The organism is Halomonas garicola (genome assembly GCF_031935715.1).
Taxonomy (GTDB): Bacteria; Pseudomonadota; Gammaproteobacteria; order Pseudomonadales; family Halomonadaceae; genus Vreelandella; species Vreelandella garicola.
Genome location: NZ_JASSZF010000015.1, coordinates 1 through 55,618, shown reverse-complemented (window position 1 = coordinate 55,618; position 55,618 = coordinate 1). Strand labels below are relative to the sequence as shown.

Genomic DNA, 55,618 nt, shown 5'->3' with positions numbered 1-55,618 from the left:
AAGAAGTAGCTGTGATCGTAGCCCGGCTGGCGACGCAGCGTCAGCGGATGGTCGTGCTTGGCGCACACCGCTTCCAGATTCTCGGGCTTGAGCTGCTCTTCGAGGAACTGGTCGGCCTCGCCCTGATCGATGAACAGCCGCTGGCGCGAAGCGCCGTTGGCCACCAGCTCGCAGGCGTCGTACTGGCGCCAGCTGGATACGTCCTCGCCCAGGAGGTGGGTAAAGGCCTTTTGTCCCCAGGGGCACTCCATCGGGTTGACCATCGGGGCAAACGCCGAGACCGAGCAGAAGCGGCCAGGGTGGCGCAGCGCCAGCATCAGGGCACCGTGACCGCCCATGGAATGGCCGCTGATGGACTCGCGCCCGTTCACCGGGAACTGCAGGCGGACTACCGAGGGCAGCTCTTCTACCAGGTAGTCATACATATGGTAGTGGGCTTTCCACGGCGCCTGGGTGGCGTTGATGTAAAAGCCCGCGCCCGACCCCAGGTCAAAGCTGTCGTGCTCGCCGGGAACGTTGGTGCCCCGCGGGCTGGTGTCCGGGCAGACAATGGCCACACCCAGCTCCGCCGCCATGCGGTGGGCTCCGGCTTTCTCCATGAAGTTCTGGTCGTTGCAGGTCAGCCCCGACAGCCACCACAAAAGCGGCACCCGCTCGTCCTCGGCCTGGGGCGGCAGATAGACGGCGAAGATCATGTCGCAATCAAGCGCCCTCGAGTAGTGGCGATAGCGCTTGTGCCAGCCGCCAAAACTACGATTTTCCGACACTAACTCCAAGGTTTCACTCATGCTCATGGCAGGCTCCTGTTGATACCTGGCGCAGCGATGCGCAAAGCGCGGCACGCGGCCGCGCGAATGGAACTGACGCTTGTTGCCAAGCGCGGGTGACGTTAGCCGTCACGCTCAATAGTGCAGCACGGTGCGAATACTTTCACCGGCGTGCAGCAGGTCAAAGGCTTCGTTGATTTTCGCAAACGGCATGTTGTGGGTAACGAAATCGTCGATGTTGATTTCGCCCTTCATGTACTGGTCGACATAGCCGGGAAGCTCGGTGCGCCCCTTGACGCCGCCAAACGCCGAGCCTTTCCAGACACGGCCGGTCACCAGCTGGAACGGCCGCGTGGCAACTTCTTCGCCGGCGCCGGCGACGCCGATGATGATCGACTCGCCCCAGCCCTTGTGGCAGCACTCAAGCGCCGAGCGCATGACGTTGACGTTGCCGATGCATTCAAAGGAGTAGTCCACGCCGCCGTCGGTCAGATCGACAATGACTTCCTGGATCGAGTCGTTGTAGTCCTTGGGATTGACGAAGTCGGTGGCGCCGAACTGCTCGGCCAGCTTGAACTTCTCCGGGTTGACGTCGATGGCGATGATACGGCTGGCCTTGGCCATCAGCGCGCCCTGAATCACCGCCAGGCCGATGGCGCCGAGGCCGAACACCGCTACCGTCGCACCGGGCTCGACCTTGGCCGTGTTCATCACCGCGCCGATGCCGGTGGTCACGCCGCAGCCCAGCAGGCAGATCTTGTCCATCGGCGCTTCCCTGGACACCACCGCGAGCGACACTTCGGGCAGCACGGTATATTCGCTGAAGGTGGAGCAGCCCATGTAGTGGTGAAGCTTCTTGCCGTCCAGCGAGAAGCGCGAGGTGCCGTCGGGCATCACGCCCTTGCCCTGGGTAGCGCGCACCGCGCCGCACAGGTTGGTCTTGCCCGACAGGCAGAACTTGCACTTACCGCACTCGGCGGTATACAGCGGAATGACGTGGTCGCCGGGCTTGACGCTGCTGACCCCGGGGCCAACGTCTTCGACAACGCCCGCGCCTTCGTGGCCCAGCACCGCCGGGAAGTTGCCTTCCGGGTCGGCGCCGGACAGCGTGTAAGCGTCAGTGTGGCACACGCTGGTAGCCACCAGCCGCACCAGCACCTCGCCTTCCTTCGGCCCTTCCACATCAATCTCGGCAAGCTCCAGCGGCTTGCCGGCTTCCAGCGCCACGGCAGCACGTGATTTCATTATCTGTCTCCTTGTCGAGGGTACCGCCACGACCTCCGAGGTCGGGCATTGGCACCTGATATCTTCTATATATTACAGCATCTTGCCATCTTTGCAGCCATGCCGCGCGGCGTTGCTCGCTTTGACCGAGGCAATGGCATTGCGCTCGCGGCAGAGCACCGAGTTGTCCCCGCCGACTTTCAGGCTAACTGTCAAGATAGCCGGCAGGCGCTTCTCTTTATACCTATTCCTTCATACCTATCATTTCATACCTATCACTTCACACCTGTATAATCTGCAAATTTGCCGGCATGGCTGGATGCGCGCCGGGGCACAACGCGATATACTCACATACATCTTTGCATGTTTAACCACCGACCAGAGCTTGCCGGCATACGCCGGTGCGCATTTCAGGACGTATGATGCACTATCCCAAATCTTCGTGGCCCATTCATACCAGCGCGCTCTTTCTGCGCGCCACGCTGTATCTCCTTGTCACCGGCGCCATTGCCCAGGGGGCCTATATGGAGGCTCTGTATCTGCCCAAAACGCTGCAGTTTTCCGAGCTGGGCTTCATTGAGCTCAACCAGACGGTCTTTTTGGCGCTCTCCTGCGGCCTCCTGCTCTATGTGCGCCAGCGGCTTCAGGTATGGCCCATGGTCACGCTATTGCTGCTGGCGTTTATCGGCTCGTCGCTGATTCGCGAGCAGGATGCGCTGCTCGACCACTACGCCGGCAGGCACGTCTGGAAGATACTCGTCACGATCGTCATCCTCCCCATTGTGGTGTGGGTCGGGATTCACTGGCGGCGCTTTCTTGACGAGCTTTATGAATACAGCAACAGCTTTTCGCTGGGGCTGTTTACCGCCGGTCTTTTCACCACTTACGCCTTTTCCCGGCTGTACGGGCGCAAGATCTTCTGGCAGGCCATCATGGAAGACCATTATCTGGGCGACATCAAAAGCATGGCGGAAGAAGTCGTGGAGCTGCTGGGCTACAGCCTGATCCTGTTTGCCATGATCGAGCTTTTACTGCTGGCACGGCGCATTTACCACGCCCGTCAGCAGACCGCTCCGGACAGCTGACGCGGCCCCGGCCACGCAGCAGACGCCGTAAAAAGCCCGCCGTGTGACTCACCGGCGGGCTTTTTTCATGCGCCCCGTTTCCAGGGCGAAACGGGCAGCGGACGCACGCTACTCGTCGAGGAAGGAGCGCAGCGGCTCCGAGCGGCTCGGATGGCGCAGCTTGCGCAGCGCCTTGGCCTCGATCTGGCGGATACGCTCCCGGGTGACGTCGAACTGCTTGCCGACCTCTTCCAGGGTGTGATCGGTGTTCATGTCGATACCGAAGCGCATGCGCAGCACCTTGGCCTCCCTCGCGGTGAGCCCGCCGAGCACGTTGCGCGTGGACTCGACCAGGCCCTCGCCGGTGGCCAGATCGATGGGCAGCATCATGGTGCTGTCCTCGATGAAGTCGCCCAGGTGCGAGTCGTCGTCGTCGCCGATGGGCGTTTCCATGGAGATCGGCTCCTTGGCGATCTTGAGCACCTTGCGCACCTTGTCCTCGGTCATTTCCAGGCGCTCGCCCAGCTCTTCCGGCGTCGGCTCGCGGCCCATTTCCTGCAGCATCTGGCGCGATACCCGGTTGAGCTTGTTGATCGTTTCGATCATGTGCACCGGAATGCGGATGGTGCGCGCCTGGTCGGCAATCGAGCGGGTGATCGCCTGGCGGATCCACCAGGTGGCGTAGGTCGAGAACTTGTAGCCGCGACGGTATTCGAACTTGTCCACCGCCTTCATCAGGCCGATATTGCCCTCCTGGATCAGGTCCAGAAACTGCAGGCCGCGGTTGGTGTACTTCTTGGCAATCGAGATCACCAGGCGCAGGTTGGCCTCGACCATTTCCTTCTTCGCCCGGCGCGCCTTGGCCTCGCCGATGGAAAGCTTGCGGTTGACTTCCTTCAGCTCGCCGACGTTGAGCCGCACCATGTTCTCTTCGAAAGCGATCTTGCGCTGGTAGCGACGGATATCGGCGCGCAGCGGTTCGAGGCGGTCGGCGTAGCGCGGCGAGGCTTCCTGAAAGTCGTCCAGCCAGTCCTTGCGCGACTCGTTGCCGGGAAACGCCTTGATGAACGTCTTGCGCGGCACCTTGGCCTTTTTCACGCACAGCTGCATGATGCCCTTTTCCTGGGCGCGCACCTGCTCCACGCTGATGCGCACCTGCCCCACCAGGCGCTCGAAGTGCTTGGGCACCAGCTTGATCGGCGAAAACAGCTCGGCCAGGCGTGCCTGACGCGCCTTGAGCTCTTCGCTGCCGCGGCCGTACTTTTCAAACGCGGCCTCGACGGCTGCGTTTTTCTCGCGGATCTGCTCGAAGCGCGCCCGGGCTTCTTCCGGGTTCGGTCCGCCTTCGTTGGCGGTGGTCTCTTCTTCCTCGTCGGGATCGTCGCTGGGCTCGGGCTCGATTTCCTCGGGCTCGGCGACGTTGGGAATGCCGCCGTCGGGGTCGATGAAGCCGGAAAACAGGTCCGACAGCCGGCCCGGCGCCTCTTCGTCCTGGGTGGCGTCGTAGGCGTCGAGAATCGAGTTTACCGCACCGGGCAGGTAAGCCAGCGCCGACATCACCGCGCGGGTGCCTTCCTCGATGCGCTTGGCGATCTCGATCTCGCCTTCCCGGGTCAGAAGCTCCACCGTACCCATCTCGCGCATGTACATGCGCACCGGGTCGGTGGTGCGGCCGACGTCGCTTTCCACGGCGGCAAGGGCGGCAACCGCTTCCTCGGCCGCGGACTCGTCGGTGGACTGATCCGACATCATCAGGGTGTCTTCGTCAGGAGCGACTTCGACGACGCTGATCCCCATGTCGTTGATCATGCCGATGATGTCTTCCACCTGATCGGGATCGGCGATATCCTCGGGTAGATGATCGTTGACCTCGGCATAGGTAAGGTAGCCCTGCTCCTTACCTTTCGCGATCAACTCCTTCAGACGCGACTGCTGCTGCGCATTTCCAGCCATAGAAACCCTATCTCGACGAAGAAGAATGAAGCACCTGACGCGCAAGTGACGTGCCAGAAGCGCCCGGAAAGCCGAACAGTATAGCGTCGGCCGCGGGCGCCTTCCAGCACGGTTTGTTTGCGCCGCTATTCAGGTGTGTTAGCTTGTTTGGTTTAGCCAGCATCTGGCAATTGGTCAACTATGTGGTAGCAAAGAGCGGCAAATTCAACCCCGGACCCGGTATTCGGGTGCCCGCAACGCTCCCGCTGCGCGCCTCGCCGGCTGCATCACTGCGCCCCGGCGAGCTCCACCAGCAGGCTTGCCAGACGCTGCTTCTGCGTTTTATCCAGCTTCTCTCCGGCCCGCTCCCGGGCCAGCAAAGCCTCGTACTCTTCCCGCGGCGAGCGCGCCCGCTGGGTGCGCTGCAAATACTGCACCAGCCCTTCGAGCTCGGCCCTGCGCGCCGAGCGCGGAATCAACAGCTCCCGCCGGGCCAGGGCCCCGAGCGTGCGGCCCTGGGCGCTGCCCTGAAAGTGCGACAGCACCACCTGAGGGCTGGTGTAGCGCCCGGCCTGCAAGAGCGCGATCAGCTCGCGGCATAGCTGCCCCGCGGCGCTTTCCGGCAGCCACTCGAGCGCCTCGGGCAGCGCCTCCACCAGGCGCGGCTCGTGCAGGAGCAGCTGCAGCACCCGGCCCTCGGGCGAGAGCACCTCGAGCGCCGGCGATTCCGCCGACGCCTCCTCGACCGGCCCTGCCGTCTGCGGCGGCCGGGAGGGCGGTACCGGCTCGGCGGCGGGCCCTGGCCGGGCCTGCTGCTGGCGGGCCAGCAGCGTTTCGAGCTGCGCCTGGCGCAGGCCGCTGCGCTCGGCCAGTTCCTCAAGCAGCATGGATTGGAGCATGCCGTCGGGCATTTTGTTCAATGCCGCCAGCACGTCGCTGGCAAACCGTTCGCGCCCTTCCACCGCCTGCAGATCGCGCCCCTCTGCCGCCTGCTCGAACAGAAACTCCGACAGCGGCATGGCGCAGGTCACGCGGTCGGTAAACGCCTGGGCGCCTTCCCGACGCACCATGTCATCCGGGTCGTCGCCCTCGGGCAGGAACAAAAAGCGCGCCTCGCGCCCGTCGAGCATCTGCGGCAGCGCCGTTTCCAGCGCCCGGCGGGCGGCCTGGCGCCCGGCGCGGTCGCCGTCAAAGCAGAACACCACCCGGTTGACCAGGCGAAAGAGCCGCTTCAGGTGCTCTTCGGTGGTGGCCGTGCCCAGGGTCGCCACGGCGTTTCTCACGCCGAACTGGGCCAGCGCCACCACGTCCATGTAGCCCTCGACGATGACCAGCTGCTCGGGCCGCTGGGGCGCCCGGCGCGCTTCGTAAAGGCCGTAAAGCTCGCGCCCCTTGTGAAACACCGGGGTTTCCGGCGAGTTCAGATATTTGGGTTTGGCGTCGCCCATCACCCGGCCGCCAAAGGCAACGGTACGCCCGCGCCCGTCGCGAATGGGGAACATCACCCGGTCGCGGAAACGATCGTAGGTGCGCCCGCTGTCTTCGCGGTGGATCAGCAGCCCGTACTCGATCTGCACCGCTTCGCTGACGCCGCGCTCGTCGAGGTGGCGCTTGAGCGCCTCCCAGCTGTCCGGGGCGTAGCCAATGCCGTAGGTGTCGATCACCTCCGCCGACAGGCCCCGCTCCTCCAGGTAGCGGCGCGCCGCCTGGCCTTCGGGCATCACCCGCCGCTCGCGGTAGAAACTTGCGGCAAGCTCGAGCAGATTGACGCCCTGCTTGCGCTTTTTTTCGCGCTGCTGGGCGTGGGGGTCGTCGGCGCCTTCGCGCTCGACCTCAAGCCCCAGGCTCGCGGCCAGCTGCTCCACCGCGTCGGGAAAGCCCAGCCGTTCGTATTCCATCAAAAAGCGTAGGGCATTTCCGTGGGCGCCGCAGCCGAAGCAGTGGTAAAACTGCTTGTCGGCGCTAACGGTAAAGGACGGCGATTTTTCCTGGTGGAAGGGGCAGAGCCCCGCATGGTTGCGACCGGCCTTCTTCAGCTGCACCCGGGCACCGACGACTTCCACGACGTCCACCCGGGCGAGCAGGTCATCGATAAAATGCTGTGGAATACGGCCAGCCATGGACTGTCTGCCTCCGACCGTCGCGGCCCGCAAGTGCCGGGCCAGGGATGCTGCCGGGCTGAGGTGATGCCACAGTCTCAGCGACCATCGCCTCAGATACCATAGCCTCAGAGACCACCGTATCGCCTATGGCATCATCATCTATGGCATCACCGCAGCCCGTCGGCGGTTATTGACGGATAAAAAAACAAACGGCCACCGGACGGCGGCCGTTTGGCGTCCTTCCAGGAAGAGTGGCCTTGGCCACCCTTCCGGTACGGATCAATAGAGCCGTTCGAACCGCTTACGCTCACGCTGAAGCTTCTTCGCGTGGCGCTTGACTGCGGCAGCCGCCTTGCGCTTGCGCTCGGCCGTCGGCTTTTCGTAGCTTTCGCGACGACGAACCTCGGACAAAACGCCGGCTTTTTCACAGGAACGCTTGAAACGACGCAGGGCGACGTCAAACGGCTCGTTATCGCGTACTTTTACAGAAGGCATTAAGCACTCACCTACCTTAAGGAGTCTTGATGGCGGATAGTCCGTACACGCGCAAGGCGCGTTAGACACCTTTCGTGCACGATCTGATTTTTACAGCGCACAATATTCTAGTAGCGAACCCCTTTTTTTGCAAATAGGTCCGAGGATTTCCCCTCAACGCCGGCACACGAAGATGCTAAACTCGCCGGTTTACTCCGCCTGTCTTCAGGTCTTTACGTCACGGGGAAATCCGCTATGCGCGTACTGGGCATCGAAACGTCCTGCGATGAAACCGGCGTGGCCGTTTACGACACCGCGCTTGACGGCGGCGACGGCCTGCTGGCCGACGCCCTGTACAGCCAGGTGACCATGCACGCCGAGTACGGCGGCGTGGTACCGGAGCTTGCGTCGCGCGATCACACCCGCAAACTGCTGCCGCTGGTGGAGCAGGTACTGGCAGACGCGGGCATGACCCGCCGCGAGCTTGACGGCGTCGCCTATACCGCGGGCCCGGGCCTGGTCGGCGCGCTGATGGTGGGCGCGGCCACCGCCCACGGCATGGCCCGGGCGCTGGATATCCCCGCCCTTGGCGTGCACCACATGGAAGGCCACCTGCTCGCACCCATGCTGGAAGACGACGCCCCGGCGTTTCCCTTCGTCGCGCTGCTGGTCTCCGGCGGGCATACCCAGCTGGTGGAAGTTCAGGAGCTGGGGCGCTACCGGCTACTCGGCGAGTCCGTGGACGACGCCGCCGGTGAGGCCTTCGACAAGACCGCCAAGATGCTCGACCTGCCCTACCCCGGCGGCCCTCACGTCGCAAAGCTTGCCGAACAGGGCGACCCCGGGCGGTTTCGCTTCCCCCGGCCCATGACCGATCGCCCGGGGCTTAACTTCAGCTTCTCCGGACTCAAGACCCACACCCTGACCGCCATTCGCAAGCTCGACGACGCCGGCGAGCTTACGCCCCAGGGCCGGGCGGATGTCGCCCGGGCCTTCGAGGACGCCGTGGTCGACACCCTGGTGATCAAATGCCGCCGGGCGCTTGACGACACCGGCCTCAAGCGGCTGGTGGTCGCCGGCGGAGTCAGCGCCAACGTGCGGCTGCGTGAGGGGCTTAATCAGGCCTGCAGCAAACGCCGCGCCCGGGCCTTCTACCCCCGCGGGCGCTTTTGCACCGACAACGGCGCAATGATTGCCTACGTCGGCGCCCGGCGCCTGGAAGCCGGCGAGCGCGACACCGCCGGCCGGATGCAGGCCACCCCGCGCTGGCCGCTCGAACAGCTGCGCGCGCCCGGCAGCGCCGATACCAGAGTGGAGACCCCGGCACCATGAGCGACCGTATTCTAATCGAAGCGCTTGAGGTGGAGACGGTAATCGGCGTCTACGACTGGGAGCGCACGATTCAGCAGCGTCTCAGTCTGGACCTGGAGCTTGCCACGGACATTCGTCCGGCGGCGGCCACCGACGATCTGGCGCTGACCCTTAACTACGCCGCGCTCTGCGAGCGCATTCAGACGTTTGCCGCCGAGCATCGCTTCGAGCTGGTGGAAACCTTTGCCGAGCGGCTAGTGGCCGCGCTGCGCGAGGAGTTTGGCATTGCCGGCGTCACGCTTACCCTGCGCAAGCCCGGTGCGGTGCCCGCGGCGGCAAGCGTGGGGCTGAAAATGACTCGAGGCAGCTTTGCCGCGCCGGCGCATACAGAAGGCGGCGCTGAAACGTGAGCGAGTCACGTCAAATTCTGCTGAGTCTGGGCAGCAACGAAAACGCGCTTGCCAACCTGCGCCGCTGCCTTGGCGCCCTTGAGGCACGCTTTGGCGAGATTCAGGCGTCAACGGTGTATCAAAGCGCTGATGTGACCGCTCCCGACGCAGGGCCTGCGCCCGCCTCTCACGGCGTAATTTCCCATAGCCCCGTCTTCCACAACATGGTCGTGGCGTTTACAAGCGACGCCTCGCCGGCGGAGATAAAAGCCTGGGGCAAGGCGCAGGAGCGCGCCCAGGGCCGCCTGCCCCAAAGCGCCGGCGCGAGCACCCACCCCATCGACATCGACCTTCTCGCCGTGGGCGAGCTGCGCGGCGAGTTTGAAAGCGAAGATGGCGCCATTGACCTGCCCCACGGCGACATCCTGCGCCACGCCTTTGTCCTCAGGCCCCTGGCCGAGCTCCTGCCCGACGCCCGCCACCCGCGGGAAGGCACCGTCTACGCCGAGCTTTGGCAGCGCGCTCGGGCAAGCGAACGGTTTGCCCGGCAGCCGCTGCGGCCGGTGGCCTTTAACCGCTAGCCGGCGTCACCCAGCGCCCGGGCAACGGCCTCCCGGCGAACGATGCCGATTTGTCTGCCCAGCGCCGCGCCCCGATAGCCTTCGGCCATCAGCGCCTGGGGGCTTACCGCGGCGGCGCCGTCAAGGGCCGCTTCCAGCACCGCGTGCCGCCGCTCCGGCGCCAGCACCTTGACCAGCGCCAGCTGGGCCCGGGCGCGCTCGGGCTTGCGCCAGCTGTCCTGGCCGTCAAGCCAGGCCATTACCGCTTGTGTCGTCAGCGGCTCGCCGACCAGCCGCGCCGTGGCCGCGCTTTGGCGGGCCAGCTGCGCCACCGCCCGGGGCAGCTTCAAGCGCGCGGCAAGCGCTTCGCGCTCCGCGTCAGAAAGCGGCGTCACCAGCCGCGCATAGCGCCAGTGGGAAAGCGCGATGGCCGGCCAGTCCGGCACTGTCTGCATGGCGGCGAGGCAGGCGTCCAGCCGGCTTTCGGGAACGCTGCCGGGTGCCGCCGCAATTTCTGCCCACCAGACGGCAAGCGCCTCGCACTCGGCAAGCGCCTTGAAGTAGGCGTCGGGGCTTTGCTCGCCCAGGGCTTTCTCGCTTTCCGTCCAGACGCGCTCGGCGGCCAGATGCGAAAGCTCGCCGCTGCGGCTCACTTCGCGCATCAGCGCCCGGGTATCCGGGGCTACGGTGAAGCCCAGGTGGGCATAGCGGGCGAGAAAGCGCGCGGTGCGCAAAACCCTAAGCGGGTCTTCGGCAAAGGCGGCGGAAACGTGGCGCAGCACGCGGCGCTCAAGGTCATCGCGGCCGCCGTAGGGGTCGACAAGCGTGCCGCCCGGCGCTTCGGCGATGGCGTTGATGGTCAGATCCCGGCGGACCAGATCGTCTTTCAGAGTAACGTCGGGGCTTGAGTGAACGGTAAAGCCCGAGTAGCCGTGGCCGGCCTTGCGCTCGGTGCGCGCCAGGGCATACTCCTCGGCGGACTCCGGGTGGAGAAACACCGGAAAATCCCGGCCCACGGGCTTGAAGCCGCGCCGGCGCATTTCCTCGGGCGTGGCGCCGACGACGACCCAGTCGTTATCCCACACCGGGCGGCCAAGCAGCGCGTCGCGCACCGCGCCGCCCACGCGGTAGACCTCAAGGCCCGCTTCGGGAGCGGGCTTGCTCGCTTTCGGCCGCGGCATCAGGCCTCCTGGGGTTGGCGGCTGGGCACCCGGGTGCGTTTCCCGGTCTCGAGCTCAAGCGCGGTAAGCGTGCCGCCCCAGGCGCAGCCGGTATCCAGCGCCCGGGCATCGACCCGAGCGCCGGGCGTCTGGCCTTCAAGGGCCGCCCAGTGGCCGAACAGCAGGGTGGCGTCGTCCCCCCGAGGGAAGCGAAACCAGGGCTCAAAGCCGTCAGGAGCGCTTGCCAGACCGCGCTTGGCGGTAAACTCCAGCCGCCCGTCGGCGTCGATAAAGCGCATGCGCGTCATGGCGTTGACGATAAAGCGCAGCCGGTCCATGCCTTCCAGATCGTCGCGCCAGCGGCTGGGCTCATCGCCAAACAGCCGCTCAAGAAAGGCCCCGGCCTGCTCGGCGGCGAGCGCCGCTTCCACCTCGGCGGCCAGGGCTTGGGCCTGATCAAGCCCCCACTCGGGCAAAAGCCCGGCGTGGACCATCAGGGTATTGTCCCGGCGCACCGTCAGCGGCCGGCTTTGCAGCCAGTCCAGCAGCGCGCCGCCGTCGGCGGCGTTGACGATAGACGCAAAGGCGCTTCGGGGCTTTATCCTGCCGCCCCGGGCGGCGACCAGAAAATGCAGATCGTGGTTGCCAAGCACGCAGCGGGCGGCGTCACCCAGCGCTCGGACTTCGCGCAGGCAGGCAAGGGAGTCCGGCCCGCGGTTGACCAGGTCCCCGACCAGCCAGGCGCGGTCCCGGCGCGGGTCGAACGACAGCGCTTCCAGCAGGTCGACAAATTCGGCGTGGCAGCCGTGCAGGTCGCCGATGACATAGGTGCTCACATAACCCTCCTGGGCGCCGGTTAGTGAATAGCGGCCGGCTGAGCCAAGCGAAACGGCGCGACCGGGGCATCAAAGGGCCGCTGGGTAGTGGTATCGAGCAGCGTGTAGGCGCCTTCCATGATGCCCACCGGGGTGTCGAGCACCGCGCGGCTGGTGTAGCGGAAATGCTGGCCCGGGCCAATCAGCGGCTGCTGGCCGATCACGCCCTTGCCGCGCACCTCGCGGACGTCGCCGCTGCCCTGGGTGATTTTCCAGTAGCGCGCCAGCAGCTGGACGCTGCGGCCGCCCTGGTTATACAGGGTGATGGTGTAGCTGAACACGTACTGTGACTCGGCCTCCCGGGATTCGTCCGCGCGGTAGCGGGGCGTGACGCTGATACGGATCGCCGGCTCGGCGGCGCTTGGATCAACGGTCTCGGCGGCGCGCTCGGTGTCATGTTCGCTCACGTCCTGTCTCCTTCCCGGGATGCGGATGCTTCGCTGTGTGTCACGGCGTTGGCCAGGCGCACAAACTCCTCGACGGAGAGGGTCTGGGGGCGACGGCGCGGATCGATATCCAGCGCCTCAAGCGTGTCGGCGCCCACGCGGCCCTTGAGGTTGTTGCGCAGGGTCTTGCGTCGCTGGCCGAAGGCCTGCTTGACCAGGTCAAACAGCAGCGCCGGATCGTCCGCCACGTGGGGCAGCTCGGCGTGGGGGGCGAGCCGCACGATCGCCGAGTCCACCGCCGGGCTCGGCACAAAGGCCTCCGGCGGCACGCTGAACAGCTGCTCGACCCGGCAGTGATACTGCGCCATGACCGAAAGCCGCCCCCAGTCCGGCCCGCCGGGTTCGGCGGCCAGCCGCTCGACCACCTCTTTTTGCAGCATGAAGTGCATATCGGCCACCGCGCTGCCCGCGCCCAGCAGATGAATAATCAGGGGCGTGGCGACGTTGTAGGGCAGGTTGCCCACCACCCGCAGCGGCGGGCCGTCGCCGCGCAGCTCGGCAAAATCGTACTTGAGCGCGTCGCCTTCGTGGATGACAAAGCCCGGGTAGTTGAAAAACTGCACCCGCAGCCCGGGGATCAGGTCGCGGTCCAGCTCGATCACGTCGAGGCCGTCGGCGGCGTCCAGCAGCGGCTCGGTCAGCGCCCCCTGCCCCGGGCCGATCTCCACCAGGCGCTCGCCCGGGCGCGGGTGGATGGCCCCGACGATGCGCGCGATAACGCCCGCGTCGCGGAGGAAGTTCTGCCCGAAGCGTTTACGGGCGCGGTGATGCAGCACTGATGCCATGAAACGGGTTCCCGGAATAGCGTTACGCGGTGAGTGACAAAGGATTAGCCGGCCCTACGCCGGTCGGCCAGCCGGCGGGCAAGCGCCACCGCCACGCCCAGGCTTGCCGGCGAAGCCAACCCCCTGCCGGCAAGATCCAGCGCGGTGCCGTGGTCCACCGAGGTGCGCACCAGCGGCAGCCCCAGGGTAATGTTGGCCGCGCTGCCGAAGCCGGCGTATTTGAGCACGGCCAGTCCCTGGTCGTGATACATGGCGAGCACCGCGTCGACCTCGGCCAGGTGGCGCGGGGTGAACAGGGTATCTGCCGGGTAGGGGCCGCGTATATCCCGGCCTTCGGCGCGCAGGGCGTCGAGGGCGGGAATCAGGGTGTCGATCTCTTCGTGGCCCAGGTGGCCGCCCTCGCCGGCGTGGGGGTTGAGCCCGCAGGCGGCGATGCGCGGCGCGGCAATGCCGAACTGCTCGCGCAGATCGTGCTCGAGAATCCGCGCCACCCGGCCGATGCGCTCGGCGGTCACGGCGTCGGCCACCTCGCGCAGCGGCAGGTGCGTGGTAACTAGCGCCACGCGCAGCTCCGAGGGGCCGTCAAAGTCGGCGCGGGTGGCGTGCAGGGCGCTGTCGGTGGCCAGCATCATGACCACCTCGTCCACCCCGCAGGCATCGCGCAGCCATTCGGTGTGGCCGGTAAAGCCCGGGTGCCCGCCGTCGATAATCGCGCCCTTGTGCAGCGGGGCGGTGGTCATGGCGGCGGCATGGCCGGCGCGGCAGGCGGTGACCGCAACGGCCAGCGTCCCCATCACGTAGTCGGCGTTGGCCGGGTCGAGCACCCCGGGCGTAGAGGGCGCCTTGAGGATAACCGGCCACACCGGCAGCACGCCCTGCCCTTCGGGCAGCGGCTCTCCGGGCCGGCACGGCGTCGGCGTTACCTCAAGCCCCAGCGCCGCGGCGCGCTCGGCAAGCATCGCCGGATCGCCCACGGCGACGCTGCCCGCCGGCAGCGCGGCGTCGGCGGCCAGCTTGAGCGTAAGCTCGGGGCCGATGCCCGCCGGCTCACCGGTGGTAATCGCCACCGGCAGCGAACGAGGGGCGCTTCGAGACTCTGCCATGACGCTGCCTCTTATAGCCGGATATCGACAAACGCCTGGGAGCGAATCTCGCGCTGCCAGGTGTTGAGCTCTTCGTTGGCCCGGCGCTGAAAGATCGCCTGGCGTGCCTGCTCGCGCTGCTCCTGCTGGTTGACGTTTCGGCGGCGCCGCTCCTCAACCTCGATGAGGTGAAAACCGAACTGCGAGCGCACCGGGTCGGAGACTTCCCCCGGGGCGAGGTCGCTCATGGCCTCTTCGAAGGCCGGCACCGTCTGGCCCGGACGCAGCCAGCCAAGCTCGCCGCCGTTGAGCGCGCTGCCCTCGTCGTCGCTGAGCTCCCGGGCCACGGCGGCAAAATCTTCGCCCTGCGCGATCTGGCGGCGGGCTTGCTGCAGCCGCTCCCGGGCCTGCTCTTCGCTGCGCTCGGCGTTGACTTCAATCAGGATATGGCGCGCGCGGGTTTCGCGGTTCGCGCCGTCGCCCTGCTGCTCCAGGGTACGCTCAACGTCGCGGTTGCTGATCGACACGCGCTGGCCGATCTGGCTTTGCTGCACCTGCTGCATGAGCATTTCGCGGCGGACCTGCTCGCGCACCTCGCCGAGGCTTCCGCCGTCGGCTTCCAGCCGGTCGGCAAAGGCCTCGAGCGACACGCCGTTGGACTCGGCAATGCTACGGAGCTGGCGGTTGAGCTGGGTGTCGTCCACGCTCAGCTTGGCGTCGCGGGCCATCTGCAGCTGGATTTCCTCGAGCACCATACGCTCCAGCACCTGCTGCTCAAGCTCGCCGCGCGGCGGCAGCGCGCTGCCCTGGGCTTCGGCCTGGCGCGCTACCTGCGCCATGCGGTCCTCAAGCTCGCTGTGCATAATGGCACCGTCGTTGACCACCGCCACGACGCGGTCAAGCTGCTGGCGCTGGGTGCTGGTGGACGGCTCATCCAGAGTTGCCTGCTGGGCAAGGGCGGCCGCCGGCAGCGTGCCGCCGGCGCCCAGGCACAGGGCCAGGGCGCCCGGCAGCAGAGCGGCTCGCGTCCGCGACAGAAGCGCCGTGCGCGCTGTGGCACAGGGGATAGCGCGAAAACGCCAGGGCGCTGTCCTGGCCCGGGGCATTATCTTGGTCCAGGGCGTGGTCTTGGTCCAGGGCGTCGTCTTGGTCATAGCATGTTCGTCTCTTGGGGCCTTGGCCGCCGGCACTAAAGCGCCGGCGGGCGGTAGCCCGGAATGGTACGTTCAAAGTAGCTGTCGGCGTCCTGGCCGGCGCCGCCGAGGCCGTGGAGGACAAAGCGCAAGAAGAGGCCGCGATCGTTGAAATCGTCGTCCGCCCGCGCGGTGTCGTTGTCGTCCACCCAGCGGCGCCACACCACCTGCAGGCCGTAGCAGCAGCTGTTCCACTGCACGCCGGCGAGCTGCTCCAGGGCGCGATGATTGGTCTGATCGTGCAGGTAGCGGCCGATCAAATCAATCTCGGGGCTGGCGTTCCAGGCAAAGGACAGGTCCATCTCTTCGCGGTCGTAGTTGCGATAGGCGTCATCGCCGGGCTCCAGGCTCGGGGCAAACCCTTCGATCTCCCAGCGGTAGCCCAGGTTCACCACGTGGCCGTCGGGATGGCGATAGCGCAGCTCCGCGCTCGAGCGCTCGGTCAGGTCGCGGTGGTCATCGTAAAGCCACTCGGCGCCGGTACTCCAGCGCGGGTTGATCTGCCAGTCCAGGCGCGTCACCACCGGCGAACGGTCCCGGGTGGCCTGGTAGTAGCTTTCCGGGTTGACGTCGGCGTTGCGCTCGGGGCGCGGCGGCAGGGTCTCGTCGTTGCCGTCAAGGCCCACCCGGCGGTCGTCGAAATAGGCGCTCTGACCGATGCCGGCGGAGAGCTTTTCCCGCCCGCTGTCGTCTTCGAGCAGCCGCGTTTGCAGGCCAAACGAGAGGCGGTTGAGATCGCCCACGCGGTCCACGCCGGAAAAGCGGTGCGGCGACCACAGCTGCTCCCAGGAAAACGCGCGCTCGCGGCTGTCAAACTCGGGCAGGTCGCGCTGGTCGGTGCGCGGCACAAAGGCGTAGTTCAGCCGCGGCTCCAGGGTCTGGCGGTAGCCGTCGTCGCCGAGCGTCAGCTCGCGCTCGAAGGTCAGCCCCGCGTCCACCGAGCTGAGCGCTACGCTGCGGGTCGGCGTGGTATCCAGCGCGGTGTCCCGCTTGCCGTAGTCCAGCGAATAGGCGGTGTTCCACAGCTCGGCCTGGGGCTCGACGTAGCCCCAGGGGCGCTCAAAGCGCGCCCCGACCACCGGCGCCAGGTGCACGCGGCTACCGGTGGCGGCCTCGCGCTCGGGCACCCGGGTTTCGTCCACGTCGCGCCAGAAATAGGTGGCGTTGGAGCGCCACTGGCTGTAAAAGCCGTGGCCCAGCTGCCAGCGGGCGTTGGCGGTGAAGCTCGGCAGGCGGTAAAAGGGCTTGTCGCTGTCGCTCAAGGGGTCATCCAGCCGCTGGTAGCCCTGGGCCCGGGCGTCGAGCTGCCAGGTGTCGCCGCGGTAGTCGATCTGGGCCAGCCGCTCCATGCCGTAGCGGTCGCTTTCACCGAAGTTGCCGCCAAAGTCGTCAAAGTAGCGCCCGTCGCTCGCCGCCCCGTAGCGCAGCTGGTAGGTGCTGCGCGGCGCGGCGCGCCCGGCGTGGTTAGCCTCTATGTACCAGCGGTCTTCGCCTTCGTAGCGGTTGGCGTCGCCGCCGGAGCCGCCGCGGTCGTCATTCAGCCAGGCGCCCTCCACGGTGCCGCTGCTCTGCTCGAACAGGTAGCGATACTCGCCGCCAAGCAGCAGCCCGCGGTCGCTGACCCAGCGCGGGACGATGGTGGCATCGCGGTCCGGGGCAATATTCCAGTAAAACGGCTGGGCATAGTCCAGCTGGTCGCTGGAAAAGCCGATGGTCGGCGTCAGCAGGCCGGTGTGGCGGCGCTCGTCGATGGGAAAGCGCAGCCACGGCGAATAGAAGACCGGCACGTCCTTGATTTCCAGACGGGCGTTTTTGGCCGTACCGAAGCCGCTTTTCTGGTTCAGGCGAATATCGCTGCTCACCAGCTGCCAGGTATTGGCGCCGGGCGCGCAGGTGGTAAAGCTGGCGTTGCGCAGGCGGTACTGCTGGTCGCCGGTTTGCTCGAGCTGGGAGGCCTGGCCGCGCAGGCGCTCTTCGTAGAGCACGTAGTGGCTGTCCTTGACCTGGCCGCGGTCGCTTGTGAGCGAAAGCGTCGCTTCGCTTCCGCGCACCAGCGCCTGGCCGTCGCGCAGGGCGAGATCACCTTCGGCGTCGACGCGCTCGCGATTGGCCGGCACAAAAATGCGCTCGGCTTCAAGCTCGGTGTTGCCCCGGCGCAGCACCACGTCGCCGCGCAGCAGCGCCTCGCCCTCGGCGGAGTAGTCGGACTCGCGGGTTTCCACCCCAAGCTCCTGGGGGCTGTCGTTTTCCGGTAGCCGGTAGGCGGGCATTACGTAGCGCCCACCGCATACCTGATCGGCCGCCTGCTCGTCACTCCACGGCTGCCAGTCGAGCGCCTGGGCCGGCAGCGGCTCGCTCTGGCCCTGCGCCGACAGCGCCGCCCCGGCCATCACGCTGCCGGCGAGCGTCTGCGTGATTGGCGCCGCGCGCATAAATCGCTTGCCCATGTTCGTTATCCTTGGCGTCGAGAAGGCGTATTATACAGTTCGCATGATGCCCGACCAGCAAGGAGCTTGCATGTCCTCTTACCGGTTTACCACCCTCACGGCCTGGGCGGCGCGCCATCACGGCCTGCCGCCCGAGCAAATTCGTCTGGCCCCCGCCGGCGGTGACGCCAGCTTTCGCCGCTACTTTCGCCTTCTGCTGCCGGGCGGCGCAAGCCAGATCCTCATGGACGCCCCGCCCGAGCAGGAAGACAGCACGCCCTTTGTCAGCGTCGCCCGGCGCTTTGCCGCCGCCGGCCTGCCGGTGCCCGAAGTGCACGCCGCCAACCTCGAGGACGGCTTTCTGCTGCTCGACGACCTGGGCGATACGCCGCTGCAGGCGCTGTTTACCGACGACGCGGCGGTCATGGCGCACTACCATACAACCCTTGCGCTGCTCGCTGAGATGCAAAACCGCGTCTCCCCGGACGACCTGCCGGCCTACGACGCCGCCCTGCTGGGCCACGAGCTTGCGCTCTTCCCCGAGTGGTGCCTCGGCGCCTGGCTAGGTATTGAAACGCCGGCGGAGTACGCCCCGCTTGGCGAGGCGCTGGTCGGGCAGGCGCTGGCCCAGCCAACGGTCACCGTACACCGCGACTTTGACGCCATGAACCTGATGCCCCACCGCGGCACGGTGTACATGATCGACTTTCAGGACGCCGTGGCCGGGCCGCTGAGCTACGACCTGGTGTCGATGCTGCGCGGGCGCTACTGGCGCTTTACCCGGGACGACTTCACCGCGCTGGTGAAACGCTTCTACCATCAGGCCCGGGCCGACGGCCGGCTGAGCGCGGCCACCGGCGCCGAGGCGTTTGTCCACCAGGCCAACGCCATGGCCGCCCAGCGCACCCTCAAGGTGCTGGGTATCTTCTGCCGGCTGACCCTGCGCGACGGCAAGACCTGCTATCTTGAGCGCCTGCCGCGCTTTCTCGACCACCTGGAAGACAGCCTGGCGGCGCTTCCCGAGCACGCCGCTTTCGCCCGCTGGGTCGAAGGCACGCTGCGCCCGGCGGTCATGGAAAAGCTGGCCGCCGCGGAGGTCACCCCGTGAAGGCGATGATTCTGGCCGCGGGGCTCGGCACGCGCATGCGCCCGCTCACCGACACCTGCCCCAAGCCGCTGCTGCCGGTGGACGGAAGGCCCCTGATCGAGCATCACCTGGCGCGGCTGGCCCGGGCCGGCATTGCTGAGGTGGTCATCAACATAAGCTACCGCGCGGAGCAGATCGTACGCGCCCTGGGCGACGGCGAGCGCTTCGGGCTATCGATTCGCTACAGCCGCGAGGCCGCGCCGCTTGAAACCGGCGGCGGCATTCAGGCCGCCCTGCCGCTGCTGGGCGAGGCGCCGTTTTTGCTGGTCAACGGCGACGTCTGGTGCGAAGCGCTGCCCGACCTGCGCGCCCTGGGCAAGGGCGATCTGGCCCATCTGCTGCTGGTGGACAACCCCGGCCACCACCCCCAGGGCGACTTTTGCCTGCGGCGCGGCCGCGTGGTCGCTGAGGGCAAAGCGGCCGGCAGCGAGGCGCGGCTGACGTATTCGGGCCTTGCCGTGATCGACCCTTCGCTGGTGGCCAATGAGCCGCCCGGCGCCTTTGCCCTGGCGCCGCTTCTGAGAGCCGCCATCGGAGACGATCGCGTCAGCGGCGAGCATTTTAGCGGCCGCTGGGTGGACGTGGGCACGCCCGAGCGGCTGGCCGCGCTGGACAAGCACCTGCGTTGTCGCAGACCCTGATAGGCTCGAACACGAATCTGTTGAACACGGAGTAACGCATGAAAGCACGGGTAAAATGGACCGACGGGCGCCAGTTTGTCGCCGAATCCGGCAGCGGCCACAGCGTGGTCATCGACGGTCCGCCGGATCACGGCGGGCGCAACAGCGGCTCGCGGCCCATGGAAATGATGCTCATGGGCATGGGCGGCTGCAGCGCCTTTGACGTGCTGAACATCCTCGACAAGGCCCGCGCCGACGTTACCGACTGCGTGGCCGAGCTTGAGGCCGAGCGCGCCGACGGCGTGCCCTCGGTCTTCACCAAAATCCACGTGCACTTCGTGGTCACCGGCCGCGGGCTCAAGGACAATCAGGTGCAGCGGGCGGTGTCGCTTTCCGCCGAGAAGTACTGCAGCGCCTCCATCATGCTGGCCAACGGCGGCGTCGAGATCTCCCACTCCTACGACATCGCCGAGGCCTGACCGGGAGCACTCTCGCCAAGCCCCCTGCTCAGTAAACGCCCGCCTCGCCTTCGGGGCGGGTCTTGAAGCGCCGGTGCAGCCACAGATACTGCTCCGGATGCTTGCGAATGGCCTGCTCGATGAAGGCGTTGATGCGCGCCGCATCGTCGACCTCGTCGCCGCTGGGGAAGTCCTCGAACGCCGGCAGCGCCTCCAGGGTATAGGTAGCGTTATCCGGATTGCGGTGGAACCTAAGCGGCACCACCGGCGCGCCGGTCATCCGCGCGATCTTGGCCGTTAGCCGAATGGTCGCCGCCTGCTGGCCGAAAAACGGCGCGAACACGCTCGCCTCGCGGCCAAAATCCTGATCCGGCGAATACCACACCGAATGCCCGGCCTTGATCCGTCTGACCACGCCGCGCAGGTCGTGGCGGTCAATGGTGGCGCCAAAAATCCGCCGCCGCGCCCGGGTCATGAAGCGCTCAAACAGCGGATTATCGTGGGGGCGATAAACCACGTCCGCAGGAAAGAACAGCGAGTGCAGCGCCCCGCCCAGATCCAGAGTGGAAAAGTGAATGCCGATGATCAACACGCCCTTGCCCCGGGCCTGGGCGCGGGCCATGTTCTCCTGACCCAGAAACACCGCGCGATGGCGCATGGCCTCGGCGTTACCGCACCAGCCGGTCGCGGTTTCCACAAGCCCAATGCCGTTGGCAATGAACGTATCCTTCACCAGCCGGCGCCGGGCCTCGGCGCTTTTTTCCGGGAAGCACAGGGCGATGTTGGTCGCGGTAATGTGGCGCCGGCGCTTGGCCAGCCGCCAGACCAGCCGGCCAATGCCGCTGCCCACGGCCATTTTCAGCCGCCACGGCAGCCGAGCAGCGACGTGCATGGCGCCAATGGCCAGCCAGGTCGGCCAGTAGCGCGGGTGAGCAAAGGAGCGGGGATAGTGCGTTTTCGCCATAAATCAGGTCAGAACCGTCGAGGAGGTGCTAGGGCACCGGATGGTAGCACCGGGGCACCCGGGGCAGCACGCCGGTGAGCAGGGTATAGCTGATGGTAGCGCAGTGGCGGGCCACTTCGTCCACCGGCAGCACCGCGCCGTTGGCCGCCCGGCCCCAGAGCACCACCTCGCTGCCGATGCGCGCGTCGGCAATGCCGGTCACGTCAACGGTAAGCATATCCATGGAGACCTTGCCGGCAAGGGCGGTGCGCTGGCCGGCTACCAGCACCGGGGTGCCGTCGGCGGCGTGGCGGTCGTAGCCGTCGCCGTAGCCGGCGGCCACCACGGCAATGCGCGTGGGGGCCTCGGCGCGGTAGCGCCCGCCATAGCCCACCCGTTCGCCGGGGGCGATATCGCGCAGGGCAATGATTTCCGAGCGCAGCGTCATCACCGGCAAAAGCGCGCGCGAGGCGTCGTTGGCGCGCTCCAGCGGGTCGCTTCCGTAGAGCATCACCCCGGGGCGATTGTACGCCCCGTGGGCGTCGGCGTGGGCAAGCGTCGCCGGCGAGTTGGCAAGGCTCAGGGGCGCATTCAGCCGGCGGGCAAGCTCGCTTACGCAGTCGAGCTGGCGGGCATAGTGGGGGCTGTGCGTTGCATCGGCGGTAGCAAAATGGGTCATCAGGTGAAGCTCCCCCGCCTGGGGGGCGGCGCGCAGCGCCTGCCACACGGCGCCCACCTCGTCGGGGCTAAAGCCCAGCCGGTGCATGCCGGTATCTACCTTGACCCAGACCGGGATCGGCGCGTGCGGGGTAGAGGCCTTGAGCGCCTCGAGCTGCCAATGGCTGTGCACGGCCATCCACAGCCGGTGGGCGTCGACGGCCTCAAGCTCGTCGGCGCTGAAGATACCTTCCAAGAGGATAACGGGCGTGTCGATGCCGCCGCGGCGCAGCACCAGCGCCTCCTCAAGGCTTGCCACGGCGAACGCCGGCGCTTCGTCCTCGAGCGCTTGGGCACAGCGAAGCGCGCCGTGGCCGTAGGCGTCTGCCTTGATCACGGCGACCGATTGGCCTTGGGTCGCGCAGCGCTGCGCAACGCGATAGTTATGACGCAGGGCGTCAAGGTCGATATGGGCTACCAGGGGGCGCATGGTCTATCTCGATAGGGGCTGTCTTGATAAAAGGCTTTCTTGATAAGGGCCGTCTTGATAAAAGGCTATCTCGGTAAAAAGCTGCCTTGTGGAAAGGCAGCTCGTTAAGAAACGGTTCGTTGAAGGACGGCTCGCTGAAGGGCAGCGTTACTCCTCTGCTTTCAAATCAGCTTTCAAAAATGGCGTCCAGCGACAGGCCCTGCTTTTCCAGCATCAGGCGCAGCTTTTTCAGCGCCTCGACCTGGATCTGGCGCACCCGCTCCCGGGTCAGGCCGATTTCCGCGCCGACCTCTTCCAGAGTGGCGGCCTCGTGTCCGCGCAGGCCAAAGCGGCGCACGACCACTTCGCGCTGCTTTTCGCCAAGCGAGCCCAGCCAGTGGTCCACCAGCTGTTTGACGTTGCCGTCGACCAGCGCGCCTTCGGGGCCGATGTCGTCGTCATCGGCCAGGGTGTCGATGAGCGGCTTGTCGCTGTCGCCGCCCACCGGGTGGTCCACCGACGAGACCCGCTCGTTGAAACCCAGCATTTTCTTGACCGTGGCCACTGGCTTGTCCAGGTGCTCGGCGATTTCTTCCGCCGCGGGCTCGTAGTCCAGGCGCTGGGTCAGCTCCCTAGCGGCGCGCAGATAAATGTTGAGCTCTTTCACCACGTGGATCGGCAGGCGAATCGTGCGGGTCTGGTTCATCAGCGCCCGCTCGATGGTCTGGCGGATCCACCAGGTGGCGTAGGTGGAAAAGCGGAACCCGCGCTCGGGGTCGAACTTTTCCACCGCGCGGATCAGCCCCAGATTACCCTCCTCGATCAGGTCGAGCAGCGTAAGGCCGCGATTGAGATAGCGCCTTGCGATCTTGACCACCAGCCGCAGGTTGGACTCGATCATTCGCGAGCGGCCCAGCGGGTCGCCCTGGCGCGCCAGGCGCCCGTAGAACACCTCCTCCTCCGGCGTAAGAAGCGGCGAGAAGCCGATTTCGTTGAGGTAAATCTGAGTCGCGTCAAGGCTCTGGGCGCGCGATTTATCTTCCCGCCCGAGGGCCTTTTCGAAGGCCGCCTCTTCCGCCGCGGTCTGCTTGTCGTCAAGCGCTTCCAGCGCTTCTTCCACCGCGTTCAGATCCACTTCCTGCAAGTCTTGTTCTACCGTGCTCATCCCTTACCCCCAGCGCCAGCCTGGCGCTTTTCACCGGGCAATCCGTCCGGCACGCCGGTGGCGATGCCCGCGCGCCATGTCCGGCGTTGTTGTTGTTTTGCGGCGGCCCGGCAGCCACGGCCCGCAGGCCGTGGGACAGCGGAAACAAGCGGGAACTAGCGTGAAGGCAGGTACTCGAGCGGGTCCTGCGGTTCGCCGTCCTTGCGCACCTCAAAATGCAGCCTGACGCTTTCCGCATCGCTACTGCCCATGGTGGCAATCACTTCGCCCGCCTTGATCACGTCGTTCTCGCTGACGTTCAAGCTGTCGTTATGGGCATACGCCGACAGAAACTGATCGTTGTGCTTGAGCAACACCAGGTTGCCGTAGCCGCGTACGCCGCTGCCTGCGTAGACCACAATACCCGGGCCGGCCGCCTTGACAGATTGCCCCTTTTCCCCGGCGATATCAATGCCCGCGGTAATGCCGGCATCGTCATCAAAACGGCCGACCAGCTCGCCGTTCACCGGCCACTGCCAGTCGATAGTTTTCGCCGGGGTGTAGCTGCGTTCGTCGCGCTTTTCAGCCGACGCCGCCGCTTTCTCGGTCTTATCGGCCTCCTGGCTTTCGCCGGCGGTGGCGACCTGCCCGGTGTCGTCGGCGGTGTCCTTGGCCGCGGCGGCCTTGTCGGCCTTGTCGGCCTTGTCGTCTGACCTGTCGGCGTCGCGATCAGCAGGCGCTGTGTCCTTCTCGCTTTCGGCCACGGCGGGCTTCTGATCCTTGTCCCGGTTCTTGTTCCGATCCTCGTCCTGGCGCTCCTCCTTGTCGGCGGTCACCGGCTCGTCGGGCAGCAGCCAGTCAACTTCCTGGCTGTCGGCGCCGCCCTGCCCGGCCGTGCCCGAAGAGGCATCCAGCCCGGTGGTCACGGCTTTGCTGTCCTTCTTCGCCGCGGTATCGGCCCCGGCCAGCCGGCGGTCGTCGGCGGTCTGTTCGCCCTGGCGCAGGCGGATCTTCTGCCCCGGATAAATGTTGTAGGGCGGGTCGATATCATTAAGCGCGGCCAGGCGGCGATAGTCGAGGTTGTGCTCCCAGGCAATCCCGTAGAGGGTATCCCCTGCCTTGACGGTATACCCCGGCGTGCTTTCGACCGCCTGCTGAGCATCGCTTACGTCGCGCACCTGGGGGCGGGACTGCTGCTGGTTGGCGCAGCCGGCAATGGCCAGGGCCAGCACGGACATCACGAAAATCTTGCGCATGCGACTATGTCTCCTGTTGATCAGCGCTTGTTCGGTTGGCTTGGCGGTTGAGCATCACTACAAGCAGCGCACCGGCGAGCATCAGGCCCAGCACGCCAAGAGTCTGCGCCGACGCGCCGGTAAGCGTAGCGTAGTCGCCGGGCAGCAGGTAGCGGTGCGCCAGCGGAATCAGCTGCCCGTCCGGCCCCATCTGGTAGCGTACCAGCTCGCGCCACGGCCAGAGAAGCGGCAGCGAGCCGAGGATGAATCCCAGCAGCAGCTGCATGGTGGCGGCATGATGCCGCTGCAGCAGCCATGACAGCAAGCGTGAAAACAACATCACCCCGATCACGCAGCCGCCGCCGAACAAGGCGATGACCGGCAGGTCCAGCCCGCGCACGGCCTGCATGACGGTGCCGTAAAGCCCCATGGACAGCAGCAGAAAGCTGCCCGACACCCCCGGCAGCAGCATCGCGCTGATGGCAATACTGCCGGCCATGACCAGCATCAGCGAGTCGTTGCCCACGGCCAGCATCAGCGGCATCAGGGACGGCAGCGCCCGGGCCAGCGTAAGCCCCAGCCCCAGCGTAATCAGGTAGCGCCACTTGAAGCGCTCCCGGGCATCGTTGACCACCAGCGCCGAGGCCGCCACCAGGCCAAAAAAGAAGCCGTCCAGCAGCAGCGGATAGGCCTCCATCAGCCACACGGCCAGGTGCGCCACGCTGAATACGGCAAGCGCCACCCCGGCCAGCAGCGGCAGCAGAAAGGCCAGGTTCAGGTGGCGGGCAACGCCTTTCAGCCCGCCCCGCCGCCAGACGCCAAAAACGCCCGGGCCGAACTGGCGAATGGTGTGGATCAGCTCGGCGTAAAAGCCGCTGATAAAGGCAATGGTACCCCCGGACACGCCGGGCACCGCGTCGGCTGCCCCCATGCCGGCGCCGGTGATAAATACGCGCAGGGTGGAACGGTTCACTCCACAACTCCTTCCAGCAGGGGGACAAAGCGCACGGACGCAAGCCGGCGCTGTTCAAAGGTGCGGCCCTGGCGGCGCACCTGGACCAGCGACTGCTCGCCGCCGGGGGTTTCCAGCGGGGCAACCAGCCTGCCGCCGTCGCTTAGCTGCTCAAGCAGCGCCTCGGGCAGCGTGCGCGCGCAGGCGGTGAGCAAAATGACGTCAAACGGCGCAGCCTCTGGCCAGCCCTGGGTGCCGTCGGCGACCTTGAGGCGCGCCGAGGACTCAAGCCCAGCCAGACGCCGGGCAGCACGGCGATGCAGGGCCGCGATGCGCTCTACGGAATAGACCTCAGGCACCAGCCGCGACAGCAGCAGCGCCTGGTAGCCCGAACCGGTGCCCAGCTCCAGCACCCGCTCGGGCGCTTCCTGGCGCACAAGCTCGGTCATGCGCGCCACGATAAGCGGGCTGGAGAGCGTCTGGCCAAAGCCGATGGGCAGGGGGCTATCTTCGTAGGCGCGGTGGGCAAGCGCCTCGTCGACGAACAGGTGGCGCGGCTCTTCCGCCATCACCTCGAGCACCCCCGAGTCGCGGATGCCCTGGCGCGAAAGCCGCGCGACCATGCGGTTTCGTGTGCGCTGGGAGGTCATGCCTCGCCCGCGTCGTTTGTGAGCATCAACATCAGGCGAATGCATCCAGCCAGTCCTGCACGTCGGCGCGCGCCGGGTGGCGCGTCAGGTCGGTCTGCAGCGGGGTGATCGACACCCAGCCGGCCTCGACGGCGGCAAAGTCGGTATCTTCGCCGTCGTCGGCGTTGGCGCCTGCCGGGGCAATCCAGTAGCGCGTGCGCCCGCGCGGATCGCGGGTTTCCACGGGCTTTGCCGCCGGCCCACGATAGCCCATGCGGGTCACCTTCACGCCCTGGATAGCGTCCCAGGGAAGGTCCGGCACGTTGACGTTGAGCAGCGTGCGCGGCGGCAGCGACAGGTTGCCCGCCGCCCCCACCAGCGTGGCCGCCACCCGGGCGGCGCTGTCGAAGTGGCGCCATCCGCAAAGCGATACCGCAATCGCCGTCATGCCCAGGTTGCGCCCTTCCATGGCCGCCGCCACGGTGCCGGAATAGAGCACGTCGTCGCCCAGGTTGCCGCCGTGGTTGATGCCCGAAATCACCAGATCGGGCTTTTCATCCCAGACGCCGTTGACGCCCAGGTAGACGCAGTCGGCGGGCGTACCGTCGACGCTGTAAAAACCGTTTTCCAGCGCGGTGAGCGAAAGCGGGCGCGACAGCGTCAGCGAGTTGCTCGCGCCGCTGCGATCCCGGTCGGGCGCCACCACGCGCACGTTGGCATGGGCGATCAGCCCGTCGTACAACGCCCGCAGCCCCGGCGCGTGAACGCCGTCATCGTTGGAAAGCAGCAGTCGTCGCATGATGTCACTCCTTGTTCGTAACCTGCCATGGTGCCTTATGCGCCCGGCGTCACGCGCCGGGCAGCGGGGCAAAGTCCGGGTGGGCGATCAGCTCGCGCAGCACGGCGGTAGCGAAGCTGCCCCGGGGCAGCGAAAATTCAAGCCTCGCGCCGGCCTCCAGCGGCGTCAGCGCCGGCTCGCCCAGGCGCAGGCGCAGCGCCCGCCGAGCGCTGTCGACCCCGGCCCTCTCGATGCCGGCACACAGCGCCGGGTGGTCGAGGCGCAGCTGCGCTTCAAAGCGCTTCGCGGGCGCGCCGGACTCACCATCCGCAGCGCCGTCGTCCTTCCCCCACAGGGGGCCCGTGGGGTGCAGATCAAGCTCGGCGACGCGGCGCTTTATCTCGGTGTCAGCGTGGTCAGCGGTAAATAAGCTATGAGTGCCGTCGAGCATCAGCGTATCGCCGTCAAGCGGCGTCGCCCAGCAGCCTGCCGTCAGCCGTGCGCTCAGCAGCTCGTTGAACAGAAAACTCCGCGCGCTGGACAGCAGCATGCCCTGGCGGTCGTCGCGCTTGCGCCAGCCCCGGGCCAGCAGCGCCTGCGCCCGCTCAAGGTTGCGCCCTCCGGCGCCGAACCGCTGGGGGCCAAAATAGTTGGGCACACCGCCTTCGCACAGCGCCTGCCAGCGCGCGCTAAAGCCCTCGGCGTCGACGGCCTCGCCGCCCACGCGCAGGGCAAAGCGGTTGACGCGGTGCACGCCGCGCTTGAGCTTGCGCGGATGGCGCCCCCGCTCGAGCACCGCGGTGCCAAGGGCTTCGAGCCGCGCTTCCAGCGCGTCCGGAGCGCCCCGGCCGGGCAGGTGCACGCTGAGCCACTGGCGGGTGATGGCAAAGCGGTCCTTCATTCCCGAATACCCCACCTCGCGCGGCGTGACGCCGCACAGCCGGGCAAGCGCTCTGACGACGTCAAGCGTGGTCTGCTCGCGCTTTTCGATGCGCAGCCAGAGATGCTCGCCGTGGCCTTCCGGGGCAAAGTCGAGCACCTCGTCGACGAGGAAGTCTTCCGGCGCGGCGCGATACTCGCCGGACAGCGGCGGGCCGAACGCAGCGTCCAGGCAGCGCGCCCAGTCGGGTATCTGGCTCATGAGCCGCGACGGGCCAGCAATACAACCGCCTCGGCGGCGATACCTTCACCGCGGCCGGTAAAGCCCAGCCGCTCGGTGGTCGTGGCCTTGACGTTGACCTGGCCAAGCGAAAGCTGCAGGTCGTTGGCGATAGCCTCGCACATGGCGTCGATGTGCGGCGCCATCTTCGGCGTCTGGGCCAGCAGCGTGGCGTCCAGGTTGACCGGTGTGAAGCCTTCGTCCTCGACCAGCGCTCGCACCCGGCGCAGCAGGTCGCGGCTGTCGGCGCCCGCCCAGGCCGGGTCGGTATCGGGAAAGTGGCGGCCGATATCGCCCAGCGCGCAGGCGCCCAGCAGCGCATCGCACAGCGCGTGCAGCAGCACGTCGCCGTCGGAATGGGCGACAAACCCATGCTCGAAGGGCAGCCTGACGCCGCCGATCATCACGTGATCGCCGGGACCAAAGCGGTGGACATCAAAGCCGTGGCCGATGCGCATGGCAACCTCCTGATAGCAAAACGTCTCTCTCCCCCTGACGGCTGACGCGGCAGGGTCTGTTTACAGCGTCGGGGCCGTTTATAGCTGAGCCCCCTGGGCCGCGAGGATAGCGGCGGCCAGCGCCAGGTCGTCCGGGTGGGTCACCTTGAGGTTATCCCGCCGCCCGGCCACCAGCCGGGGCTGTCTTCCCAGCGCCTCAACCGCCGAGGCTTCGTCGGTGACTGCCGCGCCGCCGGCAAACGCCTGTTCCAGCGCCCGGCGCAGCAGTCCGTAGCGAAACCCCTGGGGCGTCAGCGCGTGCCACAGGCCGTCGCGGGGCTCGGTGTGCGCGCAGGTGCCCTCGGGCGTGGCGCGCTTCATGGTATCGGCGACCGGCATGGCCAGCAGCGCCCCGTCTACGCTCTTTGCCGCAGCGCCGGCGAGCGCGCGGACGTCACCGGGCATCACGCAGGGCCGCGCCACGTCGTGCACCAGCACCGTATCGTCGGCGGCGGCGGGAACGGCGCGCAGCGCGCCGAGCACGCTGTCCATGCGCTCGGCGCCGCCGGCGACCCGCTGCCAGCGGGCAAACGGCACCCACTCGGGCCGAAACCAGCGATCGCCGTCGTCCAGGCACAGCGCCAGCCGCGCGTCAGGCAGCGCCTGATGCAGGCGGCCCAGGGTGCGCGCGAGCATCGCCTCGCCGGCAAGCGGCAAATACTGTTTGGGGCGGTCGCCGCCCATGCGCCGCCCCTGGCCGGCAGCGGGCACCACAAGCCAGGTCGTCTGGCTCACTGTTCGGCCCCGGGCACCCAGAAAAACTGCTCGTCAGCGCGCACCATGCCCATATCGCTGCGGGCGCGCTCTTCTACGGCATCAAGGCCGGTCTTCAGGTCCCTGACCTCGGCCGCCAGCCGGTCGTTGCGCTCGCGCATGGGCGCGTTGACGGCTTCCTGAGCCGCCACCCGGCCCTGCACCTGGTGCAGCTCCTGCACGCCGCCGCGCCCCAGCCACAGCTTGTACTGCAGCAGCGCCAGCAGGGCACAGAGCCCCAGCACGAGCCACTTGTGCATCGGCCATGTTCGAGTTTTGCTACTCACCGCATACGCCTGTCTTGGCCTACCTTGACCCATCTTGAAAAGATATCGTCCGTCGAGAAGAGGCTTCGCAAAGCCGGACGCTACCGCCCCTAAATCGGCGCATTATGCCATCAACTCCGCGCAGGCGGCCACGCCGTTGGCGGATAATTTATCCGCCAACGGCGCGCAAGGCTTAAGCCGGCGGGCGTTCTTCCGGTATCATCCGGTTAACTCATGCATCCGGACGTGCCTCTATTCTGCCGCCGCCGGGAAGGCGCGCCGCGCCCCGCCTGCCCCCCATCCACGGAGACCCTGATGGCCCACGACCTGCTTGATCGCCTGCGCCAGCGCCTGGAAGACCTCAACCGCTCGGAGCGCAAGGTTGCCTGCGTGATTCTCGACGATCCCGCCGCCGCTACCAGTCTGAGCATCGCAAGCCTCGCTCAGGCCGCCGGGGTCAGCGAGCCCACGGTTAACCGCTTTTGCCGCAACTTCGACGCCAAGGGCTACCCCGACTTCAAAATCAAGCTCGCCCAGAGCCTCGCCGGCGGCACCCCCTACGTCACCCGAGCGGTGGAGCCCGGCGACAACGCCAGCCAGTACACCAGCAAGATTTTCGGCGCCACCATTGCCGCTTTGGACGAGGCCCGCCGGATCATCGACATGGACGCCGTGGAGCGCATGGTGGACTACCTGACCCAGGCCAAGCAGATCCATTTTTTCGGCCTCGGCGCTTCCGGCGCCGTCGCCCAGGACGCCCAGCACAAGTTTTTCCGCTTCAACCTGCCGGTCATGGCCTACGTGGACGTGCTCATGCAGCGCATGGTCGCCGCCGCCTGCCATACCGGCGACGTCGTGGTGGTGATTTCCTACACCGGGCGCACCCGGGAGCTGGTAGACATCGCTCGGGTAGCCCGGGTCGCCGGCGCCGTGGTGCTCGGCATCACCGCCCCGAATTCGCCGCTGACCCGGGAGTGCAGCGCCGTGCTCGAAGTCGTCACCCCCGAAGACACCGACCACTACATGCCCATGACCTCGCGGATGATCCAGCTGGCGCTGGTGGATACCCTGGCCACCGGCGTCACCCTGCGCCGGGGCGAGGACTTCCTGCCCCACCTGAAAAAGATCAAGGACAGCCTGCGCGACACCCGCTTTCCGGTGGAAAAACGCAGCGGCAAGAAGCCCGCGCCCTGAGCACGAGCGCCAATAAAGAAAAAAGGGCCTGACGCGTGCGTCAGGCCCTTTTTACGATGTTCGGTCTGTAGATGTTCGTTCTGTAAAGGTGGTGCCGGTGGCCGGACTCGAACCGGCACGCCCGTGAGGGCGGCGGATTTTGAATCCACTGCGTCTACCCATTCCGCCACACCGGCAACAGGCGAGCATTATACGGCTCTCGCTTTTGGCGTCAATCGTAACGCCTGACTTTAGCGCGCCAACGCGCTATCCTGTGCGCCGCTTTTATCCCGTCCGGGCATCCCGTCTGAAGCGCCCCGGACTCTACACGAGCCTTGTCATGCAGCGTGCCGACTTTGCCTACGAGCTCCCCGAGGAGCTGATTGCCCGCTACCCCGCCGAGCAGCGCAGCGACTGCCGCCTGCTGTGCGCCGACGACGACGGCCGGCTTGCGCACCGCCGCTTCCCCGAGCTGCTCGACATGCTTAACCCCGGCGACCTGCTGGTCTTCAACGACACCCGGGTGATCCCTGCCCGGCTGCACGGCCACAAGGCCAGCGGCGGACGGGTGGAAATGCTGCTGGAGCGCCCCCTGGATGCCCACCGGGGGCTTGCCCACCTGCGCGCCAGCAAGGCGCCCAAGCCCGGCACCGAGATCGTCTTTGAGGGCGACGTCCGCGCCGTGGTGGAGGCCCGCCGGGAGGCGCTGTTTGAGCTGCGCTTTCTCGGTGACACCCCGATGATCGCGCTGCTCGAGCGCCACGGCCACATGCCGCTTCCGCCCTACATTACCCGGGACGACGAGTGGAGCGACCGCGAACGCTACCAGACGGTCTACGCCCGCCGCGACGGCGCGGTGGCCGCCCCCACCGCCGGGCTGCACTTTGATCAGCCGCTGCTCGACGCCCTGGCGGCCAAGGGCGTGGAAAGCGCCTTTGTTACGCTTCACGTGGGCGCCGGCACCTTTCAGCCGGTGCGCGCCGACGACATCCGCGATCATCACATGCACAGCGAGTGGATCGAGGTAAACGAGGCCGCCTGCGACAAGGTGCGCGCGGCCAAAGCCGCCGGCAGGCGCGTGATCGCCGTGGGCACCACCGCCGTGCGCTGCCTGGAAAGCGCAAGCCGGGCGGCGCCTAGCGGTGACATCGCCCCCTACCGCGGCGACACCGATATCTTTATCTACCCGGGCTACGAGTGGCGCTGCGTGGATGCGCTGATCACCAACTTCCATCTGCCGGAATCGACGCTGTTGATGCTGGTCGCGGCGTTTATCGGCTACGAGACCACCCTTGCCGCCTACCGCGCCGCGGTCGCCGAGCGCTACGCCTTTTTCAGCTACGGCGACGCCATGCTGCTGACGCGCGCCGCGCCCGAGGCCCCGCGACGAACGAACCGAACGACTGAATCGAGTGAGCAACCGGATTGACGAGCCCTGCCATGCAAAACCCGTTTAAGCGAAGCGAATGCTTCATGCGCTTTGAGCGCCTGGCCGCCGACGGCCGCGCCCGCCGCGGACGGCTGCACTTCCCCCGCGGCACCGTCGAAACGCCGGCCTTTATGCCGGTCGGCACCTACGGCACGGTCAAGGGGATGACGCCTGAGTCGGTCAAGGAGATCGGCGCCGACATCATCCTTGGCAATACCTTTCACCTCTGGCTGCGCCCGGGGGTCGAGGTGGTCAAGGCCCACGGCGATCTGCACGACTTTGCCCAGTGGGATAAACCCATTCTCACCGACTCCGGCGGCTTTCAGGTATTTTCCCTGGGCAAGACGCGCAAGATCACCGAAGACGGCGTGCACTTCCGCTCGCCGGTGGACGGGGCGAAAGTCTTCATGGGGCCGGAAGAGTCCATGGCGGTACAGCGCTCGCTGGGCTCTGACGTGGTGATGATCTTTGACGAGTGCACCCCCTACCCGGCGACCCATGCCGAGGCCGAGCATTCCATGGAGCGCTCGCTGCGCTGGGCCAAGCGCTCCCGGGAAGCCCACGGCGATTCACCCTCGGCGCTGTTTGGCATCATCCAGGGCGGGATGCACGATGACCTGCGCGAGCGTTCGCTCAAGGGGCTTATGGACATCGGCTTTGACGGCCTGGCCATCGGCGGGCTCTCCGTGGGCGAGCCCAAGGAAGAGATGCTCCGAGTGCTCGACTACCTGCCCGGCTGGATGCCCAACGACACCCCGCGCTACCTCATGGGCGTGGGCACGCCCGCAGACCTGGTGGAAGGCGTGCGCCGGGGCGTGGACATGTTCGACTGCGTGATGCCCACCCGCAACGCGCGCAACGGCCATTTGTTCACCGCTGAAGGCACGGTCAAGATCCGCAACGCCGCCCACCGCTTTGCCACCGGCCCGCTGGAAGAGGGCTGCGACTGCTACACCTGCCGGCACTTCTCCCGGGCCTATCTGCACCACCTTTATCGGTGCAACGAAATGCTCGGCTCGATGCTCAATACCATGCATAATTTACGCCATTACCAGCGCCTCATGGCGGATTTGCGCGCGGCAATCGAAGCGGGTACATTGACGCCCTTCGTGGAGACATTCTACGCCAGGCGTGGCCTGCCCGTGCCGCCTGCACCCGCATAAACATCGCCAGGCCGGCGCATCGTTTTCGCACACGTTTTTGCTCGTCAACCCAGGAGTGCTTTGAATGCTGGATTTTTTCATTTCCTCGGCCCACGCCCAGGATGCCGGCGGTGCCGGTGGCGGCATCGCCCAGATCGTCATGCTGGTCGGCTTTGTGGTGATCTTCTACTTCCTGCTGTGGCGCCCCCAGGCCAAGCGCGCCAAGCAGCACAAACAGCTGATCGCCAACCTGGAAAAGGGTGACGAAATCGTCATCGGCGGCGGCCTGGTCGGGCGCATCACCAAGGTCAGCGACGAGTTTCTGAGCATGGAAGTGGCCGACGGCACCACGGTCAACGTACAGAAAAGCGCCGTGGCCGCCGTGCTGCCCAAGGGCACCATCAAGTCCATCTGATCCGCCTCTGCCCTGCCGGGCGCCGCCAGCCAGCACCCGGCAGGGATGCCACGGTGAACGATGGCACGCCTTGCTGCGCGCTGCCCGGCGGCGCGCAGCGTTCCGTTTGTTATTCAAGGCAGGGCTTACATGCTCAACCGTTACCCCCTGTGGAAGTATCTACTCATTCTGGTCGTGTTGGTGACCGGGCTGATCTATTCGCTTCCCAACCTCTTCCCCGAAGATCCCGCCGTCCAGATCAGCACCCAGGGCAGTGCACTGAGCGAAAGCCAGCGTGACCGCGTTACCGATGCCCTGAAAGACAACGACATCGCCATCAAGCGCGCCGAGCAGCAGGACGACCAGTGGCTGCTGCGGCTGAACAACGCCGAGGACCAGCTGCGCGCCCGGGACCTCATCAACGACACCCTGGATGACGACGACGTGACCGTGGCGCTCAACCTCGCCGAGGCCACGCCTGGCTGGCTCAAGGCGTTCAACGCCTCCCCCATGACGCTCGGCCTCGACCTGCGCGGCGGCGTTCACTTCCTGCTCGAAGTCGACATGGAAGCCGCTCTCACCCAGCGCCTGGAAGTCAACGCCAGCGCCATGCGCGAGCTGCTGCGCGACGAGCGCATCCGCTACCGCAATACCGAGATCGACGACCGCTCGCTGTCGCTGGAGTTTGCCAGCGCTGAGGATCGCGACGACGCCCGCCGGCTGATCCGCCAGGAATTTCCCGACTTTGACTATCAGAGCGAAGGCGACGGCCGAGGGGCGACGCTTTCCATGGCGCTCACCGACCAGAAGGTCAACGAGATCCAGGACTACGCCATCAACCAGAACCTCACGACGCTGCGCAACCGCGTCAACGAGCTGGGCGTGGCCGAGCCCAAGGTCCAGCGCCAGGGGCCCAACCGCATCGTCGTTGAGCTGCCCGGGGTTCAGGACACTACCGCTGCCAAGCGCATCGTCGGCGCCACGGCCAACCTGGAGTTCCGCCTGGAGGCGCGCTCCGACACCCCGGATCGCGAAACCGAAACCATCGCCTTTCGCAGCAGCCCCGAGCGCGACGCCACGGTGCTGCGCGACGTGATCATCAGCGGCGACAGCGTGTCCAGCGCCAGCCAGAGCTTTGATGAAAACGGCGGCCCCCAGGTCAGCATCAACCTCGACGGCACCGGCGGCACGCTGATGAACCGCGCCACCCGGGCCAACATCGGCCGCAACATGGCGGTGGTGTTCATCGAGCACAAGAGCGAAGACCGCGAAGTGACCGACCCGGAAACCGGGGAAACCAAAACGGTCCGCGATCCTTACGTCGAGCGCGGCATCATCAGCCTGGCGACCATCCAGAGCGCCTTTGGCAACAGCTTCCGCATTACCGGGCTGGAGTCATCTTCCGAGTCCTCGGAGCTTGCCCTGCTGCTGCGCTCGGGCTCGCTTGCCGCGCCCATCTACTTTGCCCAGGAGCGCACCATCGGCCCGAGCCTGGGGCAGAAAAACATCGAGCGCGGCCTGCTCTCGGTTCAGCTGGGCCTGCTGCTGGTCGTCGCCTTCATGCTGCTGCGCTACAAGGTGTTCGGGATATTTGCCAACATCGCCCTGGCGTTCAACCTGACGCTGCTCGTCGCGGTCATGTCGCTTTTGGGCGCGACGCTGACGCTTCCGGGCATCGCCGGTATCGTGCTCACCCTGGGGATGGCGGTGGATGCCAACGTGCTGATCTTTGAGCGCATTCGCGAAGAGCGGCGCAACGGGCTGTCCGCCCAGCAGGCGATCCACGCCGGCTACGAGCGCGCCTTCACCTCGATCATCGATGCCAACATCACCACGCTGCTGGTCGCGATCATTCTGTTCTCGATCGGCACCGGGCCGGTGAAGGGATTTGCCGTCACGCTGTCCATCGGCATTTTGAGCTCCATGTTTACCGCGCTGCTGGTGTCCCGCGCCATGGTCAACCTGACCTACGGCGGCAAGCCGGTGAAAAAGCTCTGGATTTAAACCCTGGATCCGACTCCCGGCGCACAGCACAGACTTAAGAGGTGGTAATGAAATCCCTGACAAACCGGCAAATCGACTTCATGGGGGGGCGCCGCTGGGCGTTTATCCTCTCCGGCATCCTGCTGCTGGTAGCGATTGGCGCCATGTTCACCCAGCAGCTCAACCTGGGGCTGGACTTTACCGGCGGCACCCTGATCGAGGTGCGCTACCAAAGCGCCCCGGCGCTTGACGGCATTCGCCAGATACTCGAGCAAAACGGCTTCGAGGACGTCGCCGTGCAGACCTTCGGCGCCTCAACCGAGGTACTGATTCGCCTGAAGCAGGCCTTCGATGCCGAGGTGGGCAACGACATCGTTACCCTGCTGCGCGATAGCGGCGCCAGCGTCGACCTGGTGCGCGCCGAGTTCGTCGGCGCTCAGGTGGGCGACCAGCTGCGCGACCAGAGCGGTCTTGGCATGCTGGTGGCGCTGGGCGTGGTCATGCTCTATGTGGCGCTGCGCTTCCAGTACAAGTTTGCCGTCGGCGCGCTGCTCGCCCTGATGCACGACGTGGTCGTGGTCATCGGCGTGTTTGCGCTGTTCGGGCTGGAGTTTGACCTGACGGTGCTGGCGGCCATACTCGCGGTCATCGGCTACTCGCTGAACGACACCATCGTGGTCTACGACCGCATTCGCGAGACCATTCGCAAATCCCAGATCACCGATATGGCGCAGATCTTCAACGAGGCGATCAACGCTACGCTGTCGCGGACGCTGGCCACGTCGGGCACCACGCTGCTGGTGCTGCTCGCTCTGCTGTTTCTCGGCGGCGACATGATCGAGAACTTCGCCATCGCCCTGCTCATCGGCATCGTGGTGGGGACGTTCTCCTCGGTCTACATCTCCGGCGCGCTGCTGATTCCGCTTAAGCTCAGCCGCGAAGACCTGATCCCGCCGCAGAAAACCCAGGACGACGAGGAAGAGGAACTGCCGTAACTCGACCGTCTCCCCTGCAACGCAAAAGCCCCTGCCGGACGCACCGGCAGGGGCTTTTTTATGACAATGTCAATCAACCGGAAGCGCGGCTGACGATCAGAAGTGCGGCGTCAGCTGCTTGACCAGGGCCTTGTAAAGGCGCGGGCCGGCGGCCATCAGCACGCCTTCGGGCTTGATCGCGGGCTGGCCGTCCGGGGTGCCGATGAGCGCGCCGGCTTCCTTCAGCAGCAGCGTGCCGGCATACAAGTCCTGCTCTTCGAGGCCCACCACAAAGGCGCTGTCGACCCGGCCGGTGGCCACTTCGCAGATATCCAGCAGGCCGCTCCCCGAGGCGATCAGCGTGTCCACGTCCGTGCCCAGCTGCTGGGTAAGCGTCTGGTAGGCGGGCAGATGGCGGCGGCGCAGCCAGGCCGGCGGCAGGCTCAGCGCCGTGCGCGTGCCGGCTACCGCGCTGGGTTTGCTCACGCGCATGCGCTTGCCGTTGTGCTGGGCGCCGCCGCCCCGGGTGGCTAGGTATTCGTCGTCGGCAAAGGGGCAGACGATCACCGCGTGCTCAGACCGGCCTTTTACCCGGCAGACCGCCGAGATCGCGAAGTCCGCCCCGGCGACCGCGAGGCTGGAGTAGCCGTGCATGGGCTCGATGTGCCAGACGGTATCGCGCCCTTCGCCTTCCCCCTCGCGGTGCGAGGTAAAGCGCCCGACGACGCCGTGCTCGGGATAGCCGCGCTCGAGCTGCTGGACAATGATGGCCTCGGCCTTGCCGGCGGCATCAGCCAACAGGCGCTCGAGATTGGCTTCGTCGTGAGCGTTTTCAATACGCTCGCGGATACGTAAAAACTGATCAGCGGCCTTGCGCGTGGCGCGCAGCGTGAACTGGACCATCGGATTCATGGGCGAGAACCTTGTGACGATAAGGGGAAAGACAGGGCTGTTAAAGAACGGTGCAGGCAGTACCTGATCAAGCACTAGCGGATAACCACTAAAGGATAACAATGCAGCGCAGAATGCGCGGGGCGGCAGGCGGTGCCGCGCTGGGCGGCGATTCTAGCAGAGCCCGTGCCCGGGCGCCATGCAGTCGTGCTAAACTTGCGCCCTCTCCGCCCTTCGATCCAACCGTTGAGTCACGCCATGCTCGAGCGCCTTCGCACCGTCCTTATCGGCACCAGCCACTCCGGCAATATCGGCGGTGTCGCCCGCGCCATGCACAACATGGGGCTTAGCGATCTGGCGCTGGTCGCCCCGCGCAGCGAGGTCATCCATCAGGACAGCATTTCCCGGGCCTCGGGCGCCGATCACCTGCTCCACGGCGCCCGGGTGAGCCAGACGCTTGACGAGGCCGTGGCCGACTGCACTCTGGTGGTCGGCGCCAGCGCCCGTTCGCGCACCCTGCCCTGGCCGATGCTTTCCCCCCGGGAGCTCGGCCGGCGCCTGCCCGACGAGTGCCGCCAGGAGGGCGCGCGCATCGCCCTGGTATTCGGTCGCGAAGACAGCGGGCTGACCAACGACGAGCTGCACCGCTGCCACGCCCACGTGCATATTCCCACCAACGCCGACTTCAGCTCGCTGAACCTGGCCGCCGCGGTTCAGGTAGTGGCCTACGAATGCCGCCTGGCGTGGCTCGAGCAGCAGGCGTCATCCGGGGGCAGCGATGCCGACGAGGCGGAAGCATCCCTTGGGGCCGACGAGCAGCGCGCCTCCCACGCCGATCTGGAACGCTACTTTGCCCACCTCGAGCAGACCCTGACGACCATCGGCTTTCACGACCCGCAAAAGCCGCGCCAGCTCATGGCCCGCCTGCGCCGGCTGTACCTGCGCGCCCGCCCGCGCCGGATCGAACTCAATATCCTGCGCGGCATCCTGTCGGCGACGGACAAGACCGCCGCCGACAGGGCCGACCGGCCGCCGCGCCCTTGAATCCGGCGCTCGGCGCCGCCAGTCTATTGCCTCTGGCCTCGCCGCCGGACGCCCACCCACTAAAGGAAAGGTCGCATGTTTAAACGCCTGCGCGAAGATATCAACAGCGTGTTTGTCCGCGATCCGGCCGCACGCAACTTCTTTGAAGTGCTGACCAACTACCCCGGCCTGCACGCCCTGCTGCTGCACCGCTTCCACCACTGGCTGTGGAACAAGGGCGCCAAGTGGCTGGCGCGGACGCTTTCGACCTTTGCCCGTTTTTTAACCGGCATCGAGATTCACCCCGGCGCCACCATCGGCCGGCGCTTTTTCATCGACCACGGCATGGGCGTGGTCATCGGCGAAACCGCGCTGATCGGCGACGACGTCACCCTTTACCACGGCGTCACTCTGGGCGGCACCAGCTGGCACAAGGGCAAGCGCCACCCGACCCTGGGCGACGGCGTGATCATCGGTGCCGGGGCCAAGATACTCGGCCCGCTCACCCTTGACGCCGGGGTCAAGGTCGGCTCCAACGCCGTGGTCACCAAGGACGTCCCCGAAGGCGCTACGGTGGTGGGGATACCCGGCAAGATCGTCAAGCGCGCCGAGCCCGACACCGAACAGTCCATGGACGTCGACCCCGACCGGCGCGAGGCCATGCGCCAGAAGTTCGGCTTTGACGCCTACGGCGTCAGCCAGGATATGCCCGACCCGGTGGCCCGCTCGATGCAGGCCATGCTCGACCACATGCACGCGGTAGATGAGCGCATCGAGCAAATGTGCTCGACCCTGACCCGGCTGGATACCAGCTACCGCAAGGGCGAGCTGCCGGAGCTGCGCAGCGAAGACTTTGCCGACGTGCTCGGCGAAGCCGCCAGCGAATGCGCCGACCACACGGCCAACCACCGCAGGCGGACCCGCTCGCCCGGCAGCGAAAGCGAAGATACGCCCGACGACGCCTCGGGCAAAGGTTGACCCCTGCGCTCGGGCTTTCCCATAATGGGCCAGATTTTGCCATCAGCGCGCTCATGTGGAGCAGCCGGGGTCCGTTATGCGTTTGAACCGCCTATGCGTTTAACCACCAAAGGACGTTACGCCGTTACCGCCATGCTGGATCTGGCGATCAACGCCGATACCGCGCCTATCAGCCTTGGCGATATCGCCCGGCGCCAGGACATCTCGCTTGCCTATCTGGAGCAGCTGTTTGCCCGGCTGCGCCGGGCCGGCCTGGTCAACAGCGTGCGCGGCCCCGGCGGCGGCTACCTGCTGGCGCAGGCGCCTGGCGCCATCTGCGTTTCCAGCATCGTCGACGCCGTCGACGAAAGCGTGGACGCCACCCGCTGCCAGGGACTTTCCGACTGCCAGCAGGGCGACACCTGCCTGACCCACCACCTGTGGTGCGAGCTTTCCGGGCAGATCCGCCGGTTTCTCGACGCGGTGACGCTTGAACAGCTGTCGGCGCGCCCCGATATACAGCATATTGCCCGGCGCCAGCAGGTGCGCGTGGACGACGCCATTCTCGCGTCAGCCCCCTAGCGCCAGCCTGCCCGCGCCCACTGACCGATGTGAATCAAGATGCCACAAACCACACCCACGCTGCCCGTTTATCTTGACTACGCCGCCACTACGCCGGTGGATGACCGCGTAGCCGCGGTGATGCAGCGCTATTTAACGGTTGACCAGCTCTACGCCAACCCCGCCTCGCGCAGCCACATGCCGGGCTGGCAGGCCGAACAGGTGGTCGAGCAGGCGCGCCGCCAGGTGGCCGACGCCATCGGCGCCGACCCGCGCGAAATCGTCTGGACCAGCGGCGCCACCGAGGCCGACAACCTGGCGCTCACCGGGTTCATGCGCGCCAATCGCGAGCGCGGCATGCACCTGGTGACGTCCGTCATCGAGCACAAGGCCGTGGTGGATACCGCACATGCCCTCGAGGCCGAAGGCTTCGAGGTGACCTGGCTAACGCCCGGCGGCGACGGCCGCGTTACCCCCGAGCAGCTGCGCGGCGCCATGCGCGACGACACCGCGCTGGTATCCCTGATGACGGTCAACAACGAGCTTGGCAGCGTTAACGATACGGCGGCGCTTGCCGACGTTGCTCACGAGTTTGGCGCGGCCTTCCATACCGACGCCGCCCAGGCCATCGGCCGCGTACCGCTGGACGTCGGCGCCCAGAGTATCGATTTGATGTCGCTTTCCGGGCACAAGGCCTACGGCCCCAAGGGCGTGGGCGCGCTCTACGTCAAGCGCCACCCGGACATCCGCGTGGAGGCGCTGATTCACGGCGGCGGTCACGAGCGCGGCATGCGCTCGGGTACGCTGCCCACGCACCAGATTGCCGGCATGGGCGAGGCCTTTGCCCTGATGATTCAGGAAAGCGAGGCCGACCAGGCGCATATCGCGGCGCTGGGCGAACGTTTTCTCGGCGGGCTTGCCCAACTGGAAGACGTTCATCGCAATGCGGCAAGCGAGGCAAGCCTGCCCAACATCATCAACGTCGCCTTTGGCGGCGTGGACGGCGAATCGCTGCTGATGGCGCTGCGCGACGTGGCGGTGTCCACCGGCTCGGCGTGCAACTCGGCAAGCGTGGATCCGTCCTACGTGCTGCTGGGCGTCGGCGTGCCGCGCCGGCTGGCGCTTGCCTCGCTTCGCTTCAGCTTCGGTCGCTTTACCACCGAGGCCGATATCGACCACGCCGTAGGCGTGCTGCAGCACGCCGTCACCGGCCTGCGGGCGGCTTAGCCCTCCGCGGCGCGGTTCACCAAGAGTCACCACGCTAGCTAGTAGAAACAACAGTAGAAACAACAGTAGAAACAACAGTAGAAACAACAGTAGAAACAACGACGGCTTCAACAGGAGGAGGTCACCATGGCCACGCTCAACATTACGCCCGCTGCTGCCGAGCAGATTCAGCACGTCCTCGCCGAACGCGGCGAAGGCCTTGGCCTGCGCGTATCGGTCAAGCCTTCGGGCTGCTCCGGCTACAGCTACGTGCTCGACTTTGCCGACGAGGCCGCCCCGGACGATGCCCACTTCGAGGATCACGGCGCCCAGGTATTTGTCGCCCCGGACGCGCTGACCATGCTCGACGGCAGCGAAGTCGACTACGTCAACGAAGGGCTCAACCGCTACTTTCGCTTCAACAACCCCAACGTCACCGACGAGTGCGGCTGCGGCGAAAGCTTCACCATCTAACCGCGGGGCCGGCACGGGCAGTATTCACGGCCTTGATGAAGCGCTATAATCGCGCCTCCCCGCCGCCGGCCCGGTTCTGCCGTACCGGCGGCGGTGCTTTGCCTTCTCGCTTTAAACGCGACTTTTTACGCCCTATTTTTTACGTCCGATCCAGGAGATTTGTTACATGGCGAACGAACGCACGCTGTCCATCATCAAGCCCGACGCTGTCGCCAAAAATGCCATCGGCGAGATCATTGCCCGCTTTGAAAAAGCCGGCCTCAAGGTCGTTGCCGCCAAGATGATCAAGCTCTCCAACGACAACGCCGGCGGCTTCTACGCCGAGCACAAGGAGCGCCCCTTCTTCAACGATCTGGTCGGCTTCATGACCTCGGGCCCGGTAGTGGTACAGGTGCTGGAAGGCGAAGATGCCATCGCCAAGAACCGCGATCTGATGGGGGCGACCAACCCCAAGGAAGCCGAAGCCGGCACCATCCGCGCCGACTTTGCCGAAACCATCGACGCTAACGCCGTTCACGGTTCCGACTCCGTGGAAAGCGCCGAGCGCGAAATCGCCTACTTCTTCGACAACGACGAAATCTGCCCGCGCTAAGCGCGCTGCAAGGCAGCTTGCACGTTGCCGGCCATTTTCGCGGGAGCCCGGCTCCCGCCTTTTCTTCCGACGCTGACTGCCATGACCACTGCCGCTTTCCAAGACGCATCTACTACCACTTCCCCTGACGCGACGTCCGTCGCCCCGGGGCAGGCCCCCGAGCGCGTCAACCTGCTGGGCATGTCCCGGGCGCAGCTGGAGGCGTTTTTTCTCTCCATCGGCGAAAAGAAGTTCCGCGCCGCCCAGCTGATGAAGTGGATGCACCACGAAGGCTGCGACGACTTTGCCGCCATGACCAACCTGTCCAAGGCGCTGCGCGAAAAGCTTGCGCGCCTGGCCGAGGTGCGCGGCCCGTCGGTGGTCTACGAAGGCGCCTCCAAGGACGGCACGCGCAAGTGGGTACTGGAAGTCGAGGACGGCAGCTACGTGGAAACCGTGCTGATCCCCGCGGATAACGGTAAGCGGCGCACGCTTTGCGTGTCGTCCCAGGTGGGCTGCTCGCTTGACTGCAGCTTCTGCTCCACGGGCAAGCAGGGCTTTCAGCGCAACCTCACCGCCGCAGAAATCATCGGCCAGGTATGGGTGGCCTCGCGCAGCGACGTGCCGCGCAACGACAGCCGCCAGCGCCCGGTGACCAACGTGGTAATGATGGGCATGGGCGAGCCGCTGCTCAACTACGATAACGTCGTGCCGGCCATGCACCTGATGCTCGAAGACGACGGCTACGGCCTGTCCAAGCGCCGGGTGACGCTTTCCACGTCGGGCGTGGTGCCCAAGATCGACAAGCTCAGCGACGACATCGACGTAAGCCTGGCCATTTCGCTGCACGCGGCCAACGACGAGCTGCGCAACGAGCTGGTGCCGCTGAACCGCAAGTACAACATCGCCACGCTGCTGGACGCCTGCCGGCGCTACCTGGACAAGAGTCCGGAGAACCGCCAGGTCACCGTCGAGTACACCCTGATTGCGGGGGTCAACGATCAGCAGGAACACGCCACCGAGCTTGCCGAGGTGCTTGAAGGGCTGCCGTGCAAGATCAACCTGATTCCGTTCAACCCGTTTCCCCACTCGGGCTACGAAACGCCGTCGCGCAACCAGTGCGTGCGCTTTCAGCGCTGGCTTGACGAGCTGGGCTACACCGCGCCGATCCGCATGGCCCGGGGCGATGACATCGACGCCGCCTGCGGCCAGCTGGTCGGCCGAGTGAAGGATCGCACCAAGCGCCAGGCCCGCTACATTCAGTCGGTACAGCTTGACGCCAACTAGCTTGACGCCAACCAGCCTAAAGCTAGCCAGCACCGCCTTGACTTGTGCCGGGCACAGCGCTTTGATAAACGCGCCCTTGGTGCGGTGCAGGAGTCGCTTCGCGCTTTTGCGCCAAGACTCACTGCGCCGTTTGGACTGCCACCATGAGGATACCGATGCTTTGCCGCCGCCCGCTACCGCGTATTGCCCAAGCGCCTGCCATTCTGGCTCTTTTCGGCACGCTGTGGCTGTCCGGCTGCGCCTCGTCGTTGCTTTCCTCTCCGGATACGCCGGAGGCCGGCAGCGCCTACACCCGGCTGGGTCTTGCCTATCTGGAGCAGAACAACCTGAAGCGCGCGCTCAACGCGCTGGACCGGGCCGAAGAGCTTGACCCCGGCAATCCCGAAACGCTGCAGGCGCTGGCGCTTGTCTACCAGCGTCAGGGCGAAAACGACCTGGCCGCCGAGCAGTTCAAGAAGGCGCTCGCCGCCAACACGGACTTTACCCGCGCGCGCAACAACTACGCCGCCTTTCTTTATCAGCAGGGGAATTATCAGCGCGCCTGCCAGCAGCTCGAAACGGCAGCCAAGGATCCCCAGTACGAACACCGGGCGCGGCTTTTCACTAATCTGGGACAGTGCTATACCGCCAGGGACCAGACGCAGCGTGCCCGGGAAAGCCTGGTGCGGGCCAGCAAGATCGACCCGCGCCACGCACGCAGCTATTGGCTGCTGGCCCAACTGGAGTACCGTCAGGGCAATCACGCCCGGGCCTGGGCGCCGCTACAGCGATTTTTGCGGCTTGGCCGGCCCACCCGCGAAGCGCTGGAAATGGCCGCAGAGCTGGCCCTTGAGCGCGGCGACAGCGAACTCGCCGGCAAGTATCGGCGCCAGCTTGCAAGCACGGGCGATACGCCCTGATCACCGTTTTGAGGATGCTCAGCCATGAGCGACACACATAACGACGAATACGCTGACGATCAGCCCGGGGATTCCCCCGGCGAACTGTTACGCAGGGAGCGGGAGCGCCAGGGTATTGCCCTCAGGGACGCCGCGCACGCCCTGCACCTGCGCCCGGCCGTAGTCTCAGGGCTGGAGCAGGATCATTACGCCGAAATCCCCGTGGCCACCTACCGCCGCGGCTATCTGCGCACCTACGCCCGCTACCTGGGCATGGATGACGCCCCGGTGCTCAGGGCCTACGAGGCACGCCACGGCGCCCCGGATACCGCGCGCGACATCAAGCCGGTATCGGTGACCCGCCCGCCCTCGCGGCTGGGCGGCATTTTGTTCAAGCTGGTGACGCTTTTAGTCATCGCCGGGCTGATCGGCGTCACCGTGACCTGGTGGCAAAGCCGCGGCGGGAACGCCCCGCCGAGCCTGGACGACGGCGCCGTGACGGCGCCCGACTCCTCGGCGGCGGCGGAAACGTCGTCCTCTACCGACGACGCCACAGACGAGATTGACGCCGCCGCCAAAAGCGCCGCTGAAACCACGGCTAACGCCGACAGCGCTGCCGAAGCCGACTCTGTCCAGAACTCTGTCGAAACAGGCTCCGCCGACACCGCTCCCGCCGCACCGTCGGATAGCGCCCTGGCCGCCGCCACCCGCGTGGCCGGCGCCGATGAAGCCGAAGACTCCAGCGCCGACGCCGACAGCGGCGCCGACGCCACCACCCTGGCGCTGACGTTCAATCAGCAGTCGTGGACGGAAATTTTCGATGCCCACGACGAGCGCGTGTTTGTCGGGCTACAGCAGCCCGGCACCGAAGCAAGCGTAGAAGGCCAGCCGCCGTTTCGTTTAACCGTCGGCAACGCTACCGGCGTCGAACTGCGCTACCGGGGCGAGGTCGTCGACCTTGCCCGGCACGCCGGCGCCAATAACGTCGCCCGCTTTACCCTGGGAGAGTGATCCGCCCTATGCACGCCCCGTCCTCTATTCAACGCCGCGCCTCACGCCAGATCCACGTCGGCAACGTTCCGGTTGGCGGCGATGCGCCGATTGCCGTCCAGAGCATGACCAACACCGACACCCTTGACGTCGAGGCCACCGTCCGCCAGGTGCGCCAGCTGGAAACCGCCGGCGCCGATATCGTCCGCGTTTCGGTGCCCAGCATGGACGCCGCCGAGGCGTTCGGCCGCATCCGCCAGGCGGTCAACGTACCGCTGGTAGCCGATATTCACTTCGACCACAAGATCGCCCTGCGCGTGGCCGAGCTGGGCGTCGACTGCCTGCGCATCAACCCCGGCAACATCGGCCGCGAAGACCGCGTGCGCGCGGTGGTCAGCGCCGCCCGGGACCGCGGCATCCCCATGCGCATCGGCGTCAACGCCGGCTCGCTGGAAAAATCCCTGCAGCGCAAGTACGGCGAGCCCACGCCTGAGGCGCTGGTGGAGTCCGCCCTGCGCCACATTGACCATCTTGACCGGCTGGACTTCCCCGACTTCAAGGTCAGCGTCAAGGCAAGCGACGTGTTCATGGCCGTATCCGCCTACCGCGATCTGGCCAGCCGCATCGAACAGCCGCTGCACCTGGGGATCACCGAGGCCGGCGGGCTGCGCTCGGGCACGGTCAAGTCCTCCATCGGCCTTGGCATGCTGCTGATGGACGGCATCGGCGATACTCTGCGGGTATCGCTTGCCGCCGATCCGGTGGAAGAGGTCAAGGTCGGCTTTGACATGCTCAAGAGCCTCAAGCTGCGCACCAAGGGCATCAACTTTATCGCCTGCCCCAGCTGCTCGCGGCAGAACTTTGACGTCATCGACACCATGAACCAGCTCGAAGAGCGCCTGGAAGACGTGATGACGCCGCTGGACGTGTCGATCATCGGCTGCATCGTCAACGGCCCGGGCGAGGCCAAGGAGAGCGATCTGGGCCTCACCGGCGGCAGCCCCGCCAACCTGCTGTATCTTGACGGCAAGCCGGCGCAGAAGCTGCGCAACGACAACCTCGTTGACGATCTTGAGCGGCTGATCCGCGACAAGGTGCGCGAAAAACAGCAGCGCGAAGAAGATACTATCGCCCGCAGCGTGTAGCCTGCTGCGACACACAAGGAGTTTCCATTGAGCCAGACCGCAGCCCCCTACACCGCCCGCAAGATCCAGGCGATTCGCGGCATGAACGACCTGCTGCCCGACGAAAGCCCGCGCTGGCAGTTTTTTGAAGCCCGGATCCGCGACCTGATGGCGCGCTACGGCTTTGCCGAGATTCGCACGCCCATTCTGGAGCAGACGGCGCTTTTTGCCCGCTCCATCGGCGAAGTGACCGACATCGTCGAAAAGGAGATGTACACCTTCGACGATCGCAACGGCGACAGCCTCACCCTGCGCCCGGAGGGCACCGCCAGCTGCGTGCGCGCGGCCATGCAGCACGGCCTTCTGCACAACCAGACCCAGCGGCTGTGGTACCAGGGGCCGATGTTTCGCCACGAGCGCCCGCAAAAGGGCCGCTACCGCCAGTTTCACCAGGTCGGCGTGGAAACCTACGGCCTCGACGGCCCGGACATCGACGCCGAAGTCATCCTGCTGTCGGCGCGGCTGTGGCAGGAGCTGGGGCTTGCCGATCACGTCACCCTCGAGCTTAACTCGCTGGGCTCGGCCGAGGCCCGGGCAGCCTACCGCGAGATGCTCGTGGCCTACTTCGAGCAGCACCTCGAGGTGCTCGATGAGGACTCCCGACGCCGCCTGACCACCAACCCGCTGCGCATTCTGGACTCCAAGAACCCGGCTCTAGCTGAGGTGATCGCCGGCGCGCCGCGGCTCATCGATCACCTGGACGAGGCCTCCCGGGAGCACTTCGAGCGCCTCAAGGCCATGCTCGACGCCGCCGGCGTCGGCTACGTGATCAATCCGCGGCTGGTGCGCGGGCTGGATTACTATTCGCGCACCGTGTTCGAATGGACCACCGATGCGCTGGGCAGCCAGGGCACCGTGTGCGCCGGCGGCCGCTACGACGGCCTAGTCGAACAGCTGGGCGGCAAGCCCACCCCGGCGGTGGGCTTTGCCATGGGCATCGAGCGGCTGATTCTGCTGCTCGACACCTTGGCGCTGATTCCCGACGAAGCCCTTGGCGGCTGCGATGCCTATCTGGTGCCCATGGACGACGCCGCGACTCCCGAGGCGCTGGCCCTGGCCGAGCGGCTGCGAACCGCCCTGCCTGAGTTAAACCTGACCCTGCACTGCGGCGGCGGCAGCTTTAAAAGCCGCATGAAAAAGGCCGACAAGAGCGGTGCCCCGCTGGCCATACTGCTGGGCGAGGACGAGCGCGCCGAACAGGCCGCCACGCTGAAATTTCTGCGCGACGACCGCGAGCAGCGGCGCGTAGCGCAAAGCGAGCTGGCCCCTGCGCTGGCGTCCCAGCTGGGATTCACCCGGGCCAACCCCTGAGCCGCTCGCCGGCGTGGAAACTTGCCCGTCATAGCCGTCATAGACAGTTTCAAGGAGGCCGCCCGTGGCGGAGCTGAGAACCGAAGAAGAACAGATGGACGCGATCAAGCGCTGGTGGAAGGAAAACGGCACCTCGCTGGTAGCCGGCCTGATAATCGCCGGCGCCGGCGTGTTTGGCTTCAAGGCCTGGCAGAACTACCAGGACGGCCAGGCCGAAGCCGCGTCCCTGCGCTACCAGCAGCTGATTGCCGAAACCGCCGGCCAGGATGCCGCCGAATCAGCCGACGAGCAGTCGCTGCAAAACGCCCGCAGCACCGCCGACGAGCTGGTCGAAAGCCACGGCGGCTCGCTCTACGCCGAGCTTGCGCTGCTGCTCGACGCCCGCCTGGCGGTACAGCAGGACGACCTGGACGGCGCCCGCGCCTCTTTGGAGCAGGCGCTTGACGACTCCTCGCGGGGCTACGTTCAGGGCCTGGCTCGGCTGCGCCTGGCGCGGCTTGACGTTGCCGCCGGCGAGGCGCAGCAGGCGCTCGGCCGGCTGGAAGACGACGTGGTCGCCCCGCTCGCCGCCCAGCGCCACAGCGTGCACGGCGACGCTTATTTCGCCCTCGGTCAAAACGACGAGGCCCGCGCCGCCTGGCAGCAGGCGCAGGCGCTGACCGAAGAGCAAGGCCGCCCCCTTTACGGCGTCACGCTGAAACTTGATGACCTGGGCAGCGATACTCCAGATACCCGCGAGGCCACGCCATGATCGCCACCCGTTTTTCCCGCACCCTGCGCCTGACGCTGGGCGCCGGCGCCATTGCCCTGCTGGCCGGCTGCGCCAGCAAAGGCGAGCCGCTTTACACGCCCAAGCCGCTCTCCGACATTGACGCTACCTCCACCCTTGATACCCGCTGGGACACCGGCATCGGCAAGGGCCTTGGCCGAGCGCGCTACCCGCTGACGCCGGCCCGGGACGGCGATACGCTGTTCGCCGCCGACGCCCGCGGGCTGGTGGTGGCGCTGGATGCCGACAGCGGCAAGCGCGACTGGGAAACCACGCTCGACAGCGCCGTCTCCAGCGGGCTTTCTGCGATTGCCGGCCACGTTTATCTGGGCAGCAAGAACGGCGACGTCATCGCCCTCAAGCAGGGAGACGGCAGCGAGCAGTGGCGCGCGCGGGTCTCAAGCGAAGTGCTGGCCGCTCCTCAGCCCAACCGCGACCTGCTGATCGTGCAGAGCACCGACGGCCAGATCACCGCCCTTGACCGCCAGAGCGGGGAGACCCGCTGGTCCTACGAAAGCAACCCGCCGTCGCTGACCCTGCGCGGCACCGGCACGCCGCAGACCATTGACCCCGTCACCTTTGCCGGCTTTGCCAACGGCCGCCTGGTCACCCTGGACAACCGCACCGGCGAGCCGCTGTGGCAGCAGCAGGTGGCCATTCCCCAGGGGCGCACCGAAGTCGACCGCCTGGTGGATCTGACCGGCCAGCCGCTGCTGACCCCGGATGGCCGGCTCTACGTCACCAGCTATAACGGCCGCCTGATTGCCCTGGAGGCCACCCGCGGCCAGCTGATCTGGGAGCGCGAGCTCTCCAGCCGGCATACGCCGCTGCTGGTGGGCGACTATCTGTTCGTGGTCACCGACGACAGCCGCGTGCTTGCCCTGGACGCCCAGAGCGGCGATGAAGTGTGGCAAAACGACGACCTCACCGGCCGCTGGCTAACCGCGCCGGCGTTTGCCGACGGCCGCCTGGTGGTGGGAGATTTCGAAGGCTATCTGCACCTGCTCGACGCCCGCCAGGGCGAGCTTGTGGGGCGCACCCGCGTTGACCGCTCCGGCATCAGCATCACCCCCGTCACCGAAGGCGGCACGATTCACGTGCTCGCCAACGACGGCACCCTGGAAACTCTGGACGTCTCCCCATGACACCGGTTATTGCGCTAGTCGGCCGCCCCAACGTGGGTAAATCCACCCTGTTCAATCGCCTGACGCGCTCACGCGACGCGCTGGTGGCCGATTTTCCCGGCCTGACCCGGGACCGCAAGTACGGCAACGGCATGCTCGGCGGCAAAGCCTACACGGTCATCGACACCGGCGGCATCAGCGGCGACGAGCACGGCATCGACGCGGCCATGGCCGAGCAGTCCCTGGCCGCCATCGACGAAGCCGATATCGTGCTGTTCATGGTGGACGCCCGGGCGGGGCTCAACGTCGCCGACGAAGCCATCGCCAACCACCTGCGGGTCAATCAGAAAAAGACCTGGCTGGTGGTCAACAAGACCGACGGCCTGGAAGAGCACTCGGCCATGGCCGACTTCTGGACCCTGGGCCTTGGCGACCCTCACGCCATTGCCGCCGCCCACGGGCGCAACGTCGCCGCGCTGGTCGATCAGGTACTCGAGCCGTTTCCCGAGCGCGACGAGTCGATCCCCGCCGACACCGGCACCAAGGGCATCCGCATCGGCGTGATCGGCCGGCCCAACGTGGGCAAGTCGACGCTGGTCAACCGCCTGCTTGGCGAAGACCGTGTGGTGGTGTTTGATGAGGCCGGCACCACTCGGGACGCCATCGAGATCCCCTTCGAGCGGCGCGGCAAGCCCTACGTGCTGGTGGATACCGCCGGCGTGCGGCGGCGCAAGAACGTGCGCGAAGCCACCGAGAAGTTCTCGATCATCAAGGCGCTGGAAGCCATCAAGGAATGCCACGTCGCGGTCATGGTGCTCGACGCCCGCACCGGGCTGGTGGAGCAGGACCTGCATCTGCTCGACTACGTGCTCACCACCGGCCGGGCGCTGGTGCTGGCGGTGAACAAGTGGGACGGGCTTGAGAGCGAGGCCCGGGACAAGATGCGCGCCGAGATCAAGCGCCGGCTGGGCTTTGCCGACTACGCCGAGCTGCACTTCATCTCCGCGCTGCACGGCACTGCAGTGGGCGATCTCTACCCGTCCGTCGAGCGCGCCTTCGAGGCCGCCAACGCCCGCTGGTCCACCAACCGGCTGACCACCCTGCTCCAGGACGCCGTCGCTCAGCACGCCCCGCCGATGGTTCACGGCCGGCGCATCAAGCTGCGCATGGCCCACCAGGGCGGCAGCAATCCGCCGATCATCGTGGTCCACGGCAACCAGACCGGCGCGCTGCCCGACGCCTACCGACGCTACCTCACCAACACCTTCCGCAAGGTGCTCAAGGTGCGCGGCACGCCCATGCGCTTCGAGTTTCGCTCGGGGGACAACCCCTACGACCCCATGGCCGACTCAAGCGACAAGGCCAAGGCCAAAAAGCGCGAGCTCAACCGCACCCGGGAGTCGCGCAAACGGCGCCGCTAGGCACTCTCGACATCGCTAGCCCTTCTCGACATCGACAATGCGCCGGGCGTCTCGGCCATGCCTTCCCCCAGCAGCGGCGCCTCGGGGTAGCGACGATCCAGATAGCTCATGATCGCGTAGCTATCGGTGACGACCTCGTCCCCGTCGACCAGCACCGGCACCTTGTCGTGGCGGGCGAAGGCCAGCGCTTCCTTCTCGGTGAAGCGCCAGGGTCGCGTCTCCGCCTCGAGCCCCTTGTGCGCCAGCGCATAGCGAATCCGCCAGCAGAAAGGCGAGAAACGCAGCCCTTCCTCGATGCCGCAGAGTTCATCAGAATTTGCGCGGGATACCCGGTACGTTGAGTGCCGGGAGGGATAACGCGTCGCCCGCAGGGCGACCTGGACTACACCACCGTCTGTCCCGCTCCTCCCTGGTGGTTAATGGATGGTGTGGAGTGATAGCCGTAGCCATCACCGCGTTGAATCAGGGTGCAGTATTGGTACGAAATGCCTTGCACTGCCCCTTGTTGGGTTTGGATGTTGAAGCTGCCGGTTTTGCGCACGGCCACACGACCGATATGCGTGCCGGCTTTCTTACCTGTGGGCACGAGGGCCGTGATCATATCGCCCGTTTGAAAGCCTTTAACCTGCTTTTGGCGCATCAAGTAACCCCGAGGAAAACCGTGTCGAGTCAGCCGAGTGCGTTGATAACCGCCGCGCCCGGTGGCTTTGATCGTCAGAGTGGGCACCTGCCAGTGGTGCAGGGCGTCCATTGGGCCGACGCAAGCGGCATTCAGGGCGTGAGTTTTGGGAATACCGAGGCGCTGGCGGTTGTATTTGGTACGGCCACCCGTGCCGACCGTGACAGGTAAGCCGATGGCCTTGAGCGCGGTGAACAGCGCCCAACGGGTCGCATTGACCGCACTGGCATCGCGTAGCGGTTGCTTGAGTTGGCGCTGTACTCGCTCAAGCCGTATGTCAGCGGTATGTCCATGTTGTTTCAAGCGGCGACGAAGCCCCCTCGCCGTGGCAAAAAAATCAGTCAATGCTTGCCGATCCTTTTCTTGATTGCAGGCATGGCAGGCTAATGACAGGTTGCTGACGCGGTTGGAACCGCCACGGCTGCGTGGTTCAACATGCTCGATTTCCAGCGGTGTGTCCGTGGCCCCACAATAGGCACATTCCCGGCCCCATTTCTCCAATAGGTACTCGCGCACCTCGTACCCCAACAGCGTCCCTTGCTGGTATCCAACGCCGCTTATCTCGGGGTTGTCGAGCCGCTGGGTATCAAAGCGCACCAACTCCTGATCCAGCGCGGTGATGGGAGCGAGTCTGCGTAGCCGTTCCACCCAAGCTGTGACGGTATCGACCCGATGCTGCAATGAAGGGGGCAGCCAACCTTTGGGCCGAATGCGATTATCAAAGCGCGGGGCGCGGTAGCGCAGATTGGCCGAGCGGCGGCGACGCCGAAACGTGGCGCGTTGCTCCAGGGCTTTTTTGATCTGAAAGCCGCGATGCACCAGATCAAACAGGCACAGGACATGCTGGCCGTCGCCGGCTTTACGCACCACCGCCAGCCCCGTGGTCTTGCTACCCGGATCAAGCTTCAAACGCAGCGGTTGTGTGTCGCCGCCCACCCGATCCTTGAGCCGGATCGCGAACGGGTAGCGTTTATGCACCACGGCGCGACCGTCTTCCAGCAGCAACCGAGCACGCTTTTCGCTGCACGGCATCAACGGCTGCTTGCGGTTGTCCAATACGAAAACCGCCATGCGATTTCCTCCTTGATAAGTGCCCTTACGGGCCTTGTGACGCAGGGCTTGCGCCCTGTCTCCCCTCGGGAATGTCGATAACCGGCTCCTGCTTGGCGGCAGCGGTCAAGACCTTCGGCATTTTACCTTGCGCCAGCATGATCCCGACCTTTCAGAGCAGCAGACTGAGGAAGCATCCACTGGTGAGTCTTGACGACCTATTATCAACGTAGCGGACTGGCTACCGCTTTCCCTGGTCAACCGGGCTTGCTTTCACAAGCCTCTGCCTTTAGGCAGAGGTAGTTGACAGAGTACCCGTGCCATGCTGCCTCCCGTTGTTCAGTCTGTGTGGTGTAATGACCTGGCTCGATGCTGCCAGCGCAAGCCTTGTACGAGCCTCGCTCATCCCTGAGCCCCTTTCCGACCGCTCTCTCAGGATGCCTCGCAGATCTCCAGGCGCTCACCGGTGGTGCCGTCGGCCAGGTGACGGAAAAGAATCCCCTCGGAGCCGGGGCTGATCCCCTTTGTCCACCATTCCAGATCGTCACCCGCGTAACGCGCGCCGCTGCCGGAAACCGCGATTTGCATGTCGTCGCGACGATCCTTGTATTCGACCCTGGCCGAGTCGGTGGAGGGATAAGCGGCGGCGATGGTTTCGCCGCTCTCGCACCGATAGGTATGCACGGTGGCCGTTGACGCTGCCGCTTCGGGCGCTGGGGCATCCGCCTTCTCCTGGGGGGTGCTGGCGCAGGCGGAAACGAGCAGGGTTGATGCAAGCGTCAGAAAAGCAGGGATTTTCATGCGAATCTCCATGGTGGCGATGACGGGGTGCGGGCGTGCAGCGTAACAGAAGGTTTACCCTCGCTGTCGGCAGGCCACTTTCAGGGAGCGCGCCAGGGCCCGAGTGGCCGGGCCTGCCGCGTCGCGATTGGCGTAGGCCAGAAACAGCGCCTCCTTGCGCTGGCCGCCTTCGATCAGCGGTAGGCGCTTCAGGCTGCCCGCTTCCAGCTCTTCCCGGATGTGGCCGTAGGGTAGCCAGGCAAACCCCAGTCCGTCCCTGACGAACTGCACCGAGGTGTTGAGCTGGGTGACGGTCCAGCGCTGCTCGGCGGCGAGCCAGCCCGCATCCTGACGGCGCCTGAGCCCCGAATCCCGAACCACGAACTGGCGATAGGCGCGCAGATCATGGTGGGTCAGGTCGCGCTCGAGCTGGTGAAGCGGATGCCGGGGATGGGCCACCGCGAGAAAGGTCACGTCCAGCAGCGGCTGCCCGAGAAAACCGGGCGGAGGGCGGTGGGTAATGGCCAGATCCGCTTCCCCGTTGAGCAGGGCCTCCTGGGTGCCGGACAGCACCGACTCGATGAGCTGCACCCTTGACGCCCGACTCTCAGGCACAAAAGCGGCCATGGCCCGGCTGAGCAGATCCGTGGGAAAGATGGCTTCTACCGCCAGGCGAACCTCGGTTTCCCAGCCCTCGGCCAGGTTGCTGGCCAGGTACTCGAGACTCAAGGCGTCTTCAATCAACACCCGGGCTTGCCGCAGCAGCGTTTCGCCTGCCGGCGACAGTACCGCTTTGCGCCCTTGAATCGTCAGCACGTCAACAGGCAGCTGTTCCTGCAGGCCTTTCAGCGCATAGCTGACCGATGACTGGCTGCGGCTGAGCGCCTCGGCGGCCCTGGCATAGCTGCCTTCATCCACCACCGCCTGCAGTATCGCCCACTGCTCGAGGCTGATACGGGGAACTCTCTGGATCATGAAACACTCGCGGATCGATGCGCTGGCTGGATATCACCGCGCATGGCCGAACGATACGGCAATTGATCGAATTATCCGTTCTTTATGCGTGGAATAGTGCCACTTTCTCACGCAATAGAACAGCTAGGCTAGGTTCTGTAAACCAAACAGCAGGGGATATTCCCCAGGAGGCAACAACAATGACCAAGGTACTGGTGCTCTATCATTCCATGTACGGCCATATCGAAACCATGGCCAACACCGTCGCCGAAGGCGCACGCCGGGTAGACGGCGTCGAAGTCACGGTCAAGCGCGTCCCCGAAACCATGCCGGCTGACGCCTTTGCATCGGCCGGCGGCAAGACCGATCAGGATGCCCCGGTCGCTTCACCGGCGGAACTTGCCGAGTACGACGCGGTTATCTTCGGCACGCCCACGCGCTTTGGCAACATGTCCGGCCAGATGCGCACCTTCCTCGATCAGACCGGCGGCCTCTGGGTCAACGGCGGCCTGGTGGGCAAGGTGGCCAGCGTCTTTACCTCGACCGGCACCGGCGGCGGTGAAGAAACCACCATTGCGTCCACCTGGACCACCCTGGCGCACCACGGCATGGTAATTGTGCCGATCGGCTACGCAACCTCTGAGCTTTTTGATATCTCTCAGGTCGGCGGGGGCACGCCCTACGGTGCCTCGACCATTGCCGCCGGCGACGGCTCGCGCCAGCCCGACGAGCGCGAACTGGCCATTGCCCGCTTCCAGGGCGAGCACGTGGCCAAGGTGGCGGCAAAGCTCAGTCGCTAGGGGGCGTTAACAATTAGGCCAGCCATATGGCGGCTGACACGAGGCAGAGGAGTGACTGGTAGTTTCTTGCCAGTCGCTCATAGCGTGTAGATAACCGCCGGAACTTCTTGATTTTC

55 protein-coding genes, 1 tRNA gene and 1 pseudogene (1 of these 57 cut by a window edge) are annotated in these 55,618 nt (G+C 66.1%); 28 read left to right on the top strand and 29 right to left on the bottom strand.

Annotation, left to right across the window (positions count from 1 at the left end; translation table 11 throughout):
• On the bottom strand, positions 1-794 hold the 5' portion of the coding sequence (fghA, locus tag RS027_RS07310; RefSeq protein ID WP_311955547.1) for an S-formylglutathione hydrolase. Its footprint begins 58 nt before the window's first position; 794 of the gene's 852 nt are visible here — the first part of the coding sequence; its start codon is at positions 792-794; the stop codon falls past the left edge of the window.
• 108 nt (positions 795-902) lie between these two features.
• Positions 903-2,012 carry an S-(hydroxymethyl)glutathione dehydrogenase/class III alcohol dehydrogenase gene (locus RS027_RS07305; protein WP_311955546.1) on the bottom strand — a complete coding sequence of 370 codons (1,110 nt, stop codon included), beginning with the start codon at positions 2,010-2,012 and terminating at the stop codon, positions 903-905.
• A 401-nt stretch (positions 2,013-2,413) separates the two neighbouring features.
• Between RS027_RS07305 and RS027_RS07300 the strand changes: the two genes are divergently transcribed.
• Positions 2,414-3,076, top strand: coding sequence for a hypothetical protein (locus tag RS027_RS07300; protein ID WP_311955544.1), 663 nt, complete (start codon positions 2,414-2,416; stop codon positions 3,074-3,076).
• Positions 3,077-3,184: 108 nt separating this feature from the next.
• Here RS027_RS07300 and rpoD read toward each other — a convergent pair whose 3' ends face one another.
• The 3 genes from rpoD to rpsU all read right to left on the bottom strand — a co-directional run bounded on the left by rpoD (position 3,185) and on the right by rpsU (position 7,584).
• The gene (gene rpoD, locus RS027_RS07295; protein ID WP_311955542.1) at positions 3,185-5,008 is read right to left on the bottom strand and encodes an RNA polymerase sigma factor RpoD; all 1,824 of its coding nucleotides are present in this window, start codon (positions 5,006-5,008) and stop codon (positions 3,185-3,187) included.
• 266 nt (positions 5,009-5,274) lie between these two features.
• Positions 5,275-7,107, bottom strand: a complete 1,833-nt coding sequence (gene dnaG, locus RS027_RS07290) for a DNA primase (protein WP_311955540.1) — start codon at positions 7,105-7,107, stop codon at positions 5,275-5,277.
• Positions 7,108-7,368: 261 nt separating this feature from the next.
• Positions 7,369-7,584, bottom strand: coding sequence for a 30S ribosomal protein S21 (gene rpsU / locus RS027_RS07285; RefSeq protein ID WP_017430978.1), 216 nt, complete (start codon positions 7,582-7,584; stop codon positions 7,369-7,371).
• A gap of 234 nt (positions 7,585-7,818) precedes the next feature.
• Here rpsU and tsaD point away from each other — a divergent pair, with 234 nt between their 5' ends.
• The 3 genes from tsaD to RS027_RS07270 are packed head-to-tail and all read left to right on the top strand — an operon-like array spanning position 7,819 to position 9,844.
• Positions 7,819-8,895, top strand: a complete 1,077-nt coding sequence (gene tsaD / locus RS027_RS07280; protein WP_311955539.1) for a tRNA (adenosine(37)-N6)-threonylcarbamoyltransferase complex transferase subunit TsaD — start codon at positions 7,819-7,821, stop codon at positions 8,893-8,895.
• Positions 8,892-9,284, top strand: coding sequence for a dihydroneopterin aldolase (gene folB / locus RS027_RS07275; protein WP_311955537.1), 393 nt, complete (start codon positions 8,892-8,894; stop codon positions 9,282-9,284). Before tsaD ends, folB begins: the two co-directional genes overlap by 4 nt.
• Entirely contained in the window at positions 9,281-9,844 is a 564-nt protein-coding gene (locus tag RS027_RS07270; RefSeq protein WP_311955535.1) for a 2-amino-4-hydroxy-6-hydroxymethyldihydropteridine diphosphokinase, read from the top strand. Before folB ends, RS027_RS07270 begins: the two co-directional genes overlap by 4 nt.
• Here the strand turns inward: RS027_RS07270 and RS027_RS07265 are convergent.
• From RS027_RS07265 to RS027_RS07235, 7 genes are read right to left on the bottom strand one after another with little or no spacing between them, the layout of a single operon-like run.
• Positions 9,841-11,004, bottom strand: a complete 1,164-nt coding sequence (locus tag RS027_RS07265) for a tRNA nucleotidyltransferase/poly(A) polymerase-related protein (protein WP_311955533.1) — start codon at positions 11,002-11,004, stop codon at positions 9,841-9,843. The two genes, RS027_RS07270 and RS027_RS07265, sit on opposite strands and share 4 nt — an antisense overlap.
• A complete protein-coding gene (locus RS027_RS07260; protein WP_311955531.1) occupies positions 11,004-11,819 on the bottom strand; it encodes a symmetrical bis(5'-nucleosyl)-tetraphosphatase in 816 nt (271 codons plus the stop codon). The genes RS027_RS07265 and RS027_RS07260 overlap by 1 nt, the downstream gene beginning before the upstream one ends.
• A gap of 20 nt (positions 11,820-11,839) precedes the next feature.
• Positions 11,840-12,202 (bottom strand): Co2+/Mg2+ efflux facilitator ApaG/CorD, encoded by a 363-nt coding sequence (apaG, locus tag RS027_RS07255; RefSeq protein ID WP_311955566.1) that lies wholly within the window; start codon positions 12,200-12,202, stop codon positions 11,840-11,842.
• Positions 12,203-12,261: 59 nt separating this feature from the next.
• Positions 12,262-13,089, bottom strand: a complete 828-nt coding sequence (gene rsmA / locus RS027_RS07250; RefSeq protein ID WP_311955529.1) for a 16S rRNA (adenine(1518)-N(6)/adenine(1519)-N(6))-dimethyltransferase RsmA — start codon at positions 13,087-13,089, stop codon at positions 12,262-12,264.
• A 44-nt stretch (positions 13,090-13,133) separates the two neighbouring features.
• Positions 13,134-14,192, bottom strand: a complete 1,059-nt coding sequence (gene pdxA, locus RS027_RS07245) for a 4-hydroxythreonine-4-phosphate dehydrogenase PdxA (RefSeq protein WP_311955527.1) — start codon at positions 14,190-14,192, stop codon at positions 13,134-13,136.
• Positions 14,193-14,203: 11 nt separating this feature from the next.
• Positions 14,204-15,325, bottom strand: a complete 1,122-nt coding sequence (locus tag RS027_RS07240; protein ID WP_311955526.1) for a peptidylprolyl isomerase — start codon at positions 15,323-15,325, stop codon at positions 14,204-14,206.
• Between the two features lie 35 nt (positions 15,326-15,360).
• Positions 15,361-17,811 (bottom strand): LPS-assembly protein LptD, encoded by a 2,451-nt coding sequence (locus tag RS027_RS07235; protein WP_311955525.1) that lies wholly within the window; start codon positions 17,809-17,811, stop codon positions 15,361-15,363.
• Positions 17,812-17,881: 70 nt separating this feature from the next.
• On the opposite strand from RS027_RS07235, the gene RS027_RS07230 reads away from it, so the two are divergent.
• The 3 genes from RS027_RS07230 to RS027_RS07220 are packed head-to-tail and all read left to right on the top strand — an operon-like array spanning position 17,882 to position 20,036.
• Complete coding sequence (locus tag RS027_RS07230) at positions 17,882-18,898, top strand: aminoglycoside phosphotransferase family protein (protein ID WP_311955523.1); 1,017 nt, start codon at positions 17,882-17,884, stop codon at positions 18,896-18,898.
• Complete coding sequence (gene murU / locus RS027_RS07225; protein WP_311955521.1) at positions 18,895-19,578, top strand: N-acetylmuramate alpha-1-phosphate uridylyltransferase MurU; 684 nt, start codon at positions 18,895-18,897, stop codon at positions 19,576-19,578. Before RS027_RS07230 ends, murU begins: the two co-directional genes overlap by 4 nt.
• A 38-nt stretch (positions 19,579-19,616) precedes the next feature.
• Positions 19,617-20,036 carry an OsmC family protein gene (locus RS027_RS07220; RefSeq protein ID WP_311955514.1) on the top strand — a complete coding sequence of 140 codons (420 nt, stop codon included), beginning with the start codon at positions 19,617-19,619 and terminating at the stop codon, positions 20,034-20,036.
• A gap of 28 nt (positions 20,037-20,064) precedes the next feature.
• Here RS027_RS07220 and lpxL read toward each other — a convergent pair whose 3' ends face one another.
• The 11 genes from lpxL to ftsB all read right to left on the bottom strand — a co-directional run bounded on the left by lpxL (position 20,065) and on the right by ftsB (position 29,491).
• The gene (gene lpxL, locus RS027_RS07215) at positions 20,065-20,979 is read right to left on the bottom strand and encodes an LpxL/LpxP family Kdo(2)-lipid IV(A) lauroyl/palmitoleoyl acyltransferase (protein WP_311955512.1); all 915 of its coding nucleotides are present in this window, start codon (positions 20,977-20,979) and stop codon (positions 20,065-20,067) included.
• Positions 20,980-21,007: 28 nt separating this feature from the next.
• Entirely contained in the window at positions 21,008-22,105 is a 1,098-nt protein-coding gene (gene alr / locus RS027_RS07210; protein WP_311955511.1) for an alanine racemase, read from the bottom strand.
• A 166-nt stretch (positions 22,106-22,271) separates the two neighbouring features.
• The gene (rpoS, locus tag RS027_RS07205) at positions 22,272-23,249 is read right to left on the bottom strand and encodes an RNA polymerase sigma factor RpoS (protein ID WP_311955508.1); all 978 of its coding nucleotides are present in this window, start codon (positions 23,247-23,249) and stop codon (positions 22,272-22,274) included.
• Between the two features lie 155 nt (positions 23,250-23,404).
• Positions 23,405-24,484 carry a peptidoglycan DD-metalloendopeptidase family protein gene (locus RS027_RS07200; protein ID WP_311955507.1) on the bottom strand — a complete coding sequence of 360 codons (1,080 nt, stop codon included), beginning with the start codon at positions 24,482-24,484 and terminating at the stop codon, positions 23,405-23,407.
• Between the two features lie 4 nt (positions 24,485-24,488).
• On the bottom strand, positions 24,489-25,436 hold the full coding sequence (locus RS027_RS07195) for a DUF368 domain-containing protein (RefSeq protein ID WP_311955505.1): 948 nt from the start codon (positions 25,434-25,436) through the stop codon (positions 24,489-24,491).
• A complete protein-coding gene (locus RS027_RS07190) occupies positions 25,433-26,110 on the bottom strand; it encodes a protein-L-isoaspartate(D-aspartate) O-methyltransferase (RefSeq protein ID WP_311955502.1) in 678 nt (225 codons plus the stop codon). The genes RS027_RS07195 and RS027_RS07190 overlap by 4 nt, the downstream gene beginning before the upstream one ends.
• Positions 26,097-26,843 carry a 5'/3'-nucleotidase SurE gene (gene surE, locus RS027_RS07185; RefSeq protein ID WP_311955499.1) on the bottom strand — a complete coding sequence of 249 codons (747 nt, stop codon included), beginning with the start codon at positions 26,841-26,843 and terminating at the stop codon, positions 26,097-26,099. Before surE ends, RS027_RS07190 begins: the two co-directional genes overlap by 14 nt.
• A 49-nt stretch (positions 26,844-26,892) precedes the next feature.
• Positions 26,893-27,963: a tRNA pseudouridine(13) synthase TruD gene (truD, locus tag RS027_RS07180; protein WP_311955496.1), complete on the bottom strand. Its 1,071-nt coding sequence runs from the start codon at positions 27,961-27,963 to the stop codon at positions 26,893-26,895.
• The gene (gene ispF / locus RS027_RS07175; RefSeq protein WP_311955493.1) at positions 27,960-28,439 is read right to left on the bottom strand and encodes a 2-C-methyl-D-erythritol 2,4-cyclodiphosphate synthase; all 480 of its coding nucleotides are present in this window, start codon (positions 28,437-28,439) and stop codon (positions 27,960-27,962) included. The genes truD and ispF overlap by 4 nt, the downstream gene beginning before the upstream one ends.
• A gap of 78 nt (positions 28,440-28,517) precedes the next feature.
• A complete protein-coding gene (gene ispD / locus RS027_RS07170) occupies positions 28,518-29,213 on the bottom strand; it encodes a 2-C-methyl-D-erythritol 4-phosphate cytidylyltransferase (protein WP_311955490.1) in 696 nt (231 codons plus the stop codon).
• A complete protein-coding gene (gene ftsB, locus RS027_RS07165; protein WP_311955484.1) occupies positions 29,210-29,491 on the bottom strand; it encodes a cell division protein FtsB in 282 nt (93 codons plus the stop codon). The genes ispD and ftsB overlap by 4 nt, the downstream gene beginning before the upstream one ends.
• Before the next feature lie 321 nt (positions 29,492-29,812).
• On the opposite strand from ftsB, the gene hexR reads away from it, so the two are divergent.
• On the top strand, positions 29,813-30,691 hold the full coding sequence (hexR, locus tag RS027_RS07160; RefSeq protein ID WP_311955482.1) for a transcriptional regulator HexR: 879 nt from the start codon (positions 29,813-29,815) through the stop codon (positions 30,689-30,691).
• 89 nt (positions 30,692-30,780) lie between these two features.
• On the opposite strand, the gene RS027_RS07155 is transcribed toward hexR, so the two are convergent.
• Positions 30,781-30,867, bottom strand: a tRNA-Leu gene (locus RS027_RS07155).
• Positions 30,868-31,010: 143 nt separating this feature from the next.
• Between RS027_RS07155 and queA the strand changes: the two genes are divergently transcribed.
• The 5 genes from queA to secF all read left to right on the top strand — a co-directional run bounded on the left by queA (position 31,011) and on the right by secF (position 36,613).
• Complete coding sequence (queA, locus tag RS027_RS07150) at positions 31,011-32,099, top strand: tRNA preQ1(34) S-adenosylmethionine ribosyltransferase-isomerase QueA (protein WP_311955481.1); 1,089 nt, start codon at positions 31,011-31,013, stop codon at positions 32,097-32,099.
• A 44-nt stretch (positions 32,100-32,143) separates the two neighbouring features.
• On the top strand, positions 32,144-33,262 hold the full coding sequence (gene tgt / locus RS027_RS07145) for a tRNA guanosine(34) transglycosylase Tgt (protein WP_311955564.1): 1,119 nt from the start codon (positions 32,144-32,146) through the stop codon (positions 33,260-33,262).
• Positions 33,263-33,326: 64 nt separating this feature from the next.
• Positions 33,327-33,656, top strand: coding sequence for a preprotein translocase subunit YajC (gene yajC, locus RS027_RS07140; protein WP_311955479.1), 330 nt, complete (start codon positions 33,327-33,329; stop codon positions 33,654-33,656).
• 129 nt (positions 33,657-33,785) lie between these two features.
• The gene (gene secD, locus RS027_RS07135; protein WP_311955476.1) at positions 33,786-35,639 is read left to right on the top strand and encodes a protein translocase subunit SecD; all 1,854 of its coding nucleotides are present in this window, start codon (positions 33,786-33,788) and stop codon (positions 35,637-35,639) included.
• Between the two features lie 47 nt (positions 35,640-35,686).
• Positions 35,687-36,613, top strand: a complete 927-nt coding sequence (secF, locus tag RS027_RS07130) for a protein translocase subunit SecF (protein WP_311955473.1) — start codon at positions 35,687-35,689, stop codon at positions 36,611-36,613.
• A gap of 96 nt (positions 36,614-36,709) precedes the next feature.
• Here secF and RS027_RS07125 read toward each other — a convergent pair whose 3' ends face one another.
• Positions 36,710-37,504: an inositol monophosphatase family protein gene (locus RS027_RS07125; protein ID WP_311955471.1), complete on the bottom strand. Its 795-nt coding sequence runs from the start codon at positions 37,502-37,504 to the stop codon at positions 36,710-36,712.
• 237 nt (positions 37,505-37,741) lie between these two features.
• On the opposite strand from RS027_RS07125, the gene trmJ reads away from it, so the two are divergent.
• From trmJ to der, 14 genes are all read left to right on the top strand, one after another.
• On the top strand, positions 37,742-38,527 hold the full coding sequence (gene trmJ, locus RS027_RS07120; protein WP_311955469.1) for a tRNA (cytosine(32)/uridine(32)-2'-O)-methyltransferase TrmJ: 786 nt from the start codon (positions 37,742-37,744) through the stop codon (positions 38,525-38,527).
• 75 nt (positions 38,528-38,602) lie between these two features.
• Complete coding sequence (cysE, locus tag RS027_RS07115) at positions 38,603-39,484, top strand: serine O-acetyltransferase (protein ID WP_311955467.1); 882 nt, start codon at positions 38,603-38,605, stop codon at positions 39,482-39,484.
• A 93-nt stretch (positions 39,485-39,577) separates the two neighbouring features.
• Positions 39,578-40,045, top strand: coding sequence for an Rrf2 family transcriptional regulator (locus RS027_RS07110; RefSeq protein ID WP_311955464.1), 468 nt, complete (start codon positions 39,578-39,580; stop codon positions 40,043-40,045).
• A gap of 39 nt (positions 40,046-40,084) precedes the next feature.
• The gene (locus RS027_RS07105) at positions 40,085-41,251 is read left to right on the top strand and encodes an aminotransferase class V-fold PLP-dependent enzyme (RefSeq protein WP_311955462.1); all 1,167 of its coding nucleotides are present in this window, start codon (positions 40,085-40,087) and stop codon (positions 41,249-41,251) included.
• A 126-nt stretch (positions 41,252-41,377) separates the two neighbouring features.
• Complete coding sequence (locus tag RS027_RS07100; protein ID WP_311955455.1) at positions 41,378-41,704, top strand: HesB/IscA family protein; 327 nt, start codon at positions 41,378-41,380, stop codon at positions 41,702-41,704.
• A 166-nt stretch (positions 41,705-41,870) separates the two neighbouring features.
• The gene (ndk, locus tag RS027_RS07095; protein WP_311955453.1) at positions 41,871-42,296 is read left to right on the top strand and encodes a nucleoside-diphosphate kinase; all 426 of its coding nucleotides are present in this window, start codon (positions 41,871-41,873) and stop codon (positions 42,294-42,296) included.
• 81 nt (positions 42,297-42,377) lie between these two features.
• Entirely contained in the window at positions 42,378-43,562 is a 1,185-nt protein-coding gene (rlmN, locus tag RS027_RS07090) for a dual-specificity RNA methyltransferase RlmN (protein ID WP_311955452.1), read from the top strand.
• A 155-nt stretch (positions 43,563-43,717) separates the two neighbouring features.
• Positions 43,718-44,461 (top strand): type IV pilus biogenesis/stability protein PilW, encoded by a 744-nt coding sequence (pilW, locus tag RS027_RS07085; RefSeq protein ID WP_311955451.1) that lies wholly within the window; start codon positions 43,718-43,720, stop codon positions 44,459-44,461.
• Positions 44,462-44,485: 24 nt separating this feature from the next.
• Positions 44,486-45,451 (top strand): RodZ domain-containing protein, encoded by a 966-nt coding sequence (locus RS027_RS07080; RefSeq protein WP_311955450.1) that lies wholly within the window; start codon positions 44,486-44,488, stop codon positions 45,449-45,451.
• Between the two features lie 8 nt (positions 45,452-45,459).
• Positions 45,460-46,575, top strand: coding sequence for a flavodoxin-dependent (E)-4-hydroxy-3-methylbut-2-enyl-diphosphate synthase (ispG, locus tag RS027_RS07075; RefSeq protein WP_311955449.1), 1,116 nt, complete (start codon positions 45,460-45,462; stop codon positions 46,573-46,575).
• A gap of 27 nt (positions 46,576-46,602) precedes the next feature.
• Complete coding sequence (hisS, locus tag RS027_RS07070; RefSeq protein ID WP_311955447.1) at positions 46,603-47,925, top strand: histidine--tRNA ligase; 1,323 nt, start codon at positions 46,603-46,605, stop codon at positions 47,923-47,925.
• 64 nt (positions 47,926-47,989) lie between these two features.
• Entirely contained in the window at positions 47,990-48,676 is a 687-nt protein-coding gene (locus RS027_RS07065) for a YfgM family protein (RefSeq protein WP_311955445.1), read from the top strand.
• The gene (gene bamB, locus RS027_RS07060; protein ID WP_311955443.1) at positions 48,673-49,839 is read left to right on the top strand and encodes an outer membrane protein assembly factor BamB; all 1,167 of its coding nucleotides are present in this window, start codon (positions 48,673-48,675) and stop codon (positions 49,837-49,839) included. The genes RS027_RS07065 and bamB overlap by 4 nt, the downstream gene beginning before the upstream one ends.
• Complete coding sequence (gene der / locus RS027_RS07055; RefSeq protein ID WP_311955441.1) at positions 49,836-51,239, top strand: ribosome biogenesis GTPase Der; 1,404 nt, start codon at positions 49,836-49,838, stop codon at positions 51,237-51,239. The genes bamB and der overlap by 4 nt, the downstream gene beginning before the upstream one ends.
• A gap of 50 nt (positions 51,240-51,289) precedes the next feature.
• On the opposite strand, the pseudogene RS027_RS07050 reads toward der, so the two are convergent.
• From RS027_RS07050 to RS027_RS07035, 4 genes and pseudogenes are all read right to left on the bottom strand, one after another.
• Positions 51,290-51,535: pseudogene (locus tag RS027_RS07050) on the bottom strand (glutathione S-transferase N-terminal domain-containing protein); the annotation flags it as partial.
• A gap of 86 nt (positions 51,536-51,621) precedes the next feature.
• The gene (gene iscB, locus RS027_RS07045) at positions 51,622-52,989 is read right to left on the bottom strand and encodes an RNA-guided endonuclease IscB (protein WP_311955440.1); all 1,368 of its coding nucleotides are present in this window, start codon (positions 52,987-52,989) and stop codon (positions 51,622-51,624) included.
• Positions 52,990-53,400: 411 nt separating this feature from the next.
• The gene (locus RS027_RS07040) at positions 53,401-53,769 is read right to left on the bottom strand and encodes an MliC family protein (protein ID WP_311955438.1); all 369 of its coding nucleotides are present in this window, start codon (positions 53,767-53,769) and stop codon (positions 53,401-53,403) included.
• A gap of 54 nt (positions 53,770-53,823) precedes the next feature.
• Positions 53,824-54,723: a LysR family transcriptional regulator gene (locus RS027_RS07035; RefSeq protein WP_311955436.1), complete on the bottom strand. Its 900-nt coding sequence runs from the start codon at positions 54,721-54,723 to the stop codon at positions 53,824-53,826.
• A gap of 179 nt (positions 54,724-54,902) precedes the next feature.
• Here RS027_RS07035 and wrbA point away from each other — a divergent pair, with 179 nt between their 5' ends.
• On the top strand, positions 54,903-55,502 hold the full coding sequence (wrbA, locus tag RS027_RS07030; RefSeq protein ID WP_311884704.1) for an NAD(P)H:quinone oxidoreductase: 600 nt from the start codon (positions 54,903-54,905) through the stop codon (positions 55,500-55,502).
• The last annotated feature ends 116 nt before the right edge of the window (positions 55,503-55,618 follow it).

Bases quoted from the DNA above. Each gene is read 5' to 3' on its own strand.
- tgt (WP_311955564.1), top strand. From the start codon at position 32,144: ATGCGCTTTGAGCGCCTGGCCGCCGACGGCCGCGCCCGCCGCGGACGG.
- ispF (WP_311955493.1), bottom strand. From the start codon at position 28,439: ATGCGCATCGGCCACGGCTTTGATGTCCACCGCTTTGGTCCCGGCGAT.
- RS027_RS07040 (WP_311955438.1), bottom strand. From the start codon at position 53,769: ATGAAAATCCCTGCTTTTCTGACGCTTGCATCAACCCTGCTCGTTTCC.
- folB (WP_311955537.1), top strand. From the start codon at position 8,892: ATGAGCGACCGTATTCTAATCGAAGCGCTTGAGGTGGAGACGGTAATC.
- RS027_RS07265 (WP_311955533.1), bottom strand. From the start codon at position 11,004: ATGCCGCGGCCGAAAGCGAGCAAGCCCGCTCCCGAAGCGGGCCTTGAG.
- RS027_RS07220 (WP_311955514.1), top strand. From the start codon at position 19,617: ATGAAAGCACGGGTAAAATGGACCGACGGGCGCCAGTTTGTCGCCGAA.
- RS027_RS07080 (WP_311955450.1), top strand. From the start codon at position 44,486: ATGAGCGACACACATAACGACGAATACGCTGACGATCAGCCCGGGGAT.
- pilW (WP_311955451.1), top strand. From the start codon at position 43,718: ATGCTTTGCCGCCGCCCGCTACCGCGTATTGCCCAAGCGCCTGCCATT.
- rsmA (WP_311955529.1), bottom strand. From the start codon at position 13,089: ATGGCATCAGTGCTGCATCACCGCGCCCGTAAACGCTTCGGGCAGAAC.
- rpoD (WP_311955542.1), bottom strand. From the start codon at position 5,008: ATGGCTGGAAATGCGCAGCAGCAGTCGCGTCTGAAGGAGTTGATCGCG.
- truD (WP_311955496.1), bottom strand. From the start codon at position 27,963: ATGAGCCAGATACCCGACTGGGCGCGCTGCCTGGACGCTGCGTTCGGC.
- RS027_RS07300 (WP_311955544.1), top strand. From the start codon at position 2,414: ATGCACTATCCCAAATCTTCGTGGCCCATTCATACCAGCGCGCTCTTT.
- dnaG (WP_311955540.1), bottom strand. From the start codon at position 7,107: ATGGCTGGCCGTATTCCACAGCATTTTATCGATGACCTGCTCGCCCGG.
- RS027_RS07200 (WP_311955507.1), bottom strand. From the start codon at position 24,484: ATGCGCAAGATTTTCGTGATGTCCGTGCTGGCCCTGGCCATTGCCGGC.
- rpsU (WP_017430978.1), bottom strand. From the start codon at position 7,584: ATGCCTTCTGTAAAAGTACGCGATAACGAGCCGTTTGACGTCGCCCTG.
- queA (WP_311955481.1), top strand. From the start codon at position 31,011: ATGCAGCGTGCCGACTTTGCCTACGAGCTCCCCGAGGAGCTGATTGCC.
- RS027_RS07125 (WP_311955471.1), bottom strand. From the start codon at position 37,504: ATGAATCCGATGGTCCAGTTCACGCTGCGCGCCACGCGCAAGGCCGCT.
- surE (WP_311955499.1), bottom strand. From the start codon at position 26,843: ATGCGACGACTGCTGCTTTCCAACGATGACGGCGTTCACGCGCCGGGG.
- tsaD (WP_311955539.1), top strand. From the start codon at position 7,819: ATGCGCGTACTGGGCATCGAAACGTCCTGCGATGAAACCGGCGTGGCC.
- rlmN (WP_311955452.1), top strand. From the start codon at position 42,378: ATGACCACTGCCGCTTTCCAAGACGCATCTACTACCACTTCCCCTGAC.
- RS027_RS07100 (WP_311955455.1), top strand. From the start codon at position 41,378: ATGGCCACGCTCAACATTACGCCCGCTGCTGCCGAGCAGATTCAGCAC.
- ftsB (WP_311955484.1), bottom strand. From the start codon at position 29,491: ATGCACAAGTGGCTCGTGCTGGGGCTCTGTGCCCTGCTGGCGCTGCTG.
- RS027_RS07110 (WP_311955464.1), top strand. From the start codon at position 39,578: ATGCGTTTAACCACCAAAGGACGTTACGCCGTTACCGCCATGCTGGAT.
- cysE (WP_311955467.1), top strand. From the start codon at position 38,603: ATGTTTAAACGCCTGCGCGAAGATATCAACAGCGTGTTTGTCCGCGAT.
- wrbA (WP_311884704.1), top strand. From the start codon at position 54,903: ATGACCAAGGTACTGGTGCTCTATCATTCCATGTACGGCCATATCGAA.
- secF (WP_311955473.1), top strand. From the start codon at position 35,687: ATGAAATCCCTGACAAACCGGCAAATCGACTTCATGGGGGGGCGCCGC.
- RS027_RS07035 (WP_311955436.1), bottom strand. From the start codon at position 54,723: ATGATCCAGAGAGTTCCCCGTATCAGCCTCGAGCAGTGGGCGATACTG.
- RS027_RS07105 (WP_311955462.1), top strand. From the start codon at position 40,085: ATGCCACAAACCACACCCACGCTGCCCGTTTATCTTGACTACGCCGCC.
- trmJ (WP_311955469.1), top strand. From the start codon at position 37,742: ATGCTCGAGCGCCTTCGCACCGTCCTTATCGGCACCAGCCACTCCGGC.
- RS027_RS07240 (WP_311955526.1), bottom strand. From the start codon at position 15,325: ATGACCAAGACGACGCCCTGGACCAAGACCACGCCCTGGACCAAGATA.
- bamB (WP_311955443.1), top strand. From the start codon at position 48,673: ATGATCGCCACCCGTTTTTCCCGCACCCTGCGCCTGACGCTGGGCGCC.
- iscB (WP_311955440.1), bottom strand. From the start codon at position 52,989: ATGGCGGTTTTCGTATTGGACAACCGCAAGCAGCCGTTGATGCCGTGC.
- RS027_RS07190 (WP_311955502.1), bottom strand. From the start codon at position 26,110: ATGCATTCGCCTGATGTTGATGCTCACAAACGACGCGGGCGAGGCATG.
- lpxL (WP_311955512.1), bottom strand. From the start codon at position 20,979: ATGGCGAAAACGCACTATCCCCGCTCCTTTGCTCACCCGCGCTACTGG.
- RS027_RS07235 (WP_311955525.1), bottom strand. From the start codon at position 17,811: ATGGGCAAGCGATTTATGCGCGCGGCGCCAATCACGCAGACGCTCGCC.
- yajC (WP_311955479.1), top strand. From the start codon at position 33,327: ATGCTGGATTTTTTCATTTCCTCGGCCCACGCCCAGGATGCCGGCGGT.
- hexR (WP_311955482.1), top strand. From the start codon at position 29,813: ATGGCCCACGACCTGCTTGATCGCCTGCGCCAGCGCCTGGAAGACCTC.
- ndk (WP_311955453.1), top strand. From the start codon at position 41,871: ATGGCGAACGAACGCACGCTGTCCATCATCAAGCCCGACGCTGTCGCC.
- rpoS (WP_311955508.1), bottom strand. From the start codon at position 23,249: ATGAGCACGGTAGAACAAGACTTGCAGGAAGTGGATCTGAACGCGGTG.
- RS027_RS07230 (WP_311955523.1), top strand. From the start codon at position 17,882: ATGTCCTCTTACCGGTTTACCACCCTCACGGCCTGGGCGGCGCGCCAT.
- der (WP_311955441.1), top strand. From the start codon at position 49,836: ATGACACCGGTTATTGCGCTAGTCGGCCGCCCCAACGTGGGTAAATCC.
- alr (WP_311955511.1), bottom strand. From the start codon at position 22,105: ATGCGCCCCCTGGTAGCCCATATCGACCTTGACGCCCTGCGTCATAAC.
- RS027_RS07305 (WP_311955546.1), bottom strand. From the start codon at position 2,012: ATGAAATCACGTGCTGCCGTGGCGCTGGAAGCCGGCAAGCCGCTGGAG.
- ispG (WP_311955449.1), top strand. From the start codon at position 45,460: ATGCACGCCCCGTCCTCTATTCAACGCCGCGCCTCACGCCAGATCCAC.
- pdxA (WP_311955527.1), bottom strand. From the start codon at position 14,192: ATGGCAGAGTCTCGAAGCGCCCCTCGTTCGCTGCCGGTGGCGATTACC.
- secD (WP_311955476.1), top strand. From the start codon at position 33,786: ATGCTCAACCGTTACCCCCTGTGGAAGTATCTACTCATTCTGGTCGTG.